The sequence below is a fragment of the Kitasatospora phosalacinea genome, from assembly GCF_000716545.1.
Lineage (GTDB): Bacteria > Actinomycetota > Actinomycetes > Streptomycetales > Streptomycetaceae > Kitasatospora > Kitasatospora phosalacinea.
The window spans coordinates 1-55,755 of sequence record NZ_JNWZ01000045.1 but is presented as its reverse complement, the minus strand read 5'-3'; the positions used below and the strand labels follow the sequence as shown (position 1 = coordinate 55,755).

Here is a 55,755-nt window from a genome sequence, read left to right as displayed (position 1 = left end):
GCCGTCGGCGGCCCGTTCGGCGACCGCCGCGTCGAGTTCGCCGCGGGCCGCCTGGTCCAGCCCGGTCCAGGCTTCGTCCAGCAGCAGCAGGTCCGCCTCGGCCAGCAGGGCCTGGGCGACCGCGACCTTCTGGCAGGTGCCCTTGGAGAGCCGGCCGATCGGGGTGTCCGCGTACCCGGCGATCCCGAAGCGCTCCAGCCAGTGGTCGGCGCGGCGGCGGCCCTGCTCGGCGCCGAGGCCGCGGACCCGGGCGAGGTGGCACAGGTAGTCGCGGGCGCCGAACGGCAGTGCGGGCGGGAAGCGTTCGGGCACGTAGGCCCGGCTGCCGGGGATCTCGACCGTGCCCCGATCGGCGCGCTCGATGCCCGCCAGCAGCTTGAGCAGGGTGGACTTGCCGCTCCCGTTGGCGCCCTCGACCCGGACGATCCCGCCCGGCGCGAGCGCCAGCCGGACGTCCCGCAGGATCCACCGTCCGCCGCGCCCGTAGCGTTTTCCGACCCCGGCCAGACGCACCGTCATGCGCTCTCCTCGCCCGCTCCGCCCGTCCGTTCAGGTTAGGGGGCGTCCGCCACCCGCGTCGGGTGAATCGAACTGACGGGCCCTAGGATGCGGCGGGTGATCACACCCACCACACCACGACGGACGGCCCGCGCGGCCGCCCTGCTCGGGGCCCTGACGATAGTCGTGGGCAGCGCGCTGGGCACCTTCCCCGCGCACGCCGACGAGCCAGGGACCCCGCCCGCCGCGACCGAGGCGCCCAAGGTCGACCTGATCCTGGACGGTTCGGGGTCGATGCAGACCGCCGACATCCAGGGCAAGAGCCGGATGACGGTCGCCCAGCAGTCGATCAACGAGGTCATCGACGCGCTGCCGGAGGAGACCGAGTTCGGCATCCGCACCCTCGGCGCGACGTACCCGGGCAAGGACCAGAAGGAGGGCTGCAAGGACACCCAGCAGCTCTACCCGGTCGGGAAGACGAACAAGGTGGAGGCCAAGACGGCCGTCGCCACCGTCCGTCCGACCGGCTGGACCCCGATCGGGATCGCGCTGCGCGCCGCCGCCGAGGACCTGGGCACCGGCCCGACCACCCGCCGGATCGTGCTGATCACCGACGGCGAGGACACCTGCGCCCCGCCGGACCCGTGCGACGTGGCCCGCGAACTGGCCAGCAAGGGCATCCACCTGGTGGTCGACACCCTCGGCCTGGCGCACGACGACAAGACCCGGCAGCAGCTGATCTGCATCGCCAACGCGACCGGCGGCACGTTCACCGACGTGCGCAGCCAGGACCAGCTGACCAAGCGCGTCAAGCAGTTGGTCGAGCGCGCCCAGGACACCCACAGCGTCACCCCGGCGCAGGTGGTCGGCGCCGACAAGTGCGCGGACGCCCCGATCCTGACGCCCGGCGTGTACACCGACCGGGAGAAGTTCTCCGAGCACCGGGTGTACCGGGTGCCGGTGAAGGCGGGCGAGGAGCTGCGCGCCTCGGTCAGCGTCACCCCGGACCGGGCCGTCGCCCGGGACTACGGGGTGCTGCTGCAGGCCACCGACAACAGCGGCCAGGAGCTGGTGCGCGGCAACGACGCCGGCTCGGGCCGCACCGACGTGGCGTCGACCGGCGTGCGCTGGTCCGCCGCCGAGGACGACTCCGACTCGGCCTCCCCCTCGCCGTCGAAGGGCTCGGGCTCGGGCTCGGCCGTCCGGACGGTGTGCCTGGTGGTCAGCAACTCCTTCGCCCCGCAGGCCGCCGTGCAGGCCGACCCGGGCCTGCCGCTGGAGCTGACGGTGGACGTCGCCGCCGCCTCCCCGGCCCCGGACGGCCCCGCGATGGGCCTGGGCCGCGGCTGGATCCTGCTCGGCGTCCTGACCCTGGCCGGCCTGCTCGCCGGTCTGATCTTCGGCTGGCTGGCACGCTGGCGGATCTCCGTCTGGCGGGAGAACTGACGATGCGCAAGCTCCGCACCGCCGCGGCCATGGCCGCCGCGTTCACCGGCCTGCTCCTGCCGGCCACGCCGTCGGCCTCGGCCGCGTCCCCGTCCGCCCCGCCGTCCGCCTCGGCGTCCGGCACCGCGAAGCCGGTGCTGAACTCGGTGGGCACCAGCTTCCTGACCGCGACCACCCTGGCCTCCGGCCAGGACGCGGACGTCCCGGTCTCCACCGGCGACTACCTGTACTGGGCGTTCCCCGCCGCCGAGGGCCAGACCCCGACCGTCCAGGTCAAGGTCACCCTGCCGGACGCCGCGGACCGGCACGGCGCGCAGACCTGGACGGTCGAGCTGTTCGACGGCCTGCGCCGCCGGCAGTCCTGCACCGCCGGACCGCAGAACGGCACCGCCGAGCAGAGCGCGACCACCCTGGAGCTGAGCTGCACGCTGCGGCAGATCCGCTCCTGGGCCGAGCCCTGGTCCGGCGACCCGCTGCCCGGCACGTACTACGTCCGGCTGTCCACCACGGACATCCCGCAGACCGACCTCGGTCTGGCCGCCACCGTCCACGTGCACGTCGCCACCAAGGGCGGCGCGGACGACGCCCAGCCCGAGGGCGGCTCGCTCAAGGACCCGCTGGTGCCGCCGGTGAACGCCGGCGCGACGGCGGCCGCGACGGCGGCCACCCCGGCGCCGAGCGCGAGCGCGACGTACGCGGCCGCGCCCGCCGAGGAAGAGACCCACTGGTACTCGGACCTCTTCTCGGGCTGGAACACCCGCTGGTGGTGGACCGTCGCGGGCGGCGTCCTGGCCGCCCTCGCCGGTGTCCTCGGCTACACCCTCACCCGCCACCCCCGGGGCCACCGCCACCACCCGCACCACCCGGCCCCGGCGCCCGTCCCGCACCAGGCGCCGCCGGTACGGCCCCAGCAGGACAACTGGCAGTAGGCGCACCGGAGTCGCACCGGCAGGGGCGCGGAGGTCCACCCTCCGCGCCCCTGCCCGCTCCCGCCGCGTCAGCGGCCGATGGTCTCCAGGATCCGCATCGCCGACGTTCCGAGCTCGGCCGGAACGGCCGTCTTCGGGGCGAAGTGCCGGCGCAGTACGTCCGGCGTGTAGCGGCGGCACTCGCGGTGCCAGTTCAGGACGGCGGCCATCCAGTCCTCCAGCTCGCGGACGTATCCGTCGAGCGCCCGCCCGGCCTCCTCGTCGAGGGCGAAGTCCTGCTTGAGGAGCGGGAGTTCGCCGTTGACGACGTGCGCGAACTGGCTGAGCCGGGAGGCCATCAGGTCGGCCACGATGTCGACCGCGACGGGGTGGTCGCAGGAGAAGAAGTTCTCCACCACCCGGACCAGGTTGTGGAACTCGCCCTCGTACTCGACCTCCTTCTGGTACGAGAGCAGGTCGTTGACCAGGCAGGCGTAGTCCGCGGCGGAGTTCTCGACCGCCCGCATGGTGCCGCTCGCGTACACCTCCTCGGGGATCACCTCGCCGCGGCCGAGCCGGGACAGGCTCATCGTCAGGTCGGAGCCGAAGGTGGCGCGGCGCATCTCGATGTAGTCGACCGGGTCGGGGATGCGGTTCTGCGCGCCGTTGGCGAGCTCCCAGAGCCAGCTGTCGACCATGTCCCCGACGGCCTTGCGGAACTTGACCCGGGCGGGCCGCGAGAACGGGACGACGGTGCGCTGCCACAGGTCGGCGAGGCCGGCCTCCAGCGCGTTGCGCGGGGCGAACGGGAGGCTCCCGTCGAGCGTCATCAGCGCGTACAGCCGCTCGTTGGCGGCCTTCGCGCCGGCCAGGTCGCGGGGGCGGCCGAAGACGACGGGGTAGTAGTCGTCGGCGTAGGTGCCCCACGTCAGCCAGGCGGAGGAGAGGTCGAGCTCGGCGGGGGTGCCGTCGGGGTCGATGCCGGCCGCGCACAGCGCGAAGTCGTAGTCGCGGAGCTTGCGTTCGTCCCAGACGTCGGAGGCGGGGACGCCGGGCTCCGGGTCGAGCAGGCCGAACTCGCGGGCCCAGCGGACCACGTACTCGCGGGAGCCGCCCAGGTGCGGGTTGAGCGAGAGGGCGTAGGGCATCGGGAAGTCGGGCAGCGGGGACGGCCCGGTCCGCCGGTGCGGGGTGTGGGTGAAGCTGCGCAGGCCGCGGATGCCCGCCGCGAGGCGGATGTTGGCGGCGGAGGTGCCCAGGCCCCGGGGGCCGAGCACGGGCGCGGCCGCGCCGCCGCCGTTCATGTACCGGCTGGAGCGCATGTGCCACTCGTGGCCGCCGGACTGCCAGTCCTGCAGGCCCTTGACGTAGGCCAGGACGCGGGCGGCGTCCTCCGGGCCCAGCGCGTGCTCGGCGAACAGCGGGGCGAGTTCGGTGAGCGCGGTGTTCTCGAACTGCTGGAGCCGGGAGGTGAGCAGGTCGTTGACGGCGTCCGCGGCCTGCTGGGTGGAGCAGCCGAGGAAGGTCTCCAGCACCAGCACGCCGTTGGACAGCTCGCCCTCCTCGCCGATCTCGCGCTCGTACGAGAACAGGTCGTTGCGCAGGTGCACGCCGTCCGAGAAGGCGTCCCGCAGGACGCGCAGCGGGCGGGAGTGCGCCACCGCCTCGGGCACCTCGGCGCCGGCCGCGTACTCCACCAGCCCGGCGGACCAGGGGGCGCCGCCGACCTTGCGGCGCATCTCGATGTACTCGACCGGGTTGGAGATCCGGCCCTCGTTGATGTTCGACAGCTCCCAGAGCGACTCGTTCAGCAGGTTCCTGGTCGACTCGGCGAACCTGGCCCGCCAGGCGGCCGACATGTGCGGGACGGTGCGCTGCCACAGGTCGGCCAGGCCGGCCTCGACCGGGTTGGTGGCCTCGGGGTGGCCGTCCGCGAGGTCCATCGGCATGAACGCGGGCAGCCGGTCCAGGTAGGCCTTGCCGCCCTCGCGGTCGAGGGTGCGCTTGAAGGTCTCCAGGAAGTGGTCGTCGAAGAAGAAGACCCAGGTGTACCAGTCCGTGACGAGGTTCAACGCCCCGCTGTCGCAGTCCGGGTGGGTGTAGGAGCAGAGCAGCGCGTAGTCGTGCGAGTCGAGGTCGTGCTCCTCCCAGACGCCCGAGCCCTCCAGCATGCCGAAACCGCGCGCCCACTCCCTGGTGTGGACCCGCGCCTCCTCGTAGTGCGGGTTGATCCGGGCCGGGTACGGCACGTAGAAGTCCGGCAGTTCGAACGGCTGAGCCACTGGGTCCCGCCCCTTGGTGTTCGTCGACAGAGATCGGCGCGATGCCTAACGAGCCCACGGGCCCGTGGTCACCGTTACCCCGCTCGGCCACTCGGATTCCGCAATCCACCCGCACGGGTGAATCCGCCGCGCGCCGCCCTGACGCCCGGGGTGTCGGACCCTCGCGGCAGACTGTCCCGTCCCCCTTCTCCCGCACCCGTGGAGCACCCGATGGCCCTGTCCACCGAGGAGACCTGGCGCCTGCTGCGCGGCACCGAACTGGTCGGCGAGATCCGGATCGACGAGGCGGACTTCCCCTGGCTGGGCGGCGAGTTCCTCCCCGGCCCGGCCTGGCCGGAGTTCGCGCCCGGCTTCGCCGAGTGCCGCCGGCCGGCCGAGGCCGAGGAGTGGGGGGCCTGGGAGCGGGCCTACGACCCGCTGGAGGCCGCCTGCGCCCTGCACTCCCCCGACGGTCCGGTGACCGAGTTCCTGCTGCACGTGGAACCGCCGCGGGCCTGGTTCCGGTTCAGCGAGGAGCCGTTCGAGGAGTAGCCGCACGGCTACTTGCCGCTGCCGTTCTCCGCCCGCCGGTCGTCCACGGCCTCCTGCGCCCGCGGGAGCGCCCGGTCCGGGACCGGCCCGGCCCACGCCTCCCGGGCGCCGCGCCGTTCGAGGCGGTACCGGGTCGGGGTGAGCGCCCCCCGCACCGTCGAGCAGGAAGCACCGGACGGGCGACCGGAACCGCTGCGGGCGGAACCGCAGCCACAGCGCGCCCGTCGAACGCTCGCGCGGCGGGCCGCCGTGGAGCCGGGCGGGGCCAGCGGGTGCCGGCCGCTCATCCGGACGACCCCGGCCGGGACTGGGAGAGGCGGATCTCCGCGCTCCGCGCGTCCCGCCAGTCGATCTGCCAGCCGCGGCGGGCCGCCAGCACGGCGAGTCCTCCGGCGCCGATGCCCCGGTAGTAGCGCCTGCGGATGGTGGTCCGGGGCACGAGGGCGTCCCCCTTGACCTGGTACCGCGTCCTGCCGGTGTTGTAGTGGTCCACGCTGCTCGCCACGCCCGACGTCGCCGCGGCGATGCCCTGCTCCAGGGCCCGGTCGGCCCAGGCTTCCCACTCCTGCCGAGTACCGCTGCGTTCGAGGCGGTACCGGCTCGGCGTGAGGACGAACTTCAGGTAGCCGTGCCCTTCGGCCACGCAGTCACTGGCGGGATTGTCGAACAGCTGCCAGACCACCCGGAAGGGCAGCCAGAACCACTGCAGGCAGAACTGCAGCCGGAGCCCGACGGCCGAACGCCGGGGCAGCGGGCCGGTGTCGACGCCGGGCGGGGCCGGCGGGTGCCACGTGCTCATCCGAACATCTCCGTGATCCGGCTGGACGACTCCTGGTCGGGCCCCGGTGCCTGCGGTTCCGCTCCCGGCTCGTCGTGGACCACGCTGTCGACCAGCATCGCCAGCATCCCCATGTACTCGGGGAAGTCCTCCAGCGTGGGCGTGCTGATGGTCACGGTGAGCAGCGTGTCGGCGCGCGGCACCGGGATGTACGCGGACGCCTGGGCGAGGGTCAGTTCGGTCTTGCCGCCCGCCCCGTCGTCGAACTCGGCGACGGTGCCGAACGCGCTGACCACCACGGGGCCGACCGGCGCGGTCACGTCGAAGACGTCGTTGGCGGGGTCGGCGGAGAGCATCTCCAGCAGGGAGGAGGCCACCGCGTCGGCGTCCTGGGTGTCGGCGTGGTCGGCCTGGACGAGCAGGGTGGCGACGGTGGCCCGGTCGTCCGCGGTGCGGGCGATCAGGAAGCCCGAGTAGACGGCGCCCGCCTCGACGGCCGTGTCCGCGACGTCGCGGTACCAGGCGGCCACGGTGGTGCGCTGGTACTCGGTGCCGCCGGACCAGATCTCCTCGGACACCTCGGCGAGGTGCGCCTCGCGCTCCTCCTCGGGCAGTTCGACGCCGAGCGAGTGGAACTGCGCGGGCACCTCCCAGCGGATGTCCAGGGGGTTCTCGACGATCACCTCGGAGAGGGGCGTCACGACGAGGGCGGTGTCCTCTCCCCGGGGGGACGGGACCGACTGGTCGTTCTGGTCTGTCGTCACGATCCTGTCACCTGGTGGTAGAGGTTGGGCGCGTTGATGCCCAGGCCGATGACCTTCGTGCCGATCTGGGTGCCGCGCGAGTACCAGCCCCGGGGGTCGAGGATCACCTTGCCGGCGTCGTCGAGCTTCGTGGTCAGGCCGGGCAGGCTCCGCAGCGGCGTCTTGGTGAAGATCGGCGTGAGGATCTTGTTGTTCATCAGGCTGCCCGCTCCCCTCGCCACGTCGTCCGAGAGCTTCGAGCCGACCCTGGCGAGGTCCGCGCCCGCGACGGCGAGACGCTCGCCCTTCGCCAGGCCCACCACGCCCTTGACCGCACCCTTGGCGCCCTTGAAGGCGGTGCCGCCGAACGGGATGGCCCCGACTCCGTCCAGCGCGAGGGTGCTCCAACTGACGTCCGCACCTCCGAGCTTGGCCATGCCGTGGGCGCCGAGGGCGACCGCGGAGGCACCGGCCGACGCCACGCCGAGGCCGGCCGACAGCGGCGGGCACCACATGGTGGCGAGCGCGGCGATGGCGAGCACCGAGGAGACGCCGCCCGCGATGTCGCCGATTTTCTTGAGGGTGTCGGCGTGGTCGGTAGCCCACTTCTTGATGGACTTGCCGATGTCCTTGAACTTGTTGCCGATCTTCTCCCAGGCGCTGATGTCGGGAGCGTTCTGGTTGGCCCGGCGCAGCGCCTTCGCGGTGCGCCCGGCGTCGTCCTGGTGGTGGAAGTAGAGCTCCCTGGCCTGCTTGACGACGGCTTCCAGCTCGTCCTGGATGGCCTGCAGGTCGCGGTTGGCCGCCTCCAGCGCGTCGCCCGCGGCCTGGTACTCGGCGCTGGCGGAGTCGATCTGGTTCTGCGCCTGGGAGAAGGTGGCCTGGTCGTCGAAGTGCATGCCGATCAGCTTGAAGGCGGGGCTGTCGGCCGCCTTGTCGTAGCGGTCGGACGCCTGTTCGCGGCTCTTCTTCGCGGACTCCAGGCGGTCCTTGGCCCGCTGGGCCTCTTCCTCGTAGCGCCGGGCGGTGTCCTGGTAGGAGGAGAGCTGGCCGCGCCAGTTGTTGAGCGCGGAGGAGGCCTGGCGCATCGCGTCGACGCTGTCCTCCAGGTAACCGGGCAGTTCGCCGATCTTGCCCGCGAACGCCTGGGCCGCGTCGCCCTCCCAGACGCTGCCGCCCCGGCCGACCTCGACCAGGGTCCGGTGGGCGTTGTCCATCGCGTTGGCGGCCTTGTTGAGCTTTCCGACCAGGCCGTCGACGTTGCCGGGGTTGCCGGGGGCCGGGTTGAAGCCCAGGGCGGGGAAGTCCGGGTCCATCCCGGCGATGTAGGAGAAGAACTCGCCGCTCATGCCGAGGCCCCGCTGAACATGTCGCGGAGGGCCTGGTCGGTCTCCGAGTAGTTCTTGCAGGTCTGGTCGAGCTTCGCCTCCAGGGCTTCGACGCCCTGCGAGATCCGGGTGATGGCGTCCTGCCAGCTGTCGTTGAAGTCGTCGCAGGCGTGGTCGAGGTCCTTGCTGCCGGTCGTCTTCGGGCCGGTCTCCTTCATGGCGTGGAGCGCCTCGCGCATGTCCTGCTGGCTGTCCTTCATGCGCTGCATCAGCTTGGACAGATCGTCGACTTCGACGCGGAAGTAGGCCCCCATGACGCTTTCGTCCCCCTAGGTGATCACTCTGTTCACTGCTGCTCGTCACTTTGCAGACCATCAGACTAGGAGTGCCCTCCGACCGGTGTACACACGAGTGCACACCGCCACACTTCCTTCACTTCCGACGCACGGGTGCACCGTCTTCCGCGTCCCGACTCCCTTCTCCATCAGGCACGATGACCCATCGGGACGAAAACGCCCCGTCCGCCCGCTCGCCTGGAGGGTCCGTGCTCGCCGAACCCCCGCTCGCCCGGCCGCAGCCCGCGGGCGCCGGGGGCGCCTCCGGTCGCGGCGCGCGCGATCCGTTCTTCGACCACGTGAAGCTGCTGGCGACGGTGCTGGTGGTGTGCGGGCACTTCTGGGAACCGCTGGTGCGGGCGCCCGGGCACCGGGTGCTGCACGCCGGGTACCTGCTGGTGTACGCGTTCCACATGCCGGTGTTCGTGTTCGTCTCCGGCTGGTTCTCGCGCTCCCCCGATGCCCGCCCGGACCGGCTCGACCGGCTGCTGAGCGGCGTCCTGGCGCCGTACCTGCTGTGGACCACCCTGCTGGGGGCGTACACGGCCCGGCTGAACGGCGGGAGGTTCGCGCTCGACCTGCTGACCCCGGTCTGGGTGACCTGGTTCCTGCTGTCGCTGTTCCTGTGGCGGCTGAGCGCCCCGCTCTGGCTCCGGCTGCGCGCGCCGGTGGCCACCGCCGGGGCGGTCTCGCTGCTGGCGGGGGCGCTGCCGCTGACCCCGCAGCTGTCGATCGGGCGGACGCTGCAACTGCTGCCGTTCTTCGTCGCCGGGCTGACCCTGGACCGCCGCCGGGTGCTCGCGCTGCGCGGCGACCGGCAGCTGCGGGCGGCCGCGCCGGCCGTGTTCGGGGCGGCCGCGCTCGCCGCGTACTGGCTGGTGCCGCGGCTGGACGCGGCCTGGTTCTACCGGAGTTCGAGCGCGGCCGGGCTGCACGCGGGCTATCCGCGCTGGCTGCTGGTGTCGCTGGGGATCAACCTGGCGGGGGCGGCGCTGGGCGCGGTGTTCCTGGCACTGGTGCCGGTGCGGGCGGGTCGCTCCGGGCGGTGGGCGGCGCTCGGCGCGGCGAGCACGGCGGCGTTCCTGGTGCACCCGTTCCTGCAGGAGGCGCTGGTGCGCACGGGCTGGTACGGGCGGGGCTTCCTGCCGTCCGCGGCCGGGCAGTTGACCCTGACCGCCGGCGCGGCGGGGCTGGCCCTGCTGCTGTGCACCCGGCCGGTCGCCCGGCTGCTGCGGCCGCTGCTGGCGCCCCGGCTGCGACTGCTGCTGCGCGGGTAGCGGTCGGCGGCCGAGCGGCCGGTGGTCGAGCGGCCGGTGGTCGAGCGGCCGGTCCGGTGTGCGGGCCGTCTATGATCCCGGGAAACACCGTCCGGAGGGACGGAGCACCGGGGGGTAGGGATGTCCGCTGTCCGCGCCTGGTACCGCAGGCCGCTGACCTGGGTCCTGGTCGTGCTGCTCGTCCTGGGCGGCGGCGTGGTCGGCGCCCGCGAGGCGTGGGGCGAGTGCTGGCCGATGCACCCGCACGACGCCCGCGCGTACCGCCAGTACGACTGCTCCAACCTGGGCGGGCCGCGCAACCTGGCCACCCTGCTGCGCTACTACGGCGTCAAGCTGCCCGCGGGGGCCGCCGGGGTGCGGTACTACAGCGACGACGACTCGGTGTCCGGCCCGGACGTCCTCTTCCTGCGCTTCACCGTCCCGGCCGACACCGTCACCGGCTACCTGTCCGCCCTGCACGTCGTCGACGCCGGCACCGACCCGGAGAGCGCGCTGCGCGACACCGCGGAGCTGCGCCGCCGCGACCGGGTCGACTGGACCTTCCCCGCCGACACCCCCCACCGGGTGCTGACCTTCGGCCCCTCCCCCGCCGGCACCGCCGTCACGTCCCCGGACGGCGACGCCACCACCGTCCGCCTGACCGTCCTGCACCCCTGACCCCGGCCCCCTCCCCCCCTGCCCGGGGTGCAGCAGCGCCTCGGCGATCTCCCGGACGCGCTCCACGGTGGTCCCGGTGCGCTGCTCGACGGCCGGCGGGTGCCCGGTGGGCTCCGGTTCGATGTACGGGCGCCGCCCGACCGGCCGGGTGTGGTGCATGGTCTTCGGGTTGAGCGTGGACGGGGAGCACAGCGGCAGTTCGGTGGAGAGCCGGCCGAAGTACGCCGGCTCGGACTCCCGGCCGGGCGTCTCCCACAGCTCGCCGGCCCGCGTGAAGTTCCGCTCGCTGAGCGAGAGCCACACGCCCCGGACGAACAGCGAGTTCCCGCCGATCACGCACTGGTCGGGGGCCGGCTCGCAGTCCTCCCGCAGCTCCATCCCGGGCTCCCAGGGGGCGGACGCCTCGACGTGGTGCGCCATCGGCAGCTCGGAGTGCCGCTCACCGCAGCAGGTGCAGGTCCAGCCCGGGTCGTTCGCCGTGCGGCAGACCCTGACCGGCGCCCCGGACGGGCCCTGGAACGGGGCGCCGTCCCGCACGGCGAAAACGCTTCCGGCACGGAGCGCGGGGCGAGCATGGTCCCCACCCGTGCGACCCCCCGGAACGCTTCTCGCCCGCGCCTGCGCGGCAGGCCCCGGCTCGGACTCCGCCCCGGGCACGAGCGCGAGTTCGGACGGCGGGGCCCCGTGCCGCTCGGAGGACCGGTCCTAACCTTCGGGCCGGAGGTCGGGGCGCAGCTCCGGGTAGCCGACGAAGTCGAACATCCGCCGTTCGGGGCGGAGTTCGTCGGGCGCGCCGGTGAAGCGGTGCACTCCGACGCCGTAGCCGGCGTCGGGCGGGGAGAGCCAGAGCTGCTCGAACTCCTCGCGGGCGAACCACTCGCGGATCCGCGGCACCAGGTCGGGTTCCTCGCGGTGCCTGGTCCAGATCACCGTGCCGCCGGTGCGGCACAGCACCCGGCAGGCCCGGACGGTGCGCTCCACGTCGGCGTCGGTGAGGTTGCCGAACACCCCGCAGACCAGCACCACGTCCGCCGGGACGAGGCCGGCGTAGTGGGCGGGCAGCGCGGCGTCCCCCGTCACCGTCTCGACCTGGGCGCCGAGGCCCGCCGCCTCGGCCCGCCGCCGGGCCGCCGCGGTGTTGCGCGCGTCCAACTCGACCAGCCGGGCCCGGGCTTCGGCCCGGCGCGGGTGTTCGGCCAGCACGTCCAGGACGTCCCGCCCGTCGCCCGCGCACAGGCTGACGATCCGCAGGCCGCCCGGCGGCGCCCCGTCCAGCGCCTCCCGCAGCCGGGCCCGCACGGTGCGCAGCCGCCGGGCCTGCCAGGAGTCCGGGTCGTCGTAGCCGTCGTGCCAGGCGCTCCAGTCCACGCCCGGACGGTACGCCCGTACCCCGGCGGCGGCCCAGCCGTTTTCCCCCGGCGGACGGGGCCCGGTGACGCGACATCAGTCGGGAACGGGGCGGCCGGGGAGCGGACGGGAAGGCCCGCCCGCGAACGGCCCGGAATACGAGAAATCCCGCCCGGTTTCCCGGGCGGGATTTCTGTTGGTGGAGCTGAGGGGATTCGAACCCCTGACCCCCTCGATGCGAACGAGGTGCGCTACCGGACTGCGCCACAGCCCCAACAAGAAAGAACTCTATCACCTCTGCGGGGGTACTCGTGACCATGGTCGGCGCGGCCCGGCGGCGGTGACGCCCGGGGGCGCGGACGCCCCGGCGCAGGTGGGGCGTCGCGGCCGGGGCGGGGCGGGCGGGGCGGTCATGCGTTGGCGGCGCGGGGGCGGGTGCTCCAGTCGGCGGCGGGCTGGGCGGGCTGGGCCGGCTCGCCGTACTGGTCGAAGAGCGGGGTCGCCGGGCGGCCGGAGTCCCAGGTGTCGGGGGCGGAGAGGTCGAGGCCCCGGGTGGTGCGGGGGGCCACGGGGGCGGTGACGTAGGTGGGGAGCGGGACGGGGACGGGCTCCCAGGAGTCCGGCCCGGCGGCGGCGCGGGCGCGGACGCCGTCGGCCCACTCCTCGTGCTCGGTGGCCTCGGCCAGCACGGTCGCCCGGGTGGCGGCCGGGTCCGCGCCCGGCTCGGCGGACGGTTCGGCGGCGGACGCGGCGCGGGCGGCGGACGGCTCGGCGGACGGGCGGGCGGCGCGCTCGCGCTCCCGGTCGCGCAGCCGCTCGGCGGCCTGGGCGGCCTTGCCCCGGTCGAACTTGACTTCGTAGCGCTGCCGCTCCAGTCGGCGCAGGTGGCCGATGTAGAGGGTGAGCAGCACGCCGGGGACGGCGGGCACCCAGAGGAAGGCGAAGCCGGCCACCGCGGCGACCACGGCGCCCAGGGCGAAGGCGAGGAACAGCATGGTGACCATCCGCCGCCGCCGGGCGAGCAGCCTGGCCCGCCGCTCGGCGGAGCGCCGGTCGCCGAGCTCTCGCTCGCGCTCGCCCCGGGCCTCGGCGGACTTCGGCGCGGTCGGCTCCGCGGCCGGTCCGGCCGCGGGCTCGGCGCCGTCCCAGGCGGTGGGCCGGGTGGCCACGTCCGCCGGATCGGGCGCGGAGCCGGGCGCGCGGTCGGCCGCCGGGCCGCTCGCGGAATCGGCGAACTCCCCGTCCGGGTCGCCCCCGGCGGGGTGCTGCTGGTCGTCGGCGGTCTGGTCGCCGAGGGCTCGGGCCGCGCGCCGCTCCATGGCCGATCGACCGGCCAGCAGGCGGATCGCGGTACTGAAGCGTTCCGTCGGACGCGACTCGTTGAGCTCGTCCTGCCTGCGGAGCCACATCGGCACCAGATAGGCAGCCCAGGCCCCTACGATGACCGCGTAGATAAGGCCGCTACTGCTCACGTTGCACACGGTACGGGCGCGGGGGAAGGCACTGCAGCAATTTGGCGCGGCGTGTCGTGCGATCAAGCTGATTCTCAGACTATTTTGCCGCTATTTGTGGCGGCTCGACCCGGCCCCGATGCCATATCGATATCAATTTCGAACAAATATTCAATTCTCTTGCGGCGGCCGGTTCCTGAGCGCGTGCCAGCGGTTGAGCAGCCCGTCGGCGGCCTCGTCGGCGGTCAGCGCGTAGACCAGGTGGTCGCGCCAGTCGCCGTCGATGTGCAGGTAGCGGGGGCGGAGCCCCTCCTCGCGGAAGCCGAGCTTCTCCACCACCCGGCGGCTGGGCCGGTTCTCTGGGCGGATGCACACCTCGATCCGGTGCAGGCCCAGGTCGCGGAAGCAGTGGTCGACGGCGAGCGCGACGGCGGTGGGCATGATGCCGCGCCCGGCGACCGCCTCGTCCACCCAGTAGCCGACGTTGGCGGAGCACATCGAGCCCCAGGTGATTCCGCCGACCGTCAACTGGCCGACCAGGCGGCCCTGGTGGAGCACCACGAAGGGCAGCATCCGGCCGGCCGCCGCCTCGGCCCGCAGGTAGCGGACCATCTGCCGGTAGGTGGGCCGGGGCAGCGGGGCGCGGCCGGGCGGGGCGGGTGGGACGGTGGCCTCCCAGCGGCGCAGCCAGTCCCGGTTGCGGCGGCTGACCTCCTGCCACTCGGCCTGGTCGCGGCGGCGGATGGGCCGCAGCACGACGTCCCCCTCGGCCAGTTCGACGGGCCAGCCGGCGTTCAGTGGGCGCTCCCGGAAGGATCGGTGGGTCGCGGGTGGTCGCCGCCGGCCAACTGGTCGACGGCGTGCGGCAGCAGCGGGGCGAGCACGGCCAGTCCGTCCCGGACGCCGCCGGTGGAGCCGGGCAGGTTGACGATCAGGGTGCGCCCGGCCAGCCCGGCCAGGCCGCGGGAGAGCGCCGAGGTGGGCACCTTCTCCCGGCCGTGCGCGCGGATCGCCTCGGGGATGCCGGGGACCTGCCGGTCGATCACCCGGGCGGTCATCTCGGGCGTGAGGTCCTGCGGGGAGATGCCGGTGCCGCCGGTGGTCAGCACCACGTCGTACCCCGCGGCGACGGCCTCGCGCAGCGCTGCCTCGACCGGCTCCCCGTCCGGGACGACCACCGGGCCGTCGGCGGTGAAGCCCATCCCGCGCAGTCCGGCGACCAGCAGCGGGCCGCCCCGGTCCTCGTACACGCCGGCCGAGGCCCGGTTGGAGACGGTGACGGCGAGCGCCCTCACTGCTCCTCCCCCCTGGACCAGTCGCCGCTCTTGCCACCGGTCTTGCTGAGCACTCGGACGTCCTCGATGGCGGCGGCCTTGTCGACCGCCTTGACCATGTCGATGACGGTGAGCGCGGCGGTGGCGACGGCGGTCAGCGCCTCCATCTCGACGCCGGTGCGGTCGGCGGTGCGGACGGTGGCGGTGATCTCCACGGCGGTGTCGGTGACGGCCAGGTCGACGGTGGTGCCGGTGAGCGCGATGGGGTGGCACAGCGGGATCAGGTCGGGCGTCCGCTTGGCGCCCATGATCCCGGCGATCCGGGCCACCGCGAGCGCGTCGCCCTTGGGAACGCCCTCGCCGCGCAGCAGTTCCACCACCCGGGGGGCGACCCGGACGCGGCCGGCCGCCACCGCGACGCGGGTGGTGGCGGCCTTCTCGGAGACGTCGACCATCCGGGCGGCGCCGGTGTGGTCGACGTGGGTGAGGCGGTCGCCGGGGGGTGTGTCGGTCACGAGTGGCTCCAGTGGCACGGTGCGAATCTCGCGCTACCGTACAACCCCGCCCCGGTCAGTCCGTGAGAAGGACCACACCGACGGTGCTCCCGGCGGGCAGCGCGGTGACGTCCTCGGGCACGGTGATCAGGCAGTCGGCCTTGGCCAGCGCCCCGACCAGGTGCGATCCCTCGCCGCCGACCGGGCTCACGGTGCCGGCCGCCGGGTCGTACCGGCCGCGCAGGAACTGCCGTCGCCCGGCCGGGGAGCGCAGCGCCGCGGTGGTCGCGGCCCGCACCACGGGGCGGTGCACGTCGGGGGCGCCGAGCATGGTGCGGATGACCGGGCGGACGAACAGCTCGAAGGAGATGTACGCGCTGACCGGGTTGCCGGGCAGGGCCAGCAGCGGCACGCCGGGGGCCGCGCCGATCCGGCCGAAGCCCTGCGGCTTGCCCGGCTGCATCCGCAACCTGCGGAAGTCGACGCCGCCGTAGTCCGCGAACACCTCCTTGACCACGTCGTACGCGCCGACCGAGACGCCGCCGCTGGTGACGATCAGGTCGGCCCGGCCGAGCTGGTCCTCCAGCACGGCGCGCAGTGTGTCCGCCTCGTCGGGGACGCCGCCGACCCGGTAGGCGACGGCGCCGGCGGCGATCGCGGCGGCGGTCAGGGTGAAGGAGTTGGAGTCGTGGATCCGGCCCGGTCCGGCGGCCTCGCCGGGCTGGACGAGTTCGCTGCCGGTGGAGAGCACGACCACCCGGGGGCGGGGGGCGACCTTGACGGTGCCGCGGCCGATCGCGGCCAGCAGGCCGAGCTGGGTGGGGCCGAGCACGGTGCCGGCCTCCAGCACGGTGTCGCCGGCGGCGACGTCGCTGCCCCGGCGGCGGATGTGCGCGCCCTCGGCGACCGGGCGCAGCACCCGGACCTCCTCGTCCGCGACGGGCGCGCCCATCGCGTCGGCGGCCCGGCCGGTGCCGGTGCCGCCGTCGGTCCACTCGACCGGGGCGACCGCCTCGGCGCCGGGCGGGACGGGGGCGCCGGTCATGATCCGGGCGGCCCGGCCGGGGCCGACCCTGGGCAGTTCGGCGGCGCCGGCCGCGATGTCGCCGACCACGGCCAGCACCGACGGGTACTGCTCGGTGGCGCGCACGGTGTCGGCGGTGCGCAGCGCGTAGCCGTCCATCGAGCTGTTGTCGAACGGCGGCAGGTCGTCGTCGGCCCGCACGTCCTCGGCGAGCCGGCAGCCCTGGGCGTCCAGCAGTTGCAGTTCGATGGGCGGCAGCGGGGCGACCGCGGCGAGGACGTCGGCGAGGTGCTCGTCGACGGTCCACAGGCGCGGCGAGGCCGGGGAGCCGGCTCCCTCGCAGCAGGGGTCGTGCTTCCCGGTCATCGCCTCACGCTCGCCTTCGACGCTCGCCTTCGTGGTGGATCAGCCCTGCATCTCGGTGGCCACGAACTGCCGCAGCCAGCTGCGGAACTCGGGGCCGAGGTCGTCGCGCTCGGCGGCCAGCCGGACGATCGCCCGCAGGTAGTCGGCCCGGTCGCCGGTGTCGTAGCGGCGGCCCTTGAACAGCACGCCGTGCACCGGGCCGCCCGCGCTCTCGTCCCGGGCGGCCAACTCGCGCAGCGCGTCGGTCAGCTGGATCTCGCCGCCGCGGCCGGGCGGGGTCTCGCGCAGCACGTCGAAGACCGTCGGGTCGAGGACGTAGCGGCCGATGACGGCGTAGTTGGAGGGGGCGTCGGCGGTGTCGGGCTTCTCCACCAGGTCGGTGACCTGGAAGACGTCCTGGCCGAAGTCGGTGGTCTTGACGGCGGCGCAGCCGTACAGGTGGATCTGGGCCGGGTCGACCTCCATCAACGCGACGACGGAGCCGCCGAGTTCCTGCTGCACCTCGATCATCCGGGACAGCAGCGGGTCGCGCGGGTCGATCAGGTCGTCGCCCAGCAGGACGGCGAACGGCTGGCCCGCGACGTGCTGTTCGGCGACCGAGACGGCGTGGCCCAGGCCCTTGGGGTCGCCCTGGCGGACGTAGTGCATGCTGGCGAGCTGCACGGACTCCTGCACCCGGCGCAGCCGCTCCTGGTCGCCCTTGCGGCTGAGCAGCTCCTCCAGCTCGTAGGCGCGGTCGAAGTGGTCTTCCAGAGCACGCTTGTTGCGACCGGTGACCATCAGTATGTCGGACAGACCGGCGGCGGAGGCCTCCTCCACGACGTACTGGATGGCCGGCTTGTCGACGACCGGCAGCATCTCCTTCGGCGTGGCCTTGGTGGCGGGGAGGAACCTGGTGCCGAGGCCGGCGGCCGGGACGACTGCCTTGGTGACCGGCTGGCGGGCGTGCTTGTTCGTCATGCGTCGACCTTACTAAGGCGGGCGTTCCACCCTGCTGAGAGCCGAGTGAATCGATTATTGGGGCCGGTCACCTGTCGGGCCCGGTCCGACGGTGGTCGCATGCGGGGTGAGGGGGGCCCCGCCGGGGCCGGAAGACACCTTACCCGGCACCGGTGCGGCGCTCGGACCGGTCAGCTCGGCCGGGAGCCGCTCGGTGGAGCGCCAGCAGTCCCCGCCGGCGGCCCGCGCCGCGGCCAGCGCCCGGTCCGCGGCGCGCAGCAGCAGGGCGGCGTGGGCGCCGTCCCGGGGCAGCACGGCCAGGCCGACGGACGCGGTCAGGCCGCTGCGCTCGCCCGGATCGGCGCTCTCGCCCGGGTGGCGGTCCGTCAGCCGGTGCCGCCGCACCGACCAGCACAGCCGCTCGGCGACCTGCGCGGCGCCCTCCGGGCCGGTGTCCGGCAGCAGCGCCAGGAACTCCTCCCCGCCGTAACGCCCCAGGGTGTCGCAGCCGCGGATCTCCATCGCCAGGCGCTGGGCGAGGTCCCGGAGCATCGCGTTGGCCCGGGTCCGGCCGTGCTCGGCGACCACCGCGTCGAAGCCCGCCACCTCCACCAGCAGCACCGACAGCGGGCGGGGGTCGATCGCGGTGGCCTCGGCCCGGCGGGCGCGTTCGATCTCGCGGTCCAGCGTCAGCTGCAGGTGGCGGTAGTTCCACACCCCGGTCAGCGGGTCGCAGGAGGCGGTGCGCGCCAGTTCGTCCCGTTCCTCCGTCAGTTCCGCGATCTTCGCCAGAAGTTCCTCCTCGCGGGCACCGTGCTCGGCCCGGCACCGGCGGCGGCGCAGCGCGAGGCCGCCGGCGGCGGCCGGGGCGGCCGCGCCGAGCACGGCCAGGGCCTGGAGCAGGAGCGGGGTGGACATGCGGCGGCCTCGGCGTGTCAGGCTCGTGTCACTGCGCGGGACAGAGCTGAGAGGAATCGAACGGTGACTGCGGATCGGTTGTCCAACGACAAGGCGGCGCTGAGGTCACGGCTGCTCGCCGAACGGCGGGCGCTCGGCGGGCCGGAGCGCGCCGCCGCGGCCGGGGCGCTGGCCGGGCACGCCGCCGCGCTGGTGCCGCCGGGCGGCACCGTCGCCGCGTACGTCTCGGTCGGCGCGGAGCCCGGCACCCGCCCCCTGCTCACCGCGCTGGCCGCGCGGGGAGTGCGGGTGCTGCTGCCCGTGCTGCTCCCCGACAACGACCTGGACTGGGCCCCGTACGAGGGCGACGACCGGCTCTCCCCCGCCGCCCGCGGCCTGCTCGAACCCACCGGCCCCCGGCTCGGCCCCGACGCCGTCCTCACCGCGGACGTCGTCCTGCTCCCCGGCCTGGCCGTCGACGCGCGCGGCGTCCGGCTCGGCCGCGGCGGCGGCTCCTACGACCGCGTCCTGGCCCGCCTCGCCCGCGCGGGCGCGCGGCCCCTGCTGGCGACCCTGCTCTACTCCGGCGAACTGCTCCCCGCCGTCCCGGCCGAGCCGCACGACCTGCCGGTGCACGCGGCGGTCACCCCGGAGGGCGTGACGCTCTTCGGCAGGTGAAGGGGGACGGGCCAGGAGAGCGGGGAACAGCGGGCCCCTGCCGGGCCCCTGCCGCTAGTTCGTCAGGGTGAGGGTGTTCTTGCCGGCCTTGGTGACCGCGTCCTTCGTGTAGGCCCAGGGCAGGAGTTGCCCGGAGGCCCAGAGTTCGGTCTGGTCGTTGTAGTTGGGGTGGAAGGCGTGGCCGGAGGCGCCGCCGACGTTGATCCAGCGGGAGGAGTCGAAGTCGCTGAGGTCGACGACCATCCGCATGGAGGGGATCCAGTCGACGTCGTAGCCGGCGGCGGCGTTCCAGCCGGTGGCGTCGACGGCGGCGCTGCCGCCGGAGAGCTTGTAGGGGCCCCGGTCGAGCAGCTTGCGGACGAGGCCGGAGGCGATCGAGGAGTCGTCGCTGCCGAGGGTGGGCTCCTGCAGGGTGAGCTGGTGCAGGCGGCCCCAGCTCCAGGTGGAGATGTCCTTGCTGAGGCGCGAGGTGAGGTCCTGGCGGGCGTCCTTCAGTGCCTCGGCGAGCAGGTTGTCGAGGCCGTGCTGCTGCTGGTGGTCGGAGTCGATGTAGTCCCACCAGGGCGACTGCGGGTCCTTGAGCAGGCCGCGGACGACCTCCATCCAGCGGTCGCCGCCGTCCGGCTGGGCCTGCGAGGCCTTGCGGGTGCCGCACTCGGTGACGGCCTGCGCGGCGCCGCCGAGGGCGTCGTCGGGCAGGGTGTTGTCGCGCTTCTGGCGCACCAGCAGGCAGTCGCCCTCGACCCGGAGGTCGGCCGGGAACTTCTGGCCGAAGGAGAGGGTGAGCAGGGCCCGCCAGACGCCGTTGTAGTACGCGGCGGCGGCCGAGTCGGCGTCCTGGTGGTAGTTCCAGTCCTTGAGCAGGTCCTGGGCCTCGCGCACGTACGGGTCGTCGATCCTGACCTTGAGCAGCAGCGGGACGAGCTCCTTGGCCAGCACGCTGGTGTTGTCGAGCTGGATGGACTGCATGTCGTCCAGCGAGATCTTGCCGCCGTTCTTCAGCTTGTCCTGGATCTGGTCGGCGATCTCCTTGGCGCGGGTGCCGTACTCCCAGTCGGTGGTGAGCAGCGGCTTGTAGTTCTGGTCGACGACGGCCTGGTTGGCGGTGACGATGTAGCCCTCGGGCGGGTTGTACGCGTAGGGCAGCGACTTGAACGGCAGGTAGGAGGCGTTCCAGGCGTACGCGGAGTCCCAGCCGGGGGCGGGGTAGCGGCCGTCGCCCTTGCCGCGGACCGGGATCAGGCCGGGGGCCTGGTAGCCGATGTTGCCCTTGGTGTCGGCGTAGACGAGGTTCTGCGCGGGGACGGCGAAGTCCTGCGCGGCGGCCCGGAAGGTGGCGAAGTCGGTGGCCTTGTCGAGCTTGAAGACGGCGTCCATGGTCTTGCCGGGGACGAGCGCGGTCCAGCGCAGGGCGACGCCGTAGCCGGCCGCCCGGTCGGGGGCGGCGTTGCCGGCGGGGGCGTACTGGCCGACCTTCTGGTTCTCGGAGGACTGGTCGGAGATCAGCGGCATGCCGTCCTGGGTGGTGCGGACGGTGATGGTGCGGTCCGCGCCGCCGGCCACCTTGATGGTCTCCTTGCGGACGGTGAACTTCACGTCCTTGCCGTCCAGGAGGTAGGTGTCGGGGCCGGTGACCTTCTCCAGGTACAGGTCGGTGACGTCGGCGCCGAGGTTGGTGAAGCCCCAGGCGACGTCCTTGTTGTGGCCGATGACCACGCCGGGCATGCCGGCGAAGGTGTAGCCGGCCGTGTCGTAGCCGCAGGTCGGCGAGACGGCGCGGCAGTGCAGGCCCATCTGGTACCAGATGGACGGCATGCCGGGGCCGAGGTGCGGGTCGTTGGCCAGCATCGGCTTGCCGGTGGTGGTGTGGGTGCCGGACACCACCCAGGAGTTGGAGCCGATGCCCTGTCCCTGCGGGCCGAGCAGCTGCGGCAGCGCGGACACCCGGCCGGACAGGTCGCCGACCAGGCTCTGGGTCGCGGCCCGGGCCTGGGCGGTGGCGGCGGGGGTGGAGCCGCCGGGCACGGGGGCCGCGGGGGCGCCCTCGCCGGGGGTGTAGCTGCCGTCGGCGGAGAGCTTGCCGGTCTTGACGATGGTGCCGTTGCGGTCGTACGGGTAGTCGGGGTAGAGCTGTTCGACCTGCTCGGCGGTGAAGTCCTGGGTGAGCAGCGAGCGGTCGATCTCCTCCTGCATGTTGCCGGACAGGCTCCAGGCCATCGCCTTGAGCCAGGCGACCGAGTCGACCGGGTCCCACTTCTCGGGCTGGTAGCCGGAGTTGACCGTGCCGAGCAGCGCGTACTCGAGCGAGGCGCCGGCCCCGCCGGGGTGCTCGGCGAGCCAGGCGTTGACGCCCTCGGTGTAGGCGGTCAGGTTGCGCTTGGTGTCCTCGGACAGGACGGTGTCCCACTCCTTCTGGGCGACCTGGCGCCAGCCCATGGTGCGCAGGAAGGTGTCGTTCTCGACCGAGGAGGAGCCGAACATCTCGGAGAGCCGGCCGGAGGTGATGTGCCGGCGGACGTCCATCTCCCAGAACCGGTCCTGGGCCTGCACGTAGCCCTGGGCGCGGAACAGGTCGGCGTCGGTGTCGGCGTACAGCTGCGGGATGCCCTTGTCGTCGCGGACCACGTCCACCGGCGCGGACATGCCGGACACCTTGACGGTGCCGCTGACCTGCGGGAAGGAGGAGCGGACGGTGTCCACCGCCCACCAGCCGCCGCCTACCAGACCCGCGATCAGCAGCACGGCGAGCAGGATCATGATCAGACGTGCGCGCCGGAACTTCTTCGAGCGGGGCATCCGAGTCCTTGTATGAGGGAGCGTGCGGCCGTGACAGGTCACCACATTAGGGCGAGCGCCCCGGGGGTCGTGCACGGGGGACACCGGCGGCGGTTCGACGGCCCCGCAGGACCTTACCGGGCGGGGGCGAACGAAGGGACTAGCTTAAAGATCAAGTAAAATGTTAGGATGGGTAACGATCTGCCAGCCGCCCCTTCCCTGCCCGAGGTGCCCCTGCGTGACCGTTGACCACCTGAACACCCTGCTGCTCGAGTCCGCCGTGATCCTGCTGTTCGCCGTGGTGGCGGTGCGGATCTCCACCCGCTCGGGGCTGCCCTCGCTGCTGATCTACCTCGGCATCGGCGTCGCCCTGGGCCAGAACGGCATCGGCGTGAGCTTCAACAACGCCGAACTCACCCAGGTCCTGGGCTACGCCGCCCTGGTGGTCATCCTCGCCGAGGGCGGGCTCAAGACGAGCTGGCGGGCCATCAGGCCGGTGGTCCCGGCCGCCGCCGTGCTGGCCACCCTGGGCGTCGCGGTCTCGGTGTTCGTCACCGCCGCCGGCGCGCACTGGCTGGTCGGCCTGGAGTGGCGCACCGCGCTGCTGCTCGGCGCGATCGTCTCCTCCACCGACGCCGCGGCGGTCTTCTCGGTGCTGCGGATGGTGCCGCTGCCCCAGCGGCTGACCGGCCTGCTGGAGGCCGAGTCCGGATTCAACGACGCTCCCGTGGTGATCCTGGTGGTCGCCTTCGCCACTGCGGGCGAGCTCGACCCCTGGTACGTGCTGGTCGGCACCATCGTCGTCGAGCTGGTGATCGGCGCGGCCGTCGGCTACGCGGTGGGCCGGCTCGGCGCGTACGCGGTGCGCCGGGTCGCGCTGCCCTCCTCCGGCCTGTACCCGATCGCGGTGCTGGCGCTGATCGTGCTCGCCTACGCGGGCGGCTCGCTGCTGCACGCCTCCGGCTTCCTCGCCGCGTACATCGCCTCGGTGATCCTCGGGAACTCCAAGCTGCCGCACGGCCCCGCGGTGCGCGGCTTCGCGGACGGGCTGGCCTGGATCGGCCAGATCGGCATGTTCGTGCTGCTCGGTCTGCTGGTGACGCCGGCCACCATGGGGTCGGCGGTGGTGCCGGGGCTGGTGGCCGGCGCGGTGCTGGTGTTCGTCGCCCGGCCGCTGTCGGTGCTGCTGACCATGACGCCGTTCCGGGTGCCCTGGCAGGAGCAGGCGCTGCTGTCCTGGGCCGGGCTGCGCGGCGCGGTGCCGATCGTGCTCGCCACCATCCCGCTGGTGACCGGTGCGACCGACGCCCAGAAGCTGTTCAACGTGGTCTTCATCCTGGTGGTGGTCTTCACCCTGCTCCAGGGCCCGACCCTGCCGCTGGTCGCCAAGTGGCTGAAGATCGGCGAGGGCGACATCGGCCAGGACCTGGGCATCGAGTCCGCGCCGCTGGAGAAGCTGCACGGCCACCTGCTCTCCGTCCAGCTCGCCCCCGGCTCCCGGATGTCCGGCGTCGAGGTCTCCGAGCTGCGCCTGCCCAAGGGCGCCGCCGTCACCCTGGTGGTCCGCGAGGGCTCCAGCTTCGTCCCGGACAAGATGACGGTGCTGCGCGAGGGCGACGAACTGCTGGTGGTCACCACCGACGAGGTCTCTGCGGCCGCCGAGCGCCGGCTGCGCGCCGTCGACCGGGGCGGCAAGCTCGCCGGGTGGCTGCACAACGCGGAGGCGCGGGCCGCCGAAGAGCGGAAGGCGCCTTCCAACGCCAGGAAGAAGGCCGGCTGAACCGCCGAACCGAAGGCGGAACACCCTGATATACGCTTGTACATTCTGATCCGACCTGAATTTTCCACATCTGCCTGATGCAGAGTCGGCGCCCCGGCCACCGGCCGGCGCGCGAGAGGACGACCCTCGGCACCCGGCCGGCACCGCCGCCGGGCCGCTACCAGGCAGCAGAGAGGACCGACCGTGGCGGCGCGCCGACCGGTCGACGACACCATCTCCCACGGCTCCCACGGCACCGGCTACGGGGCGCTGCTGCGCACCCCCCGGGCCTGGACCTTCCTGCTCCCGGCCCTGGTCGCCCGGCTGCCGTACGCCATGCTCAGCCTGGGCATCGTGCTGCTGGTCCACGACACCACCGGCTCCTACGGCCTGGCCGGCGCGGTCGCCGCGTCCTCCGCCATCGCCCAGGCCCTGGTCGGGCCGCAGACCGGGCGGCTGGCCGACCGGCACGGCCAGGCCGCCGTACTGGTGCCCGCCGTGGTGGCGCACGCCTGCGCGGTCGCCGCGCTGATCGTGCTCGCCCACGCCGGCGCCCCCGACTGGACGCTGTTCCTGGCCGCCGCGCCGGCCGGCGCGGCGGTGCCTCAGGTCGGCGCGATGGTCCGTTCCCGCTGGGTGCACCGGCTGGGCGAGCGGCCCGCCCTGATGAACACCGCCTTCGCGTTCGAGTCCGTCACCGACGAGTTCACCTTCGTGGTCGGCCCGGTGCTGGCCACCGGCATCGCCACCCTGGTCAACCCGTCCGTCGGGCTCACCGCCGAGGCCGCGCTCACCCTGCTCGGCGGCCTGGCCTTCGCCGCCCGCCGGGACACCGCGCCGGTGCCCACCGGCCCCGCCGCCCCCGGCGTCCGGCGGGCCTCCGCGCTGGCCTCCCCCGGGGTGCGGCTGCTGGCCGGCGCCTTCCTCGGCCTGGGCACCGTCTTCGGCACCCTGCAGGTCTCCATCACCGCCTTCGCCGAGGACGCCGGCTCCGGCGGGCTCAGCGGCCCGGTCTACGGCCTGTTCGCGACCGGCTCGATGGTGGCCGGGGTGCTCTACGGCCTCGTCCCGTGGCGCAGCAGCGCCCGGCGGCGGATGGTGGTCTGCTACGCGCTGCTGGTGCTCGGCTGCTCCACCCTGTGGGCGATGCCGAACCTGCCCGCGCTGGCCGTGGCCGGCCTGTTCTGCGGCCTGGCCATCGCACCCACCCTGATCACCGGGTACACCCTGGTCGAGACCCTGGTCGCGGACGGCGCCAAGACCGAGGCGTTCACCTGGCTGACCGGCGCGATCGGCCTGGGCCTGGCGCTCGGCTCCACCGCCGCCGGGCAGTTGATCGACCGCTCCGGGCCCTCGCTCGGCTTCACCGTCGCGCTGGCCGGTTCCGGCCTCGGCCTGGTGGCGCTCGTCACGATGCGCCGCCTGCTGCTCGCTCCGGCGCCCGCGCCCCGTACCGTGGCACGGGGCGGCGCCCGTGCGGAGGCCGTCCCGGCCGCGCGGCGCGGCTGAGCCGCTGGACTCCACCAGCGGAATGCCGCATCATGGACCGTCGTTAGCACTCATGGCGTGAGAGTGCCAGGGGGAGTGACAGGAGGAAGCGGAAGTGCCCACGTACCAGTACCAGTGCACCGAGTGCGGCAACGGCCTCGAGGCGGTGCAGAAGTTCAGCGACGACGCGCTGACCACGTGCCCCGACTGCCAGGGGAAGCTGCGCAAGGTCTTCTCGGCCGTGGGCGTGGTCTTCAAGGGCTCCGGCTTCTACCGCACCGACAGCCGCTCCAGCTCCAGCGGCTCGGTGACCGGCTCGTCGTCCTCGACGTCCTCGTCCTCGACCGCCTCCGGCGGCTCCTCCTCCGGCGGTTCCTCCGCCGCCTCGACGAGCTCCTCCAGCAGCAGTTCGGCGTCCACCGCGAGCTGATCCTCCGGGTCTTCCGCGGAGCCCCCGTCCGGCCGTGCCGGGCGGGGGCTCCGTGCTGTTCCGGGGCGGGTCACGCGGGGCCACCCGGACGGGTGCGGCGGGCGGGGCCGGGCGGTGCGGCGGTGCGAGGGCCGGACGGCGCAGGGGTTCACCCCGGAGGGTGAGCGCGGTTTTCCACAGGGCGGGGTTTTCCACAGGGTGGGGAAATCCGCGGCGGGGGCGCGGGGGCGGGTCGCAGGATGGGCGGCGCGACCCCGGCCGGGGCGCGTGGGGACCTGCCTGGAGGGCTGCTGCCGTGACTTCGTTCGTGCTGCCTCCGCTGCCCGCGGCGCTGGTGCCGCCGCGGCGCGAAGTGCCCGATTTCCCGCCGATCCGGGGGACGGCGCGGGGGCGCCACCGCCTGCGGTGCGCGCTGCGGCGCCGTCCCGGGCGGTTCGCGGCGGGGTGCCTGGTGCTGGCGGCCGCGCTGCTCGCCTGCCCGCTGCGGGGGGCTCCGCCGCCGGGCGGCGGGGGGCCCGGCGGGGCGGCCGGCTGCCCGGTGGCGTCAACCCGGTGACGCCGGGTTCACCCGTGACCTCCGGGGGCGTCCGCCGTTCGACGCGGCATGAAAGGCTTCAAGGAATTCCTGCTCCGCGGCAACGTGGTGGACCTGGCCGTCGCCGTCGTCATCGGCGCCGCCTTCACCAGCGTCGTCAACGCGTTCGTCAAGGGCGTGATCAACCCGCTGGTCGGCCTGTTCGGCACCAAGGACCTGGCCGCCTACACCTCCTGCCTCAAGGGCCCGTGCGAGGTGGACGCCGCCGGCAACGTCACCTCGGGCATCTTCATCCTGTGGGGCTCGGTGCTCAGCGCCGCGCTCACCTTCCTGATCACCGCGGCCGTCGTGTACTTCCTGCTGATCCTGCCGATGAACCACTTCATGCGCAGGCGCAGGACCGAGGACGAGGAGGCCCTGGACGCCGAACTGAAGGAGGTCGAACTGCTCACCGAGATCCGCGACGCGCTCGTGCGCCGCGGCTGAGCCCCGCCACCGCTCGGGCTACTTCTCCCCGTGGTGCGGGGGCCGCTGGCTGCGGTACCAGTCCAGCCCTCGCTCCCCCGACGAGTCGCCCCAGCCGCGGTCGGTGTCGTCGGAGGTCTGCCGGTCGAACGGGTCCTCGAAGACCAGTCGGGGCCGGGGGGCGGGGGCGGGCCGGGGCTCGGGCTGCGGTGCGTCCGGGGAGGTCATGCCCTCCACTGTAGGACCGGCCGCGGGCCCCGACGGCCCGTCCACTACGCCGCCTCGAAGCCCGCGTGGTCCGCGATCTTCTTCAGCTCGGCGAGGGCGTGCTTCTCGATCTGGCGGATCCGCTCGCGGGTGAGGCCGTGCTGCTTGCCGACCTCGGTGAGGGTGCGCTCGCGGCCGTCCTCCATGCCGTAGCGGCTGCGGATGATGGAGGCGGTGCGGTCGTCGAGGCGGCCGATCAGGTCGTCCAGCTCCTCGCGGCGCAGCATCACCATGACCGCGTCCTCCGGGGAGACCGCGCCGGTGTCCTCCACCAGGTCTCCGAACTGGGTCTCGCCCTCGTCGTCGACCGACATGTTGAGGCTGACCGGGTCCCTCGCCCAGTCCAGGACGTCCTTGACGCGCTGCTCGGTGGTGTCCAGCTCGGCGGCGATCTCGGCGGGCTCCGGCTCGCGGCCCAGTTCCTTGGCCTTCTCGCGCTGCACCCGGCGGATCCGGCCGAGCTCCTCGACCAGGTGGACGGGGAGGCGGATGGTGCGGGACTGGTCGGCGATGGACCGGGTGATCGCCTGGCGGATCCACCACGTCGCGTAGGTGGAGAACTTGAAGCCCTTGGAGTAGTCGAACTTCTCCACGGCCCGGACCAGGCCGGCGTTGCCCTCCTGGATCAGGTCGAGCAGCGGGAGGCCGCTGCGCGGGTAGCGGCGGGCGACGGCGACGACCAGGCGCAGGTTGGACCGGATGAAGACGTCCTTGGCGCGCTCGGCGTCGTCCGCCACGGCCCGGAGCTCCTCGGTGGTGACGCCGTCGAGGGTCTCCTCCTCGTCGAGCAGGTGCTGGGCGAAGACGCCGGCCTCGATCCGCAGGGACAGCTCGACCTCCTCCGCGGCGTCGAGCAGGGGCGTCCTGGCGATCTCGTCGAGGTACATGCCGACCAGGTCGCGGTCGGCTTCGAGGTTGGTCGGGCGGGCGGTGCGAGTCCGATCGGCCCTGTCGCGTACGACGGCACGGGTGGCCATGCTTGCTCCCTCACTGACGCTGCCGAAGGCGCTCCGTTCCGCCACTCGGCACAACCGTGTGGGCCGTTCGTGGCTCACACGTAACGATCCAACGCACAGAAATCGGACAACATTCCCAAGTGGCTCAGTTTTCCGTCGGGGATGCAGTATCCTGCCGATTTTCATCCGACCGGTACACGTAGCGTGACGCGCTCCGCACACCGGGCGTCCGCCGGGCGGCTACCCGTTCGGCACCGGATCAGTGCCGCGTCTTCGCGGCGCGTCCGCACAACCGATGCCGAATCGCTATCGCTCCAGCGCCGGTTCGCTCCCCGCCGCTGGGAAGGTGTCTGTCATGCACCAGCCCATCGACCGCGATCCCCGGGCGGCCGCCGGGCGCCCGGACGGCGGCCGGCGCACCGGCCGTTCCCCGGCCCGTCCTCCGGTACAACGCGCGAGGGCGTCCCGTTGTGCCTGGCCGGCCCTGGCGGGTGCGCTGGTGTTCGCGGTGCTGCTGGTCATGGTGAAGGCCGACTGGGCGCCGCTGGCCCGGTTCGACCAGGGGTGGGTGTCGCCGCTGCACCGGTACGCGCTGCGGCACCCGGTGTGGACGGCGGCCATGCGGACGCTGGCCGACCTGGGCGCGCCGTGGGTGATGCGGGCGGCCCTCGGGGCGGTCGCGGGGTGGCTGTGGGTGCGCGGCGCCCGGGCGCTGGCGGGCTGGTCGGCGGCGGCCGCGCTGCTGGGCTGGGCGGTCGGCGGGGTCGGGCGGGAGCTGATCGGCCGCCCCCGGCCGCACCTGGCCGACCCGGTGGCGCTCGGCTCCGGGGCGGCCTTCCCGGCCGGGCCCGCGCTGGCCTCGGCGGTGACCTGCGGGGCGCTGCTGGCGCTGGTGTGGCCGCGGATCGAGCGGCCGGCCCGGGCGGCGGCGGGCACCGCGGCGGCGCTGGCCGTGCTGGCGGTGGGCTGGACCGGGATCGCGCTGGGCGCGCACCGGCCGAGCGACGTGCTGGCGTCCTGGGCGGCGGCGGCCGCGGTGCTGGCCGGCCCCGCGCTGGCGGTGGAGCTGTGGCGGCCGGGCCGGCTCGACCTGGACGTGCGGCTGCTGCGCCGGCGGGCCGGGCCGCGGGTTCAGCGGGTGCTGGCGTCGCGGTTGGAGCCGGCGGAACCCCTGGCGCCGGTGGAACGGCCGGGGCCGGTCACGGAGCGCGATCCGGGCCGTTCCTGACGGTCAGTGAGCAACGTCACACCGCGTTGCCCGCATCCTCCGCCCGGGGGAACGGCGTGGGCAGCATTCCGCGTGTTTCCGGGCGCAAACGGCTCTCCCCGGCGGGTGCGGCGGGGCCACCGGACACCGGTGCGACCCGGTCGAACACCCCGCCGGTCGGCACCCGACTCCCCATCGGGTGCCGAAGTGGGGCAGACTTCTGCGGCTGGTGCACCCTGCAACCGGCAGGCGGAGTCCGGACCAGGGCCGACCTCCCGCACTCACCCACGCAACGCCGGACGGGCACCGATCGACGGGGGGTCCGATGACCACGCACACCGCGGACGACTCCGGCGACCCGTACTCCCGGCAGGGTGGCCCCCACCCGCCGCAGCCCGACCCCTACCGGCAGCAGCCCGACCCGTACCAGCAGGGCGGGTGGCCCGGGCAGGACCAGCCGACCATGCAGCTGGGCCGGATCCCGGCCGAGGCGTTCGAGCAGTCCGGCTGGTCGCCGTACGCCCCGCAGGGACCGCAGGCCCCGGAGCGCCCGGTGCCGCCGCCCCGGACGAGCGAGGAGCGGGTCGAGGCCCCGGAGCCGCCCCCGGCCAAGCCGGCCGCCTCCACCGGCCGCAACGGCCTGATCATGGCGCTGGGCTCGCTGGCGTCCCGGGCGCTGGGCTTCGTGCGCAGCGCGGTGATCGTGGCCGCGCTGACCACCGGTCCGGCCGGCGAGGCGTTCAACGTGGCGAACTCGCTGCCGAACATCGTCTACATGATGCTGATCGGCGGCGTGCTGGCCTCGGTGTTCGTGCCGGAGCTGGTGCACGCGATGCAGACCCACGGGGACGGCGGCCAGGCCTACACCGACCGGCTGCTGACCCTGTGCGTGACGATCCTGGTGGTGCTGACGCTCGGCGCCTGGCTGTTCGCCCCGCAGATCGTCGACTTCTACGCCGAGTTCGACGGCGTGCAGCGCGAACTGGCGATCACCTTCGCCCGGTACTGCCTGCCGCAGATCTTCTTCTACGGCGTGTTCACCCTGCTCGGGCAGGTGCTGAACGCCCGCGACCGGTTCGGCGCCATGATGTGGACGCCGGTGCTGAACAACGTGGTCGCGATCGGCGTGTTCGGCGGCTACCTGGCGATGGGCCACCACGCCTACCAGGCCGAGCAGGTGAGCAGCGGCGACGCCCTGCTGCTGGGCGTCGGCTCGACGCTGGGCATCGTGGTGCAGGCCGCCGCGCTGCTGCCCTCGCTGCGCTCGGCCCGCTTCACCTACCGCCCGCGCTTCGACTGGCGCGGCGCGGGCCTGACCCGGCCGCTGCGCGCGGCGGGCTGGGCGCTGGCCCTGGTGGTGGCCACCCAGCTGTCCTTCGCGGTGATCACCAGCCTGAGCACCAGCGCGGGCACCGCCGCGCACGACGCGGGCATCCCCGGCGGCCGCGGCTTCTCCGCCTACAACAACGCCTACGCGCTGTTCGTGGTCCCGCAGGGCGTGATCACGGTGTCGCTGGTGACGGCGCTGCTGCCGGGCATGTCGCGGGCCGCCACCGCGGGCGACTACCGGAAGATCGGCGAGGACCTGTCGGGGGTGCTGCGCTCCTCGGCGGCGATGGTGGTCACCGCGGCGGTGCTGTTCTTCGCGCTGGGCTCGCAGATCGCGATGGCCGCGTACGGCTACGGCTCCGGGTCGACCGTGCACGACGACGCGATGGTGGTGGGCCTGCTGCTGATGGCCTTCGCGGTCGGCCTGCCCGCGTTCTGCGCCCAGTACGGCCTGGCCCGCGGGTTCTACGCGATGGGCGACGCCCGGACGCCGTTCTGGCTGACCCTGGTGTCCACCGGCACCAACGCGGCGCTGTGCTGGGTGGCGTACGAGACGCTGCCGCTGCGCTACAAGGTGATCGGCATGGCGGTCGCGCACACCGTGGCGGCCACCCTGTCGGCGGTGGTGACCGGGGCGGCGCTGGGCCGCCGGCTGGCGAAGGGCGCGCCCCCGGCGGCGGTGCCCGCGCCGCGGCGGCCGGACGGGAACCCGGACGCCACGATGATGCTGCGCACCGACGCCTTCGCGCCGGGCGCGGACGCCACCGTGGACCTGGGGACGCGGCGCGGCGGGCGGCGCGGCAGCGGGCTGGAGGGCGGCCGGCTGGTGACCCTGCACCTGGGCCTGGTGCTGGCGTGCGTGCCGGGCGCCCTGGCCGCGCACTGGCTGGCGGGGCGGTTCGGCGCGGGGCTGTTCGGCAGCCTGGCGGGGCTGGCGGCGGGCGCGCTGGCGGTGCTGCTGTCGCTGTTCGTGCTGGCCCGTCCGCTGGGCGTGGGCGCCTCGGTGGCGCCGTTCGCGCGCAAGCTGCGCATCCCGTACCCGGCTCCGGCGCCGACCAGCGGCAAGCACCGGCGGTAGCGGGCGTCAGGCGGGGGCGTCCTCGGCGGTCTCCAACCAGCCGAGGGCGGCGACCTGGATGCCCGCCTGGAAGCGGCTGCGGGCGTCCATCCGGACCATCAGGTCGGCCATCATCCGGCGGACGGTGCGCAGCGAGACGCCCAGGCGCTGGCCGGCCCGTTCGTCGGTGAGCCCCTCGGCGAGCAGGCGCAGCAGTTCGCGTTCCTGGCCGGTGAGGCCGCGCGGGTCGCGCTGGGGGCTCTCGCCGAGCGGGCGGGCGTGCTCCCAGACCTGTTCGAACAGGGCGCGCAGGGCGGCGACCACGCCGGGGCTCTGCAGCACGACGGCGCCCTTGCGGGGGTCGTCGGGGTCGATCGGGACGATGGCGGTGGCGTTGTCGACCACGATCATGCGCAGCGGCAGGGTGGGCGTGGTGCGGACGGCGCCGCCGAGGCCGTGCAGCCAGCGGGCGTACTGGACGGTGGCGGGGTCGTTGCGGACGCTGTCCTGGTAGACGGTGCGCATCCGGACGCCGCGTTCCAGGGTCTCCTGGTCGAGGGTGCGGCTGGCCTCCATGACGGGGGCGGGCTGCGGGCCGCCGGGGGCGAAGGAGAGCACTTCGGCGGTGGCGTCGCAGGCGAGCTGGATCAGCCGGTCGCGGACCTCGTCGAGGCTGGAGAGCATCTCGATGCCGCGCGGGCCGCCCGCGCCGGGGGCGCGGAGGCTGGCGTACTCGGCGATCAGGCCGGCCATCGCGGCGCGGCTGCGTTCGGCTTCGCGCTGGCGGCGGGCCTCCTCGGCCTCCTGGTGGGCGAGCAGGGCGGCGAGGCCGCGTTCGGGGTTGACGGCGCGCCAGCGGGTGCCGCTGCTGGCGGGGCGGGTGAGGGCGAGGTCGGCGAGGCGGTCGAGCGCTTCGCAGACCTCGCCCTCGGTGGAGTCGAGGTGGTCGGCCAGGCCGCCGGTGTCGAGGTCGGGGTGGAGCAGCATGGCGCGGTAGACCGCCTCGCCGAACGCGTCGAGCCCGATCGGGCCGCCGGCGGTCAACGGTCGGTCTTCCGCGTGCCCGGCCCAGTGCCCGTTCTCGTGGTTCTGCCCATGTGTCGACCTCCAGCGCGCAGGTGCCGCGCACCCCCCGGATTCCTGCTGACCGGCCGACAGACTAGCGTTGACAGGACAGCGGGAGAACTGGCTTGCGGAGATTCTGTCGCACTGGTGGGCGAGGCGTGAAGAGCGCCAGGCAACTGTCATATTCGTGCCAGGCGGGGATCTGACACCCGGTCGACGTGCCGGACCGGCCCGGACTTTGCCACGCTGGACGAATGTACGCGATCCGTCTGGAGCTGGTTCCGCCGACCGTCGCGGACGGCTGCCCGGAAGCCGCCGGGTCCGGTCCGGTGCGGGCGGCCCTGCTGCGGCTGCCGCTGGAAGGGGCCCGGGTGTGCCACGTCCGGGTGCGCGGCGACGTCCGGCTGCGGGAGGACGCGGACGGGCTGGCGGCGGTGTGCTTCCTGACCGCCGCCTCGCTGCTGGCGGCGGAGTTGGCGCTGCGGGCGGGTGCGGCGGCGCTGGTGGGGCCCGGCGGGCCGCTGGCGGGCTGGTCGGTGGCGCGCTGCGAGGCGGATCCGTGGATCGCGCTGGGCCGGTGGCAGGACCGCGCCCGCAGCTGACGCGGCGCCGGCGGCCGGGCGGGGAGCTGTCATCAGGGTGTCACGGCACTCTGGTGCCAGCTCCGGCTACTGACACGGGGGCGCCCCCGGGAGCACTCTCGTTGTTGTCGGCAGGACGACGGAGCGGGAACCGCGGCAGCAGCCCCCGGCGGGGGACGCGGAACGCACCGGACGCCTGACGGCGGCTCACACCACACCCCCCGGTGGCAGTCCGGGGATCAGCCGAACGCGAGAGGACCGGGCACTCCCATGTCGCTGAACATTCGATTTGTCGCGATTGCCGCACTTGGCGCACTGACCGTGGGCGGTGTCGCCACCGCCGCCGAACTGACCGGGCCGGTCCGCCCGGGCAACGTGGTCACCGCCGACGGGGTGGTCCAGGACGGCCCGGGGCAGCCGGCCGGCGCGGGGGCCCAGGCGGTCGTGATCGGCCCCGGCGTCTCCGACCCGTCCCCCGTCCCGTCCGGCAGCCCGACCCCGACCAGCAGCCCGACCGGCGGCGCGCAGGAGTCCGGCACGTGGGGCTGGGGCTGATCGGGCCGGAACGGACCGGGGAGGCGCGCGAATGACGACCGCACTGGAACGCCCGCCGGGGCAGCGGGTCATGACGCACCGGTTCCCGCCCGCCGAGTCGGCGGTCACGGGTTCCACCAGGGTGCTGCTGGTCGACGGGCACCACCTGTTCCGTTCGGGGCTGGGCGCCCTGCTGGACCGGGAGGAGGACCTCGCGGTGGTCGCCGAGGCGGCCGGCGGCGAGGAGGCGGCGGCGGCCGCCGCCCGGGTGCGGCCCGCGGTGACGGTGCTGGGCCTGGACCCGGAGCAGCCGGACGGGCCGGTCGCGGCCCGGCAGGTGCAGCAGGCGGCGCCCGGTACGGCGGTGCTGCTGCTCGTCCCGGCCCTGCCGCGGACGGCGGAGCTGCGGCGGGCGCTGGTGGAGGGCGCGGCCGGGGTCCTGCTGAAGGACGTGCAGGCGCCGGCGCTGATCGCGGCGGTGCGCGAACTGGCCCGCGACGGCCGGGTGTACGACCCGCGGCTGGTGCTGGACGTGGTGCGGGCCGGGCAGGCCGGGCCGCTGAGCCGCCGGGAGCTGGCGGTGCTGGGCGAGATCGCCGAGGGCAGCACGGTGCGGGAGGCGGCCGCGGCGCTGTCGCTCTCACCGGGGACGGTGCGCAACTACGTCTCGGCGGCGATCGCCAAGACCAGGGCGCGCAACCGCTGCGACGCGATCCGGATCGCCCGCGAGTGCGGCTGGTTGTGAGGAAGCGGAGAGGAACAGGCACGCCGACGACCCGTCAGATTCCCGCTGACGGGTCGCAGGCGTGCGTGCGGACGCGCTCAGAAGTTCTCGCCGAAGCCCTCCCCGGCGCGGGCGGCGGCCACCACGTCCGCGAAGCCGTGCGCGGTGCGCGGCACGCCGGCCGGGCGGCTGCCGATCAGGAACTCGCCGACCGAGGACTCGGCCGTCCAGTCCAGGCCGAGCGCCCGGGCGGCGGCGTCGGTGTCGCCGGAGCCGAGGCCGCACGGGGCCAGGCCCATCGCGGTGGCCACCAGGTAGAGCGTCTGGTAGAGCACGCCGACGTGCTTGAGGGTCAGCGCGTACGCGATCTGGCTGTACTTCCAGGACAGCCGGCCGAAGCGGCTGGTGACGGTGAGCAGCACCTGCGGGTCGACGGTGCAGGCGGTGGCGCGCCAGGCGGCGGTGACGAGTTCGCTGAACGCGGCCTCCTCGCCGGGGTGCTGGAACGGGCGGGGGCGCAGCCGGTGGGCGGCGGCGTCGTAGCGGTAGACGCCGGGCTCCAGGCCGACGCACTTGACCACCGAGAGGTAGACCTCCAGTTCGCCGGTGGCGCCGCCGGCCGGGTAGGGGCGTTCGACGCCGTCGTAGCCGTGCGGGTCGGCGGGGTCGCCGGGGATGACGCGGCGGACCCGGGCCACCCGGTAGAGCAGTTCGGCGAGCTGGTCGAGGGTGACGGGGGTGTCGGCGTAGCCGCGCACCGAGCGGCGGCCTTCGAGGACCTCGCTGAGCGCGGGGTCGCGGGCGACCACGGTGTCCCAGTCGGGGACGGGCAGGTCGATGCCCTCGCCCTCCTCGCGGGCGCCGGGGGTGGAGACCGCGGGCAGTTGCGGGACGTCCTGGTGGGCGAAGACGCCGCCGGTGGGGTAGTCGTGCCGGCCGGGGCGGCTGCGGGCGTGGAACAGCAGGTCGTGGAAGTCCCAGAGCGGGGCCTCGGCGCCCTTGCCGGCGTCCAGGAAGCCGCCGCCGGCCAGCAGCCCGGCCAGGGCCTCGCCCTCGGCGGTGGTCATCCCGGCGAGCAGGGCGGCCTCCTCGGCGGTGCGGGAGGTGCTGAGCGCCGCCACGAAGGCCCCGGCGGCGGCCTGGTGGAGGGTGAGCCGGAACGGCGCCATCGGCGATTCCAGCACGCAGCTCTCGCCGTCCTGGCCCTGGCCGTCCGGCAGCCGGCGCAGGTAGGCGAACCGGGAGAGCACCAACTCGCCGGTGGGGCGGGCGAATCCGGGCAGCACGGCGGACCGGGCGATCGGCACGGCGGTGGCCAGCGGGGTGCCGAGCGGGTCGGCGACGGTGGTGGTGACCAGGTACGGGAAGCGTTCGAGCAGCTTCAGCAGCCGGACGTGGTCGAGTGCCAGCAGGTCGAGGTCGGCGTCGGAGCGGGTGAGGTCGAGCAGGGCGGCGGCGGTGCGCTCGCCGAGGGCGTGGACGCGCTGGCGGCCCCACGGGTGGGCGAGTTCGACGTCGGCGCCCTGGGCGGTGACCTCGACCTCGGGGCGCAGCCGCAGCAGGCGGCGCAGCGGGTGGTGGCCCCCGGTGGCGGGGGCGGGCGGCAGGGTTTCGATGACGGTCATGGGGACCTCCCCGGATGGGCGGGACAGCCGGGCCCGGCTGCCCCGCGCGTCGGTCAGATGAAGATGGGGATCGGGTTGAGCTCGCTCTCCGGGGTCGGGGTGTCCAGCCAACCGAGCCGGACCGGGACGTCGTAGAGCCGGCCGGGCGCGAACCTGGCCCAGAAGTGCCGCATGCCGGGGACGATCACCCGGGCGACGGGCAGCCCCACGTCGGGGCGGGTCTGGTCGGCGACCAGGAACTCCATCCCGCGGTCCTCGACGATCCGCTGGACGAGCGCGAGGTCGTCGGCGAGGTCGGCGCCGGCCAGCGGGAGCCAGCTGGCCGGGGTGGAGCGCGGGGCGTTCGGGTCGGGCAGCAGGTAGGGCTGGTTGGCGACGGTGGCGGTGGTCCACCAGGCCTTCTGCTCGGGGTCGGCGCCCGCGTAGCTGACCCGGCCGTGCTCGTCCCCGGCGACCGGGCCGAGGAACTGGTTCATCTCGGTCAGCGCGCGGGTGAGCGCGATGTGCGGGTCGAGGTGGGCGCCGAAGGCGATCAGCACGTCCTCGTTGGTGCCGTCGCTCCCCGCGTCCGTCCGGCGGGAGAACGCGCCGACGACGGGGATGCCGAAGTCGGCGGTCAGGTCGAGCGCCCAGATCTCCCGGCGCAGGCCGCGGTAGACCTCGCGGAGCTGGTCGACGTACGGGTCGCCGAAGGCGTCCAGGTCGACGGCGGGGCGCTGGACGCGGTTGTACCACCACAGCGCGACGGCGTCCCGTTCGACGAGTTCCAGGAAGCCCTGGAGCACGGCGTCCTCGAAGGAGGTGCCGGCCGCGCAGCCGTTGGAGTCGCCCGCGGCGTAGAACCGGCCGCTGTGCCGGTAGCCGTAGTACATCGCCTGGGTGGGCAGCCAGCGGTGGCGCCGCTCGGTCAGCGACCAGGCCGGGGACCACTCGATCGGGTCGTCCTCGCGGAACGGGACGGGGACGACGTTGAACATCGACTGCTTGACGTTCCAGCGGTCGCGCTCGGCGTACTGCTTCGCGGAGTAGAGCAGGGTGCGCTCGGGGTGGATCGCGGCGTCGCCGAGTTCGGCGAAGGTCGCGGTGCGGCGGGCCTCGTCGCCCTGGAAGACGCCGGAGAAGCGCTCCATGGCCTCGCCGAGCGCGGAGGCCCGGGCCTGCACGTCGGTGCGGCCCTTGCCGCAGGAGACCGAGCGCAGACCGGTGCGCAGCTGCCTGAGGTCGCCGCTCTGCCGGGACAGGTTCTGCCCGGAGACGTAGACCCGCAGGCCGGTGGGGGTGCGGGCGGCGGGGACGAGGGTGGTGACCACGCCGGTGATCGGGCTGAGCTGGGGGCGGTACTTCTCCAGCATGTCCTCGGGCGAGGCGGAGCGGTGGCCGCCGTCGGCGGTGAACGCCTTGGGGCGGGACTCGAAGGCGACGGGCGCGAGTTGGCGCCTGGAGACCATCGAGTCGTCGCCGCAGGACGGGCACTGCGGACGGCGCACCAGGACGTGCTTCTCGCTCTCCAGCAGCACGGTGTCCAGGGTGGTGACGGCGGGCCGCGGCGGGCGGGCGCCGGCCAGCCACTTGGCGGTCTCCAGGGCGGCGAGCTGGGTGCCGAGCGCCAGGGTGGCGGGCAGGTGGGCGCCGGCGGTGGAGATCGGCTCGTCCTGGCCGAGGCGGTGCTGCAGGTAGCTGAGCGACTGCCGGTTGGCGGAGAGCCGGTGCGCCAGGCACTCCCAGCAGCCGGAGCCTCCGGTGCCCCCGGCGTCCGGTTCGAACACCGGGCCGACCCAGACGATCGAGCCGACCGGGCGGGCCAGCAGCCAGGGGCGGCCGTCGGCGAGCGCCTGCCGGTTGCGTTCGGCCAGGCCGGGGTGCAGGTAGTCCTCGGTGAGCGCGACGGTGAACTCGGCGTCCTGGTCGACGGTGACGCCGGCGGCGGCCAGCGCGGCCAGGAACGGCGCGGTGTCGATGTCGCCGTGGACCTCGACCCGGACGGTGGCGCTGCGCAGCGCGGCCATCGCGGCGTCGCCGTCCTGTCCGGCCATCTCGAAGAAGGCCGCGCCGGGGCGGTCGGTGGCCGGGTCGGCGGCGGTGACCCAGCCGCCGGCCCGCAGCTTGTCGACACCCGCCCGGAGCCGGTCGGCGGGGACGACGCCCTCCAGGGCGGCGCCGATCTGCTCGGTGGTGCGGGTGCCGTCCAGCAGCGGGGCGAGGGCCTGGGCGAGCCTGCCGTCGACCACCGAGACGCCGCGCTCGGAGACCAGGTAGACGGCCTCGCCGTCGACCACGTACGGGGTGAAGTGGCGCTTGAAACCGATGAGTTCGGACATGGCGGGTACTCCTCGAAGCGGCGCGCGGTCAGCGCAGGGTGGCGAGCGGGGCGGCGGAGGCGTCGTGCAGGCGCAGCAGCAGCAGGCCGACGGCGACGGTGCCGTCCAGCGCGCCGAGGTTGACGGCGTCGTGCGCGGCCCGGTCCGGGAACCAGGTGCCGTGCAGGCGGTGGCGGGTGAGCAGTTCGCGGACCATCAGGGCGGCGGCCTCGCGGCCGTCGTAGAACGGGCCGTCCAGCAGGGCCTCGGCGTCTTCGGGCAGCGTGTGGACGAGTCCGGCCTCGGCGGCGGTGAGCGCCTCGGTGGCGGCGGAGAGCAGGGCGCGGCCGGTGAGGGCGGCGAGTTCGGGGCCGGTGACGGGCGGGGCGAGGGCGCCGAGGTCGGCCTGGTCGACGGCGTCGGCGCCGAGCGAGACGGCGGCGTCGAGGCAGGCGAGGCGGCCGGAGCGGGTGGCGGTGTCGAAGCGGTGGGCGTGCAGCCGGGCCCGGACGGATTCGGGGTCGGCGAGCAGGGCGGGGGCTTCGGCGAGGGTGCGGGCGAGAGCGGCGGCGATCGAGTCGGTGCCGCCGGGGACGAGTTGCAGGAAGTCGAACGGGGTGTGCTCGTCGGTGAGCCGGTCGAGCGCCCCGGCGGCCAGGACGCGGATCGCCTGGTCGGTGTCGGCGTGGCCGCCGCCGGCGGCGCGGCGCAGGCGCAGCAGGTTGAGCAGCAGTCCCGCGGTGCCGAGCGGGACGTCGGCGTGCGGGATCTTCACCGGGCGGCCGGGCCGGTTGGAGGCGGACTCGGCGACCGTCATGGCGCCGGGGACGAGGGCCTGGGCGGCGGCGAGGAAGCCGGGCTCGCCGAGCAGCAGGCCGCCGCGGGCCAGGCCGTGGATGATCGCGCCGGGGCCGAAGAAGCCGCCGGGGACGGGTGCGCCGGAGGCCAGCCGGGAGTCGCCGGCGAACGCGAAGGCCATCGGCTCCCGCGGGTCGATCAGCGCGGCGGCCTCGGTGAGCAGACCGTGCGCGGCCCGGTGGAAGCGGGGTTCGCCGGTGGCGGACCAGAGTTCGGCGAGCAGCAGGGCGATGCCGAGGGTGCCGGAGGTCAGGTCGGGGCCGAGCGCCTCGACCTGCCGCAGGCCGGTGCCCGGGTACCAGCTCTGGCCGAGCCAGCCCGTGGGGCGCCGGTCGGCGAGGATGCGGTCGCCGAGCGCCGTGGCGACGGACAGCAGCTCGCCGGGGGTGGGCGGCTCGGCCGCGCGCAGCGGCCGGACCGGCTTCGCCGGGGGCTGCTCGGTGCCGGCCCGGGCGGCGTCCGTGCAGCCGGACAGCACCGCGACGTGCCCCTCCAGGTCGAAGCCGTCGAGTTCGGCGACCCGCTGCTGGAGGCGCTGCCAGCCGGTGGACTGGAAGTGCCCGGGGATCTCCCGGCCGTCGGCGGTGAACACCGAGGAGGAGGTGGTCAGCGAGCGGAAGAACGGGATGTCGAAGGAGCGGAAGGAGTCGAGTTCGGCGAGCACCACCTCCAGCAGGTCGCCGCGGGCGGCGTCGCCCGCGCGGGCGGTGACGGCGCCGCGCAGCGCCCCGGCGATGACGGTCTCCCGGGTCGCGCCGTCGTCCAGGGCGAACGGGCTGGTGGAGGCCCGCAGGATCTTGTAGCCGTCCCAGGTGTGGCGCCAGATGTAGCGCACCCAGATGCCCCGGAATCCGCTCAGCGGGCCTTCGGGGTCGGCGAGTTCGCCGCGCAGCCGGTGCAGTGCCGCGTGCATCTCGCGGTAGCCGTCGACCACCTCCTCGGTGTACTGCCACGGGTCGGCCGGCTGCCCGTCGTGCACCGGGCGGTAGGCGGGCAGCGGCAGGGCGGGCACGCCGGGGGCGGTCTCCAGGCTGCCGACCCGGGACAGGCAGCCGATGTCGAGGGCGTCGGTGCGTCCGGCCGGGGTCCACGCCTGGAAGGCCATCGCGGTGCGCACCACGGTGGTCTCCAGTTCGTCCAGCAGGCCGCGCTGGCCTTCCGTCAGCACCGGCGGGGCCTGGACCCGCGGGTAGAGCAGGCACTCCAGGTCGATCAGGACGGGGTGCTCGCCGTCGGCCAGCAGGTTGTCGGCCCACAGGTCGCGGCCCTCCAGCAGCTGCACCAGCCGGATGGTCATGCCCAGGCGGCGGTAGAACCGGGCGAAGCCCGCGCGGTCGGCGCAGGGGCGGGACGGGACGAGCTCCTCCCAGCCGTAGTCGCCGGAGCAGTCGGTGCTGAGCGAGGCGCCGTGGCCGTCGTCGCCCCGGTCGGAGCGGATCAGCACGGTGCGCAGCGGCAGGTCGAGCGAGAGTTCGCGGTTGAGGCGCTCGACCAGGCCGAGGAAGGCGGTGGCGTGCCGCATGTCCTTGGGCTTGTAGACCACGCCGGCCCCGCTCTCGAAGCGCAGCAGCGCCACCGAGCGGCCCTGGGCGTGCCGGTCGCCGGCGTCGCCGTGCACGGAGTCGAGCGCGCCCGGGTCGGCGCCGCCCCACATCTCCTCGACCAGGCTCGCCCGGTCGGCGGAGAGCCGGGCGAACATCTCGGTGTACATCTCCTGCCACTGCCGGCAGACGGTGCCGATCAGGTAGGCGAGCGCGGGCAGCCGCTCCAGCCGGGCCAGCCAGCCCGCGACGGAGGCGTCCGGGCCGCCCTCGGCGTCCCAGGAGGTGGCCCGGGGGCGGCCGGTGGCGAGCTGGAACTCCTGGCACAGGGTGAGGTTGGCGACCTCGACCAGCCGTCCGGCGAGGGTGGAGACCACGTCGGCGCGGCCCTTCGCGGTGACCGGGACGCCCAGCACCGAGCCGTCCCCGGCGGGCAGCAGGGCGTCGGCGGCGGCCCGGAAGCCGGCCGCGACCGCGCCCGGGCCGGTGGCGGGGGTCTCGCTCTGGGCGCGCAGGAACACCGCCAGCGGGTACGCCCAGGAGGGCAGCTTGGCCGGGTCGGCCAGGCGGACCCGGCGCAGGCCCTCGCCGAGCGGGCGGCCGGTCTCGGCGAGGTGGTCGAGCAGCACCCCGGCGGAGCGCTGGTCGCCCGCCGCGCGGCGCAGCCAGGTCTCGACGGCGGCGGCGCGGCTGCGCCGGTCCTCGCGCTGGTCGGGGGCGAACAGGGCCTGCCCGTCGTCACTGGCGGCGGCGCGTTCCTCGAAGCCGGCCGCGGCGGCGATCACGGCGTGCAGCCGCTCGTCGGCGCCGGGCAGGCCGGGCAGCAGGGCGGTCGTCGGGGCCGCGTGGCCCGGGGTTCCGGCGGTGCGGAGCCAGGTCTGAACGTCGAGCGACATCTCACATCTCCTGGAAGCGGGCGAGGCGGGTGAACAGCGGGTCGGTGCCGAGCAGTTCGCGGTAGGTGCCCTCGGCGGACACCCGTCCTCCGTCCAGCACGCAGATCCGGTCGGCGGTGCGGATGGTGCTCAGTCGGTGGGCGATCACCAGGCGGGTGCGGTCGAGGCCGGCGACGGCGTCGGCGACCCGCTGCTGGGTGGCGTTGTCGAGGGCGGAGGTGGCTTCGTCGAGCAGCAGCACGGCCGGGTCGCGGACCAGGGCGCGGGCCAGCAGCAGGCGTTGCACCTGGCCGCCGGAGAAGCCCTGCGCGTCCTCGCCGACCCGGGTGCCCAGGCCCATCGGCAGGGCGCGCAACTCGTCGGCGATCCCGGCGAGTTCGGCGGCGTGCCAGATCCGGTCCTCGGTGACGTCCGGGTCGGCGCCGGCCAGGTTCTCCAGCAGCGAGCCGCGCAGCATCCGGCCGTGCTGGAGCACCGAGCCGAGCTGTCGGCGGACCAACCGGGCGTCCAGGCCGGCGAGTTCGCGGCCGTCGTAGCGGATCGCGCCGGACTCGGGCCGCTCGAAGCCGAGCAGCAGCCGGATCAGGGTGGACTTGCCGGCGCCGGACGGACCGACCACGGCGACGAACTCGCCCGGCTCGGCGCGCAGCGACACCCCGTCCAGGGCGGGCAGCGCGCTGCCCGGGTAGCGGAACACCACGTTCTCCAGGGCGAGCCGCCCCACGAGGCGGCCCGGGTCGGCGAGCTGCCCGGCCCGTTCGGCGGCGTTCACGGCCGGCTCGGCGAGGATCGGCCGCAGCCGCTCCAGCACCGGGGCGACGCCGTACGCGCCGGCCGCGGCGTGGGTGACCTGGCCCAGCGCCAGGGCGACCTGGCCGGCCGCCACGCCGGCGGCCATCAGGTGCCCGGCCTCGGCGGCCGAGCCGAACGTCGCCCCCGCCAGCAGGACGGCCAGCAGCAGCGGTTGGAGCGCGGTGGTGAGCGCGCCGGAGAGTGCCTCGCTGCGCATCGCGGCGGCGTCGGCGCGTTTCTGCCCGGCGAACGGGACGGCCCAGCGGGCGAAGGCCTGGATCTCCCGGCCGGCGGTCTGGATCTTGTCGATGCCCAGCAGCAGCCCGTACAGCACGCCCTGCAACTGCCCGTGCGCCTGGTAGACCCGCGACTCGTGCTCCTGGCGGCGACGGCCGAGCAGCAGCAGCGCGGCCGTCACCGCCAGCACGGCGAGCAGCAGCAGCCCGCCGAGCCGCCAGTCCACCAGCAGCAGGACGGTCAGCCCGGTGACGGCGAACACCGCGCCGAGCACGGCGCCCACCAGCACCTCCGAGAGGGCCTGCCGGGCCTGCGCCACCGCGTTCGCCCGGTGCACCAGGTCACCCGTGGTGTAGTCGCGGAAGAACCTGGCGTCCTGGGCCAGCAGCCGGTCCCAGACGGCGGGTTCGAGCGCGTGCTGCACCCGGCTGGTGAGCCGGACGGCGGCGGTGTTGCGGACGAGCGTGAGCAGCCAGGACGCCACCACCGCGGAGCCCAGCAGCACGGCCAGCCAGCGCACCGGGTGCCGTTCGGCCAGCAGCAGGCCGGGCAGCAGTACTCCGGTGGACAGCGGGACGAGCAGGCCGAGCAGCGCCGACACCAGACCGGCCCCGCTCAGCACCGCCAGGTCCCGGCGGGCACCGGGCACGGCGAGGGCGAAGCGCAGCAGGTCGACCGGGGTCGGGCACCCCGGCGGCAGCGGCGGGTACAGCAGCAGCGCCTGGCGGCTCAACTCCGCACGGGTGGCAGCCCGTCCGGAGTCCGGGTCGTGGCGGCGGTGCCGCCCGGCCCGGGGAATCAGGGCGATCGGCCGGCCGTCCTCGGCGGCGAACGCCACCATCGGCCCGGCCGTGCCGGTCTCGTCCCCGCCGGCCAGGGTGACCGGGCGCCAGCGCACTCCGGCCCGGCGCAGCAGCGCCGTCACCGGGTCGGCGGCGTCCCGCACCGCGGCGGGGACCTGTTCGGGCACCGGCACGCCCAGTGCCCGCAGCACCTCCCGCGCCTGGTCCGCGCGGTGGCGCGGCGCTGCCGGCGTGGTGCCGCCGGGGCGCGGGGAGGTGTGCGGACGACCGGCGGCGGTGCCCAACTCGGCCAACGCGCCCGCGAGTGCGGTGCGGTTGGCGGCCGCGGTGGCGTCGGCCCGGGTCGCCGGGCCGCGCTCCTCGTCCTCCGCGGCAGTCCGTGTCCCGCCCTCGGGGGCGGCGGTGACGGTGCTCATGCCTGCTCCTCCGTCCGGACGGGCTGGTCCTGGGTGGTCTGGGTGGTCTGGGTGGTCTGGGTGGTCTGAGCGGCTTCGGCGGCGGCCGTCTCGCGCAGCAGCTCCCGGTAGGGGCCGTCCTGTTCGGCGAGTTCGGCGGGCGGGCCCTGCTGGACGATCCGACCGGACCGGATCACCACGACCCGGTCGGCCGCCTGGATGGTGCTCAGTCGGTGGGCCAGGACGAGGCAGCTGACACCTCGGCGGCGCAGGTGGGCGTTGACGGCGGCCTCGGTGTGGGCGTCCAGGGCACTGGTGGCCTCGTCGAGCACGACCAGGGCCGGGTCGAGGGCCAACGCCCGGGCGATCTCGATGCGTTGGCGCTCGCCGCCGGACCAGTTGCGGGCGTCCTCGTCGATCCGGGCGTCCAGCCCGCCGCGGCGGCGGACCAGTTCGGCGGCTTCGGCGTCGGCCAGGGCCCGGCTCAGGGCGTCCTCGCCGACCGAGGGGTCCCAGAGCGTCAGGTTCTCCCGGACGGTGCCCTCGAAGAGGCGCAACTGCTGTTCCACGTAGGCGACCTGGCCGGTGACGACGGCGCGGTGCCAGTCGTCGCGGGGGCGCCCGTCGAGCAGCACCTCGCCCTTCCAAGGGCGCAGCACGCCGGCCGCGAGCCGGGCCAGGGTGGACTTGCCGCTGCCGCTGCCGCCGACCACGGCGACCCATTCACCGGGGGCGATCCGCAGCGAGATCCCGGTGAGGGCGGGCGGCCGGTTGGGGTCGTAGCCGAACTCCAGGTCGCGCAGTTCGAGTTCGCCGCGCAGCCGGACGGGTTCGGCGGGGGCGTCCAGGACGGGGGTGAGGTACGGGTCGACCTCGCTGGTCTCGATGTCCTCCAGCAGCGCGTTCTGCGCCCGGGCGACGGTGAACTCGGCACCGGTGCCAACCAGTTGGGAGACCGGTAGGAGGAAGCCGTTGAGCAGCAGCAGGAAGGCCAGCAGGGTGCCGAAGGAGAGCGAGCCGGCCAGCAGCAGGGCGGTTCCGGCGATCACGGCGGCGGCCGCGGCGGCGGAGTTGAGCGCGCCGGGCAGCGAGAGCGGCACCAGGACGGTGCGGGCGACCTGCTGCCCGGTGTGCGCGGCGCGGGCCTGCCAGCCGGCCCAGGAGCGGAACAGCGCGTCCTCCGCGCCCTCGGCCTTGACCGTCTCGATCGCCGACACCCCGGCGAAGGCGACGCCGTCGCGCTTGTGGCCCTCGGCGTGCAGCCGGTGGATCGTGCCGCCGCGCCGCCGGTCCGCGGAGCGCAGTGCGAGCGCGTCCAGCACCGCGACGGCGACCGGGATCGCGGCGAGCTTCGGGGCCAGCCAGAGCAGCGCGCCCAGGTGGACGGCGGCGGCGGCCAACGAGGAGGCGGCGCCGGCCACCCGGTAGGAGAGCAGGTTGGCCAGGCCGTCGTTGAGCTGGACGCGGGTGACCAGGCCGCCGAGCTGGCGGCGGTGGAAGAACGCGCCGGGCAGCCGCAGCATCCGCCACAGGAAGGCCGCCGAGGAGCGGGCGGCCATCGCCTCCAGCACCCGGTTGACCATCGCGGAGCGCAGCCAGTTCCCGGCCAGCACGAGCCCGGTGACGGCGGCCCCGGCCAGGGTCAGCGGCAGCGCCCAGCCGCTCGCGCCGCCGTTCACCACGGTGGCCAGGTAGGTGCGCAGCAGGAACGCGGAGGCCACGCCGGGCACCGTCATCACCATGCCGACCAGCACCGCGACCAGCATCGGCCAGGCGTACGGCCGCATCCGGGCGGTCAGCGAGCGCAGCAGCGGGAAGCGGCGGCCGCCGCGTTCGAAGTCGGGGCCGCGTTCGAAGCCGACGGCGATGCCGGCGAACGACTCCCAGAACTCGGCCGGGGTGGCCGAGTAGGAGCCCAGCGAGGGGTCGTTGACGTGCACCCGGCCGCGCTTGACGCCTTCGAAGACGGCGAAGTGCGGGCCGGTGACCAGCACCATGGACGGCACCGGCACGGCGTCGAGGCCCTGCAGCCGCTCGTCCTCGCGGCGCACCACCCGGCGGCCGCGGGCCAGCAGCCCGTACCGTCCGGCGGCGCGGGCAACGGCGGCCGCGCTGACCCCGTCCCGGCTGACCCCGCAGGCGCGGGACGCCTCGTTCAGCGTCACCCGCCGCCCGAACGCGCCGAGCACCACGGCGAGGCAGGCCGCCCCGCAGTCCTGTTCCTCCATCTGCGGCACCACGGGCGTGCGCAGGTGGGTGCGCCTCTTCGGCGCCCTCCGGGGGGTTCCGGGCTTCGGGTCCGCGCTCTTCGGCCCGCCGCCGCCGGCGGTGCGCGGTTCGGTGGCGGGCGGCTCGACGGTGGCGGTCCGGGTCGGCTTCATCGCTTGGCCTCCCGTCCGAGGACCGCCTGGTACGGGTGCCGGCTGCCGAGGTCGACCCGGACGTCCAGCGCCAGCGGGCCGTCCGGCACGACGCCCCGCGGGAGCCGGGCGTACGCCACCCAGACGGGGGCGCCGCCGGCGGGCAGCCCGGGGACGGCGACCGGCAGGGTGCCGTCGAGCGAGTCGGCGCGGACGGGCAGCGCCTCGACGCGGTCGACGACGGCGCGCACCGCTCCCCCGCCGGGCGCCGGGACGAGCAGGGGCAGGCCGGGGGCGAGCTTCGCCGCGTCCTGCGGGTTGTCCAGCAGCAGCCGGACGGTGGCCGGCGCGGCGGCCGCGTCCAGCGCCAGCACGGGCGTGCCGGGCGCGAGTCGGGCGCCGGGGGCGGCCAGCAGGGCGCTCACGGTGCCGGCCTCGGGGGCGGTCAGCCGGGTGGTGCCGGTGCCGTCGCCGATCAGCGCCAGCACCTGTCCGGCCGCCACCCGGTCGCCGGGGCGCACCTCGAACTCGACGACGCTGCCCGCGCGTTCGGCGGCCACCCGGACGGGGGCGTCCCCGTGCGCGGCGACGGCGTGCACGGTCATGGTGTGCGGGAGCTTGCCCCACACCGCCCAGCTCGCGCCCGCGCCGACGGCCAGCACCAGGGCGGCGCCGGCCAGCCACAGCCGGGCCCCGATCAGCCGCACGGGCTGGTCGAGTCCGGGTTCCAGCACGGCGGCGGCCCGCGCGGCGGCGACGGCGGTGCTCTCCCGCCGCGCCCCGGCGTCCGGTCCGGGCCGCGTCCCGGCGTCCGGTCCGGGCCGCGTCCCGGTGTCCTGCCCGGGTCCGGTCACGGTGCTCATGCCGCCACCTCCATCAGGTCGGGCGCCGGTGCGGCCGTCGGCGCGGTCCGCGGCGGGCAGGCCACCGGCAGTTCGCGCACCCCGCCGAAGGCGAACTGCTCGTTCAGGCGGGCGGTGGACTCGGTCAGGGTGGTGCTCAACTCCCGTACCGCGTCGGCCTCGGCGAGGCCGCGCAGGACGGCGGAGCCGGCGATCAGGGAGAGCGGGGCGCCCAGGCAGTGGTGCGGGCCGTGGCCGAAGGCGAGGTGCTGGCGCTCGGGGCGGTCGGGGTCGAAGCGGTCGGGGTTCGCGAAGCGGCGCGGATCCCGGTTGGCGGCGGCGTACAGCAGCATGGCGACGCTGCCGGCCGGGATGACGGTGTCGCCGAGCGCGACCTCGCGGGTCAGTGCCCGGGCACTGGCGCGCACGGGGCTGCCGAGCCGCTGGGCCTCGTCGAACACGGCGTCGGCCAGCGCGGGCCGCTCGCGCACCCGGGCGGCCAGGCCGGGGGTGCGGATCAACTCCCAGGCGGCGACGGCAAGTCCGGAGGTGAGCGTCTCCAGTCCGTTGGCGAGCAGCATCACCACGAAGGCGAGCAGTTCCTCGGTGTCGAGCCGGCCCTCGCCGCGCGCGACGGTCAGCCGGCTGATCAGGTCGTCGCCCGGGGCGGCGGCCCGCTCGGCGCACAACTCCTCGACGTAGGCGTGGAATTCGGCGAACTCGGCGTCCAGTTCGGCGGCTTCGGGGCCGGTGCCGAACGGGTCGAGCATCGCGCGGGCGACCAGGCCCGCCCAGCCGGTGATCCGGCCCTGCTCGGAGTCGGGGACGTCGAGGATGGCGCAGGAGACGGCGACCGGCAGCGGGACGGCCAGGTCGGCGACGAGTTCGAAGGAGCCGGCCGCGATCAGCGGGGCGAGCAGCCGGGCGGCGGTGGTCTCGATCCGCTCGCGCATCTGCTCCAGCCTGCGGTGGCTGAACGCGGCGGTGGCGAGCCGCTTGAGCCGGGTGTGGTCGGCGCCGTCGCGCATCGGCAGCATCCGGTTGACCACCTTGAGCAGTGCGGTGTTGCCGGCCCTGGGCAGTCCGACGGTGGTCGGGTCGACGTTGGTGCCCGGGTTCATCAGGACGGTGAGGATCTCCTGGTGGCCGGAGACCACGTAGAGCGGGCCGAGGTCCAGGACGGGCGCCTCGGCCAGCAGCCGGCGGTAGAGCGCGGGTGGGTCCTGCTGAGCGGCGGGCTGCTGGATGAACCGCGTCAGCTCGTGCCGGAGGCTGTCCATGCCCGGCTCTCCTTCGATCTGGCGTTTCGGCTGGGGTGTCGGTGCCGGAGCGGGGTGCGGGGGTGGGCCGCCGGAGAGCGGACCACCCCCGCACAGGACCCGAATTACTCGGCCGAGACCTCGGCGACGGAGTTCGACACCGAGCTGAAGCTCGACACCGGGCAGGCGGCGGAGAGCAGGGAGGAGACGGAGACGCCGCCGTTGACGGTGTCCAGCTCCTCGACCTCGATGTCGAACTGCTCGTCCTTGTTGATCTCGTTCTGCGCCATGGGAATCTCCCTCTCGTTTCGCGGCTCCGGCCCGCTTCCCGGGTCGGTCGCCTCGGTTTACCCTTTTCCCGCCTTTCGCTTTCCCGGGCCGGCTTTCGCTTTCCCCGGTTCCGCTCTCGGCGATGTCTCAACTATGACCGACTCCCGAAAACCTGTGCAGTAGGAGATGTCAGATTCCCAGGGGCGTAAATGTCACCGTCCGAGATGACATTTTGCACATGTTCTGACCTGCGACGATGCGCTACTTGCCGTTCTACTGCCGGACGCGTCACGCTGCATGCATGACACCTCTTTCCGAGAAATTCCCGGCCGTGGAGGTAGTGGATCTGCGGCGTTCCTACGGAGACTACGAGGCGGTGCGCGGCATCTCCTTCTCCATCGCCCGCGGCGAACTCTTCGCCCTGCTCGGCACCAACGGCGCGGGCAAGACCACCACCCTGGAGGTGCTGGAGGGCTACCACCCGCCGACCTCGGGGCGCGTCCGGATCTTCGGGCTGGACCCGTTCACGGCCGGGTCGAAGGTCCGCCGGCGCACCGGCGTGATGCTCCAGGAGGGCGGCTTCTTCAAGGAGTTGACCGTCAAGGAGACGGTCGACTGCTGGCGCGCCTTCACCAGCCGGGCCCGGCCGACCGCCGAGGTGCTGGCGAAGGTCGCGCTGGAGGCGCGGGCCGGCACCCGGGTCGGCCAGCTGTCCGGCGGCGAGCGCCGCCGCCTGGACCTGGCACTGGCGGTGCTGAACGAGCCGGAGCTGCTGTTCCTGGACGAGCCGACCACCGGCATGGACCCGGAGGCCCGGCGCGCCACCTGGCGGCTGGTGGAGGAGCTGCGGGCGGACGGCACCACGGTGGTGCTGACCACCCACTACCTGGAGGAGGCCCAGCAGTTGGCCGACCGGGTGGCCATCATGGACCGGGGCGTGATCGCCGCCGCCGGCACCGTCGCCGAGGTGCTGTCCGGCCGGGGCGACCTGATCTCGCTGCCGCTGCCGCCCGGCCACGAGCTCGCCGCACTGCCCGAACTGCTCGGTGCCGCGCCCTCGCTGGCGGACGGCCGGGCGGTCTACCGGGTGCCCCGCTCGGCGCCCGCGCTGGCCGCGCTGCACGCCTGGGCGGCGTCCCGGCACCTCGAACTGGACGGCCTGGAGGTGCGCTCCGGCTCGCTGGAGGACGTCTTCCTCGACCTCGCCGACCGCCACTCACCCACCCCGACGGGAGCGTCCCGATGAGCTGGTTCACGTACGCCAAGGGGCAGTTCGCCCTGTCCTGGAAGGTGTTCTGGCGCAACCGGCGCTCCACCTTCATCGGGTTCCTGCTGCCGGTGCTGCTCAACCTGGTGATCGCCGCGCCGCTGCGCGACAAGGAGATCGGCGGGGTGAACGCCGCCGGGTACGTGGCGGTGGGGCTGCTCGGGCTGGCCCTGGTCACCTCGTTCGTCAACCTGCTGGGCGGCGTGGTGGCGCGCCGCGAGGAGCTGGTGCTGAAGCGGCTGCGCGGCACCGAGTGCCCGCCGAGCGCGGTCTTCGCCGGGCAGTTGGGCGCGGGCGGGGTGGTGGTGCTGATCCAGGCGCTGGTGCTGGGGGGTGTCGCGGTGGTCTGGTTCGGCGCGCCGCTGCCGGCCGATCCGGCGCTGCTGCTGCTGGTCCTGCTCGGCGGCTACCTGCTGTTCTCGGTGCTGGCGGTGGCCCTGTCCGGGGTGACGCCGTCCACCGAGTCGGCGCCGCTGGTGGCGACGCCGGTCCTGGTGCTGTGCATGTTCGGCGCGGGCGTGTTCACCCCGGTCGCCGGCCTGCCGGACTGGCTGCGCGGGCCGTCCGGGGCGTTGCCGCTCTCCCCGGTGGTCCGGGGGCTGCGGACGGCCTGGTTCGGCCGCGAGTTCGGCGCGGAGACCTGGGCCGGCGGCCCGCTGCGGGAGCTCGACCTGCTGCACGGCTGGACGTCCGCCGGGCCGTCGCTGCTGCTGCTCGCCGTCTGGCTGGCCGCGGCCGCGGCGCTCTCCCGCCGGCTGCTGCGCTGGGAGCCCCGGCGCGGCTGAGCCCGCCCGGCCGACCGCCTGCCGGTCGACGCCGCCACTCACCTCCGACCGGCCCGTCCGTCCCGAAGTACCCGCGCCCCGGGGACTTCCGGCCGTGGCGGGCCGTCGGCGCGTCGGCGCAGGCTGGTGGTGGACACGGGTCGTCTCCTGCCGTCGGCGGGTGCCCGTCCGCACCCTGCCGGGAGGCCCGCGATGCACCGGAGTCGGCCGCACCTCAGCCTGTTGACGCTCGACAGCACCCTCGAATCGGTCGCCGGGGCCCGCCGCCACACCGCGCAGGTGCTGGAGTGCTGGCGGGCCAGGGTGGAACTCTCGGACGCCGCCCGGCTGGTGGTCTCCGAGCTGGCCACCAACGCGGTCCGGGCCCGCTGCGGCCCGGACGGCTTCACCCTCTCCCTGGTCCTGCACGACGGCTCCCTGCTGGTCCAGGTCGGCGACCAGGACCCCCGTCCGCCCCGCCCCCGCCCCGCCGGCCCCGAAGCGACCGGCGGCCGCGGTCTGCAACTGGTCGGCGAGCTCTCCTCCCGCTGGGGCTACTACCGCACCTCCCCGCACGGCAAGGTCGTCTGGGCCGAGCTCCCCGCCGAGGAGCGTCCCCACGACTCCCCCGGGGCCGCCGCCGGCCCCACCGTGGTCGACGCCGGACTGCCCTGCCTCCCGACCGCTCCCCCGTCCGCCGGGTCCCGCCGCTGACGGCGCCGCCGCCGGCCCCTCACCACGCGACGGGGTACCGCACCGGATGGCCGCCGACCCGGTGCGGCAGGAGGCCGAACAGCACCAGGACGGCCGTGGCCAGGGCCAGCAGCGGGAGGAACACCGCCGGGCGCGGGGACTGCAGCACCACGATCACCGCGGTCGCCGCCGCGGGCGAGTGCGGCACGTGCGCGATCAGCATCGCCACCAGGGCCAGCCCGCCCGCGACCGCCGCCGCCCAGGGGCCGGGGCCGGCGGCCGCGAGCACCGCGAAGCCCACGGCGGCGGACAGCAGCTGGCCGCCGACCAGGTTGCGCGGCTGCGAGATGGGCAGGCCGGGCGCGCCGTGCACCAGTGCCGCGCTGGCCGCCAGGGGCGGGATCAGCACCGGCTGGTGCAGGGCCACGCCGACCGCGACCAGGACCAGCAGTGCCCCCATGGCAAAGCTTCCGGCCCGCATCGCGTGCCACGCGCGACGTCCCAGGGTGGCGGCGTTCGAGGTGGCGGACATGCTCAGGCTCCCTGATCAGGCGGTACTCGATCCAAGGATCCTAAACAGACTGTTGACGTTTCAAGAACCTCTTTGCCCAGGAGGCAAATCTCCCACCGCCCGGCCGGGGCGCACTACGCGGTGGTGGAACCGGCGGCGGCGGCGCCCAGCGGCACGCCCCGGAAGGAGAGCAGGACGGCCAGGCCGCAGCCGCAGGTGATCGCCCAGTCGGCGAGGTTCATCACGCTGAAGTCGCGGACGGCGATGAAGTCGACCACCGCGCCCTGCAGACCGCCGGGGGCCCGGAAGACCCGGTCCGTCAGGTTGCCGAGCGCCCCGCCCAGCAGCAGGCCCAGCGAGACCGCCCAGGGGGTGCTGACCAGCCGGCGCGACATCCGGACGACGGCGACGACGACGGCCGTGGCGATCACCGTGAAGACGATGGTCGCCGCCTCCCCGACCTCGAAGGCCGCCCCGGAGTTGCGCTGCACCCGCAGCTCCAGCCAGTTCCCGATCACCGGAACGGCCGTCCGCCCTTCGATCCGCGCGACCACCGCCACCTTGCTCACCACGTCGACGGCGTACGCGACGGCCGCCACCACCCACAGCAGCCACACCACCCGCCCGCCGCCGGCACCCTCCCGCGCCTCCCCCGCCGCCGGCACCTCCGGCACCCCGCTCACCGCCATGTCCGCCCTCCTCGCCCGCGCGGCCCCCGGCGGGCCACCGCCACCACTCTCCTACCCGGGACGCCGCGCCCCTCCCCCGGGGGGCACCTCGCCCGGCCGACCCGCCCGTCAGCCTCCGCCCCCCTCCGGGCGGAAGTAGGTGGCCCAGAGCTGTTCGACGCCGTCGGCGGTGCGGCGGTGGCCGAAGCGGTCGGCGGCGCGGAGCACGGTGAGCACTTCGAGGTGGTGGGAATCCCCCGCCCCGGACGGGAGTTCGAGCATGACGTGGACGCTGTCACCGCTCACGGTGACGCGGACTTCGGTGCCGATCAGTTCGGCCAGCCGGTTGGCCCCGGCCCAGGAGCGGTCGGCGGTGTCGTCGCTCACCGGTCCGCCTCCGGGCGCCGGGGCGGGTCGAGTTCGGCGAGGGTGGTGACGCTCTCCCGGCCGTCGCGCAGGTTGCGGACGAACACGCCGCAACTGTGCACCGCCATCACCCGGACGTCCTCGCCGGTGCGCCGGTCGTGGGCACAGCGGCCCTCCCTGGGCTCCCACTGCTCGGTGCTCACGCGCTCGACTCCCTTGCCACCACGTACGCTCCGTCACCGGGCAGGACGGGACGGACACCGTGCCCGGCGAGCACCCGGGCCAGGATCCGCTGCGACCCGCCGTCGATCAGCCGCCCGGTCAGCCGGGCGTACTCGGTGAGCACGTCGGCCAGGGCCCGGGCCGTGGCCGCACTGCACCCCCCGAGCGAGACGTGCGCACCGGCGTCCAGCCCGCGACCGCTCGTCACCGGCATCACGCTCGGCTCGGACGGCAGCCCCGCGAGCCGCCACGCCGTCTCCACGGCGTCCGCCGCGCCCTCCGCCTCCACCCGGTGGGCGCGCAGTCGCGCCGTCTCGTGCTCCGTCTGTGCCATCTCCGCCATCGCCGCTCCATGCCCTCGAATCCGGACTTCCACCTTCAGCATCGGCACGGATCGCTACTCCGAACAGGCAGGACCGCAAAGCAAAGCGGATGTGCGGAAACGGACGTGACGCGCGGTCAGCCCCGAGAAGAACAGCCCCGGGAAGAAGTCCGGTCCCCGCACCTCCCCGATCGACTTCTGCGGGGAAGAACTGCGCAGGTACCGCCTCTCGCACGGGCTCACCCGGGAACAGCTGGGCGCGATGGTCTACTGCTCCGCCGGGCACACCGGCCAGGTGGAGGGCGCGACCCGGAACCCGCGGCAGGACTGCTCGGAACGGTTCGACCGGGTCTTCGGGGCCGGGCGGGTCGCAGGGCTTGAGGTCCGGGCCGGGAAGATCTGCCGGTACGCCCCGACGCTGGTGCCGGGCCTGTTGCAGACCGCCGACTGCGCGCGTGCCGCCATCCGCGTGAACGATCCGCTCCTCGCAGCCGAGGAGGTGGAGGAGCGGGTGGCGGATCGGAGAGTGACGGGGCCGGAACGAGAAAAGGCCCCGCTCTGCCTCCGGGGCGGCCCCGGTCGCCGCCGAGGGGGGGTCCGGCTGACGCGTCGTGGCCCGGCCTGCTTGCCCCGCTTGCCCCGCTTGCCCCGCTTGCTCCGCTTGCTCCGCTTGCTCCGCAGGGGAGTTCAGGCGGTGCGCGGTGTCGCGGACGGGCACGGGCGATGCCGGGCGCGTGCGAGGCTGGGCGCGTGCTGATCGTGATGGCGGGGCTGCCCGGGGCGGGGAAGAGCGCGGTGGCCGAGGAGTTGGGGCGGCGGCTGGGCGCTCCGGTGGTGTCGGTGGATCCGATCGAGGCGGCGATGTGGCGGGCGGGGGTGGCCCGGAGCGAGCCGACCGGCCTGGCCGCCTACGTCGTGGCGGAGGCCGTGGCCGACGGGGTGCTGGCGCTCGGACAGACCGTGATCGTGGACGCGGTCAACGCGGTGGCGGCGGCCCGGACGCAGTGGCGGTCGCTGGCGCTCCGTCGCGGGGTGCCGGTGGCGTTCGTCGAGGTGGTGTGCTCGGACCCGGCGGTGCACCGGCGGCGGCTCGAAGGCCGGTCCCGGTCGATCGCGGGGTTCCCCGAGCCGGACTGGGAGTCGGTGGAGCGACAGCGCGCCGGATTCGCCCCGTGGACCGACGAGCGCCTGGTGCTGGACAGCGTGGCCGACCTGCCCCGGAACGTCGCGACGGCACTGGCACATCTGGCGCACCCGACGCACCCGACGCGCCCGGCCTCGTCCGGCTGACCGCCGCTCTCCGCCGACCACGAGGCACTTGGCCTGCCCGGCGGCGCCCGGACCGGACCGGTCACCGCCCGGCAGGGCCCGGCAGGGCCCGGCCGGCGCTCAGCGGGCCGGTTCGAGGCGCGCGGCGTTCAGGTGGGCGGTGAGGAAGCGGGCGGCGCGGTCGAGTGCGGCGTCCGCTTCGTCGAGGCGGTCGTACTGGTGCTGGAAGACGTGGGGGAGCTCGGGGGCGACTTCGAGCGTGACCTCGACGCCGTCGGCGCCCGCGCGTCCGGCCAGCCGGACCGCGTCGTCGAGGAGCAGTTCGTTCGCGCCGACCTGGACGAGGAGCGGGGGCAGGCCGGTGAGGTCGGCGAACAGCGGGCTGGCCAGGGGGTGCGCCCGGTCGCCCGCGCCGAGGTAGTGGTCGGCGTAGGCGTGCAGGTCGGCCTCGACGAAGAGGGGGTCGGCGTCCTTCTTGGAGCGGACGCTTCCTCCGGTGACGGTGAGGTCGACCCAGGGGGAGAAGACCACCACCGCGGTCGGCAGCGGCAGTCCGGCCTCCCGGGCGGCGAGCAGCGTGGCGATGACCAGCCCGCCGCCGGCGGAGTCACCGGCCAGGACGAGCTCCCGGGGGTCGGTGCCCGAGGCCAACAGCTCGCGGTAGGCCGCGAGCCCGTCGTCGACGGCCGCGGGGAAGGGGTGCTCGGGCGCCAGCCGGTAGTCCACCGACGTCGCGGGCAGCCCGGCGCGGCGGGCCAGTTCGCCGACCAGGCCCGCGTGGGTGTCCGGCGTGCCGATGACGTAGCCGCCGCCGTGCAGGTAGAGCAGGCGGCCGGGGCCCGAGGCTTCGGCCGGCTCCAGTTCCAACGTCGGACGTCCGCCCAGGACGGTCCGGCGGGTGGTCACGCCCTCCGGCGCGGGGCGGCCGACGGCCGCGGCGAAACCGGCGCGCTGCTCCTCGGGGGACGGCGGGGTCTCACTGCGCGGGGCGGAGCGGAGCGCGGCGTCCAGGGCTTCGCGCTGCTGTCGGGACATGAGGGCCTCCGTGGGGCGGGATGGGGCGGGTCGGGGCG

52 protein-coding genes, 1 tRNA gene and 1 pseudogene (1 of these 54 only partly in view) are annotated in these 55,755 nt (G+C 74.7%); 20 read left to right on the top strand and 34 right to left on the bottom strand.

The features are described 5' to 3' along the window. Nucleotides 1–519, bottom strand: the 5' portion of a protein-coding gene (locus OO48_RS22405) for an ABC transporter ATP-binding protein (protein ID WP_081952293.1). Its footprint begins 390 nt before the window's first position; 519 of the gene's 909 nt are visible here — the first part of the coding sequence; it begins with the start codon at nt 517–519; its stop codon lies beyond the left edge, outside the window. Nucleotides 520–606: 87 nt separating this feature from the next. Here OO48_RS22405 and OO48_RS22400 point away from each other — a divergent pair, with 87 nt between their 5' ends. After that, nucleotides 607–1,944, top strand: coding sequence for a VWA domain-containing protein (locus OO48_RS22400; protein ID WP_033219073.1), 1,338 nt, complete (start codon nt 607–609; stop codon nt 1,942–1,944). 2 nt (nt 1,945–1,946) lie between these two features. Beyond that, nucleotides 1,947–2,873, top strand: a complete 927-nt coding sequence (locus tag OO48_RS22395) for a hypothetical protein (RefSeq protein ID WP_033219069.1) — start codon at nt 1,947–1,949, stop codon at nt 2,871–2,873. Between the two features lie 68 nt (nt 2,874–2,941). On the opposite strand, the gene OO48_RS22390 is transcribed toward OO48_RS22395, so the two are convergent. Next, a complete protein-coding gene (locus tag OO48_RS22390; RefSeq protein ID WP_033219068.1) occupies nt 2,942–5,134 on the bottom strand; it encodes a terpene synthase family protein in 2,193 nt (730 codons plus the stop codon). Between the two features lie 210 nt (nt 5,135–5,344). Here OO48_RS22390 and OO48_RS22385 point away from each other — a divergent pair, with 210 nt between their 5' ends. After that, nucleotides 5,345–5,665 (top strand): hypothetical protein, encoded by a 321-nt coding sequence (locus OO48_RS22385; RefSeq protein ID WP_033219067.1) that lies wholly within the window; start codon nt 5,345–5,347, stop codon nt 5,663–5,665. Nucleotides 5,666–5,948: 283 nt separating this feature from the next. On the opposite strand, the gene OO48_RS22380 is transcribed toward OO48_RS22385, so the two are convergent. From OO48_RS22380 to OO48_RS22365, 4 genes are read right to left on the bottom strand one after another with little or no spacing between them, the layout of a single operon-like run. Then, complete coding sequence (locus OO48_RS22380; RefSeq protein WP_033219065.1) at nt 5,949–6,464, bottom strand: hypothetical protein; 516 nt, start codon at nt 6,462–6,464, stop codon at nt 5,949–5,951. Beyond that, on the bottom strand, nt 6,461–7,207 hold the full coding sequence (locus OO48_RS22375) for a hypothetical protein (RefSeq protein ID WP_033219063.1): 747 nt from the start codon (nt 7,205–7,207) through the stop codon (nt 6,461–6,463). The genes OO48_RS22380 and OO48_RS22375 overlap by 4 nt, the downstream gene beginning before the upstream one ends. Continuing rightward, the gene (locus OO48_RS22370; protein WP_051732492.1) at nt 7,204–8,535 is read right to left on the bottom strand and encodes a putative T7SS-secreted protein; all 1,332 of its coding nucleotides are present in this window, start codon (nt 8,533–8,535) and stop codon (nt 7,204–7,206) included. Before OO48_RS22370 ends, OO48_RS22375 begins: the two co-directional genes overlap by 4 nt. Then, entirely contained in the window at nt 8,532–8,828 is a 297-nt protein-coding gene (locus OO48_RS22365) for a type VII secretion target (RefSeq protein WP_033219061.1), read from the bottom strand. Before OO48_RS22365 ends, OO48_RS22370 begins: the two co-directional genes overlap by 4 nt. A 230-nt stretch (nt 8,829–9,058) precedes the next feature. Between OO48_RS22365 and OO48_RS22360 the strand changes: the two genes are divergently transcribed. Next, nucleotides 9,059–10,126, top strand: a complete 1,068-nt coding sequence (locus OO48_RS22360) for an acyltransferase family protein (protein ID WP_033219059.1) — start codon at nt 9,059–9,061, stop codon at nt 10,124–10,126. A gap of 120 nt (nt 10,127–10,246) precedes the next feature. Beyond that, the gene (locus OO48_RS40050; RefSeq protein WP_033219057.1) at nt 10,247–10,783 is read left to right on the top strand and encodes a hypothetical protein; all 537 of its coding nucleotides are present in this window, start codon (nt 10,247–10,249) and stop codon (nt 10,781–10,783) included. Between the two features lie 84 nt (nt 10,784–10,867). On the opposite strand, the pseudogene OO48_RS40045 reads toward OO48_RS40050, so the two are convergent. The 10 genes and pseudogenes from OO48_RS40045 to OO48_RS22305 form a co-directional block, all read right to left on the bottom strand. Beyond that, nucleotides 10,868–11,320, bottom strand: a pseudogene (locus OO48_RS40045) (DUF2199 domain-containing protein); the annotation flags it as partial. 168 nt (nt 11,321–11,488) lie between these two features. Beyond that, a complete protein-coding gene (locus OO48_RS22345) occupies nt 11,489–12,151 on the bottom strand; it encodes a methyltransferase domain-containing protein (protein ID WP_033219053.1) in 663 nt (220 codons plus the stop codon). Between the two features lie 176 nt (nt 12,152–12,327). After that, nucleotides 12,328–12,404, bottom strand: a tRNA-Ala gene (locus tag OO48_RS22340). Nucleotides 12,405–12,540: 136 nt separating this feature from the next. Beyond that, nucleotides 12,541–13,602, bottom strand: a complete 1,062-nt coding sequence (gene sepX / locus OO48_RS22335; RefSeq protein ID WP_033219048.1) for a divisome protein SepX/GlpR — start codon at nt 13,600–13,602, stop codon at nt 12,541–12,543. Between the two features lie 150 nt (nt 13,603–13,752). Continuing rightward, nucleotides 13,753–14,379: a GNAT family N-acetyltransferase gene (locus tag OO48_RS22330; protein WP_051732511.1), complete on the bottom strand. Its 627-nt coding sequence runs from the start codon at nt 14,377–14,379 to the stop codon at nt 13,753–13,755. Continuing rightward, nucleotides 14,376–14,876, bottom strand: coding sequence for a MogA/MoaB family molybdenum cofactor biosynthesis protein (locus OO48_RS22325; protein WP_033219046.1), 501 nt, complete (start codon nt 14,874–14,876; stop codon nt 14,376–14,378). Before OO48_RS22325 ends, OO48_RS22330 begins: the two co-directional genes overlap by 4 nt. Further along, the gene (gene moaC / locus OO48_RS22320) at nt 14,873–15,310 is read right to left on the bottom strand and encodes a cyclic pyranopterin monophosphate synthase MoaC (protein ID WP_051732509.1); all 438 of its coding nucleotides are present in this window, start codon (nt 15,308–15,310) and stop codon (nt 14,873–14,875) included. The genes OO48_RS22325 and moaC overlap by 4 nt, the downstream gene beginning before the upstream one ends. A gap of 115 nt (nt 15,311–15,425) precedes the next feature. Next, nucleotides 15,426–16,739, bottom strand: coding sequence for a molybdotransferase-like divisome protein Glp (gene glp, locus OO48_RS22315; protein WP_033219042.1), 1,314 nt, complete (start codon nt 16,737–16,739; stop codon nt 15,426–15,428). A gap of 39 nt (nt 16,740–16,778) precedes the next feature. After that, nucleotides 16,779–17,699 carry a UTP--glucose-1-phosphate uridylyltransferase GalU gene (galU, locus tag OO48_RS22310; protein WP_033219040.1) on the bottom strand — a complete coding sequence of 307 codons (921 nt, stop codon included), beginning with the start codon at nt 17,697–17,699 and terminating at the stop codon, nt 16,779–16,781. Nucleotides 17,700–17,753: 54 nt separating this feature from the next. After that, nucleotides 17,754–18,596 (bottom strand): GGDEF domain-containing protein, encoded by an 843-nt coding sequence (locus tag OO48_RS22305; protein ID WP_051732490.1) that lies wholly within the window; start codon nt 18,594–18,596, stop codon nt 17,754–17,756. 63 nt (nt 18,597–18,659) lie between these two features. Between OO48_RS22305 and OO48_RS22300 the strand changes: the two genes are divergently transcribed. After that, nucleotides 18,660–19,253: a 5-formyltetrahydrofolate cyclo-ligase gene (locus OO48_RS22300; RefSeq protein ID WP_245194755.1), complete on the top strand. Its 594-nt coding sequence runs from the start codon at nt 18,660–18,662 to the stop codon at nt 19,251–19,253. A 54-nt stretch (nt 19,254–19,307) separates the two neighbouring features. Here the strand turns inward: OO48_RS22300 and OO48_RS22295 are convergent, their stop codons facing one another. Next, nucleotides 19,308–22,049, bottom strand: a complete 2,742-nt coding sequence (locus OO48_RS22295) for a penicillin acylase family protein (protein WP_033219036.1) — start codon at nt 22,047–22,049, stop codon at nt 19,308–19,310. Between the two features lie 217 nt (nt 22,050–22,266). Here OO48_RS22295 and OO48_RS22290 point away from each other — a divergent pair, with 217 nt between their 5' ends. From OO48_RS22290 to mscL, 4 genes are all read left to right on the top strand, one after another. Continuing rightward, nucleotides 22,267–23,808: a potassium/proton antiporter gene (locus OO48_RS22290; protein WP_033219034.1), complete on the top strand. Its 1,542-nt coding sequence runs from the start codon at nt 22,267–22,269 to the stop codon at nt 23,806–23,808. Nucleotides 23,809–23,991: 183 nt separating this feature from the next. Next, complete coding sequence (locus OO48_RS22285; protein ID WP_081952291.1) at nt 23,992–25,296, top strand: MFS transporter; 1,305 nt, start codon at nt 23,992–23,994, stop codon at nt 25,294–25,296. Between the two features lie 94 nt (nt 25,297–25,390). Continuing rightward, a complete protein-coding gene (locus OO48_RS36520) occupies nt 25,391–25,705 on the top strand; it encodes an FmdB family zinc ribbon protein (RefSeq protein WP_081952290.1) in 315 nt (104 codons plus the stop codon). Nucleotides 25,706–26,309: 604 nt separating this feature from the next. Next, nucleotides 26,310–26,726 carry a large conductance mechanosensitive channel protein MscL gene (gene mscL / locus OO48_RS22280; protein ID WP_033219033.1) on the top strand — a complete coding sequence of 139 codons (417 nt, stop codon included), beginning with the start codon at nt 26,310–26,312 and terminating at the stop codon, nt 26,724–26,726. A gap of 18 nt (nt 26,727–26,744) precedes the next feature. Here the strand turns inward: mscL and OO48_RS22275 are convergent, their stop codons facing one another. Further along, nucleotides 26,745–26,933 (bottom strand): hypothetical protein, encoded by a 189-nt coding sequence (locus tag OO48_RS22275; protein ID WP_033219032.1) that lies wholly within the window; start codon nt 26,931–26,933, stop codon nt 26,745–26,747. Between the two features lie 44 nt (nt 26,934–26,977). Next, nucleotides 26,978–27,949 (bottom strand): sigma-70 family RNA polymerase sigma factor, encoded by a 972-nt coding sequence (locus OO48_RS22270; protein ID WP_033219031.1) that lies wholly within the window; start codon nt 27,947–27,949, stop codon nt 26,978–26,980. A gap of 334 nt (nt 27,950–28,283) precedes the next feature. Here OO48_RS22270 and OO48_RS22265 point away from each other — a divergent pair, with 334 nt between their 5' ends. Both OO48_RS22265 and murJ read left to right on the top strand, forming a co-directional pair. After that, entirely contained in the window at nt 28,284–29,156 is an 873-nt protein-coding gene (locus OO48_RS22265) for a phosphatase PAP2 family protein (protein ID WP_157845510.1), read from the top strand. Between the two features lie 304 nt (nt 29,157–29,460). Next, on the top strand, nt 29,461–31,542 hold the full coding sequence (gene murJ, locus OO48_RS22260; RefSeq protein ID WP_280842431.1) for a murein biosynthesis integral membrane protein MurJ: 2,082 nt from the start codon (nt 29,461–29,463) through the stop codon (nt 31,540–31,542). Nucleotides 31,543–31,548: 6 nt separating this feature from the next. On the opposite strand, the gene OO48_RS22255 is transcribed toward murJ, so the two are convergent. Next, nucleotides 31,549–32,565 carry a LuxR C-terminal-related transcriptional regulator gene (locus OO48_RS22255; protein ID WP_033219029.1) on the bottom strand — a complete coding sequence of 339 codons (1,017 nt, stop codon included), beginning with the start codon at nt 32,563–32,565 and terminating at the stop codon, nt 31,549–31,551. Nucleotides 32,566–32,840: 275 nt separating this feature from the next. Between OO48_RS22255 and OO48_RS38990 the strand changes: the two genes are divergently transcribed. From OO48_RS38990 to OO48_RS22240, 3 genes are all read left to right on the top strand, one after another. Next, a complete protein-coding gene (locus OO48_RS38990) occupies nt 32,841–33,188 on the top strand; it encodes a hypothetical protein (protein WP_033219027.1) in 348 nt (115 codons plus the stop codon). A gap of 300 nt (nt 33,189–33,488) precedes the next feature. Further along, the gene (locus OO48_RS22245; protein WP_033219025.1) at nt 33,489–33,722 is read left to right on the top strand and encodes a hypothetical protein; all 234 of its coding nucleotides are present in this window, start codon (nt 33,489–33,491) and stop codon (nt 33,720–33,722) included. 31 nt (nt 33,723–33,753) lie between these two features. Then, nucleotides 33,754–34,446, top strand: a complete 693-nt coding sequence (locus tag OO48_RS22240; RefSeq protein WP_051732485.1) for a response regulator transcription factor — start codon at nt 33,754–33,756, stop codon at nt 34,444–34,446. 77 nt (nt 34,447–34,523) lie between these two features. On the opposite strand, the gene OO48_RS22235 is transcribed toward OO48_RS22240, so the two are convergent. The 8 genes from OO48_RS22235 to OO48_RS38465 form a co-directional block, all read right to left on the bottom strand. After that, entirely contained in the window at nt 34,524–36,050 is a 1,527-nt protein-coding gene (locus tag OO48_RS22235; protein ID WP_051732484.1) for a SagB family peptide dehydrogenase, read from the bottom strand. 53 nt (nt 36,051–36,103) lie between these two features. After that, nucleotides 36,104–38,368: a TOMM precursor leader peptide-binding protein gene (locus OO48_RS22230; protein WP_051732482.1), complete on the bottom strand. Its 2,265-nt coding sequence runs from the start codon at nt 38,366–38,368 to the stop codon at nt 36,104–36,106. A gap of 28 nt (nt 38,369–38,396) precedes the next feature. Then, complete coding sequence (locus tag OO48_RS22225; protein WP_033219024.1) at nt 38,397–41,642, bottom strand: type 2 lanthipeptide synthetase LanM; 3,246 nt, start codon at nt 41,640–41,642, stop codon at nt 38,397–38,399. A 1-nt stretch (nt 41,643) separates the two neighbouring features. Further along, nucleotides 41,644–43,890 carry an ATP-binding cassette domain-containing protein gene (locus OO48_RS22220; protein ID WP_051732481.1) on the bottom strand — a complete coding sequence of 749 codons (2,247 nt, stop codon included), beginning with the start codon at nt 43,888–43,890 and terminating at the stop codon, nt 41,644–41,646. Further along, the gene (locus OO48_RS22215; RefSeq protein WP_051732479.1) at nt 43,887–46,250 is read right to left on the bottom strand and encodes an ATP-binding cassette domain-containing protein; all 2,364 of its coding nucleotides are present in this window, start codon (nt 46,248–46,250) and stop codon (nt 43,887–43,889) included. The genes OO48_RS22220 and OO48_RS22215 overlap by 4 nt, the downstream gene beginning before the upstream one ends. Further along, nucleotides 46,247–47,092: an acyl-CoA carboxylase biotin carboxyl carrier protein subunit gene (locus OO48_RS22210; RefSeq protein ID WP_033219023.1), complete on the bottom strand. Its 846-nt coding sequence runs from the start codon at nt 47,090–47,092 to the stop codon at nt 46,247–46,249. Before OO48_RS22210 ends, OO48_RS22215 begins: the two co-directional genes overlap by 4 nt. Then, on the bottom strand, nt 47,089–48,351 hold the full coding sequence (locus OO48_RS22205; RefSeq protein ID WP_033219021.1) for a cytochrome P450: 1,263 nt from the start codon (nt 48,349–48,351) through the stop codon (nt 47,089–47,091). The genes OO48_RS22210 and OO48_RS22205 overlap by 4 nt, the downstream gene beginning before the upstream one ends. Nucleotides 48,352–48,455: 104 nt before the next feature. After that, nucleotides 48,456–48,620, bottom strand: coding sequence for a hypothetical protein (locus OO48_RS38465; RefSeq protein WP_157845508.1), 165 nt, complete (start codon nt 48,618–48,620; stop codon nt 48,456–48,458). A gap of 281 nt (nt 48,621–48,901) precedes the next feature. On the opposite strand from OO48_RS38465, the gene OO48_RS22200 reads away from it, so the two are divergent. From OO48_RS22200 to OO48_RS22190, 3 genes are all read left to right on the top strand, one after another. Further along, a complete protein-coding gene (locus tag OO48_RS22200; protein ID WP_033219019.1) occupies nt 48,902–49,846 on the top strand; it encodes an ABC transporter ATP-binding protein in 945 nt (314 codons plus the stop codon). Continuing rightward, a complete protein-coding gene (locus OO48_RS22195; protein ID WP_033219018.1) occupies nt 49,843–50,652 on the top strand; it encodes an ABC transporter permease in 810 nt (269 codons plus the stop codon). The genes OO48_RS22200 and OO48_RS22195 overlap by 4 nt, the downstream gene beginning before the upstream one ends. A 192-nt stretch (nt 50,653–50,844) precedes the next feature. Next, the gene (locus OO48_RS22190) at nt 50,845–51,345 is read left to right on the top strand and encodes an ATP-binding protein (RefSeq protein WP_051732477.1); all 501 of its coding nucleotides are present in this window, start codon (nt 50,845–50,847) and stop codon (nt 51,343–51,345) included. A gap of 19 nt (nt 51,346–51,364) precedes the next feature. Here the strand turns inward: OO48_RS22190 and OO48_RS22185 are convergent, their stop codons facing one another. From OO48_RS22185 to OO48_RS22165, 5 genes are all read right to left on the bottom strand, one after another. Further along, nucleotides 51,365–51,856, bottom strand: coding sequence for an HPP family protein (locus OO48_RS22185; RefSeq protein WP_033219015.1), 492 nt, complete (start codon nt 51,854–51,856; stop codon nt 51,365–51,367). A gap of 113 nt (nt 51,857–51,969) precedes the next feature. Next, the gene (locus OO48_RS22180) at nt 51,970–52,524 is read right to left on the bottom strand and encodes a signal peptidase II (protein ID WP_081952289.1); all 555 of its coding nucleotides are present in this window, start codon (nt 52,522–52,524) and stop codon (nt 51,970–51,972) included. A gap of 108 nt (nt 52,525–52,632) precedes the next feature. Next, a complete protein-coding gene (locus OO48_RS22175) occupies nt 52,633–52,890 on the bottom strand; it encodes a hypothetical protein (protein ID WP_033219013.1) in 258 nt (85 codons plus the stop codon). After that, complete coding sequence (locus OO48_RS22170; RefSeq protein ID WP_033219011.1) at nt 52,887–53,072, bottom strand: hypothetical protein; 186 nt, start codon at nt 53,070–53,072, stop codon at nt 52,887–52,889. The genes OO48_RS22175 and OO48_RS22170 overlap by 4 nt, the downstream gene beginning before the upstream one ends. Further along, nucleotides 53,069–53,434 (bottom strand): hypothetical protein, encoded by a 366-nt coding sequence (locus OO48_RS22165; protein WP_033219009.1) that lies wholly within the window; start codon nt 53,432–53,434, stop codon nt 53,069–53,071. The genes OO48_RS22170 and OO48_RS22165 overlap by 4 nt, the downstream gene beginning before the upstream one ends. Before the next feature lie 169 nt (nt 53,435–53,603). Between OO48_RS22165 and OO48_RS41220 the strand changes: the two genes are divergently transcribed. Together OO48_RS41220 and OO48_RS22155 are read left to right on the top strand one after the other, a co-directional pair. Further along, nucleotides 53,604–54,170 carry a Scr1 family TA system antitoxin-like transcriptional regulator gene (locus OO48_RS41220; RefSeq protein WP_425338572.1) on the top strand — a complete coding sequence of 189 codons (567 nt, stop codon included), beginning with the start codon at nt 53,604–53,606 and terminating at the stop codon, nt 54,168–54,170. After that, the gene (locus OO48_RS22155) at nt 54,164–54,703 is read left to right on the top strand and encodes a P-loop nucleotide/nucleoside kinase family protein (RefSeq protein WP_033219099.1); all 540 of its coding nucleotides are present in this window, start codon (nt 54,164–54,166) and stop codon (nt 54,701–54,703) included. Before OO48_RS41220 ends, OO48_RS22155 begins: the two co-directional genes overlap by 7 nt. A 99-nt stretch (nt 54,704–54,802) precedes the next feature. On the opposite strand, the gene OO48_RS22150 is transcribed toward OO48_RS22155, so the two are convergent. Then, nucleotides 54,803–55,717 (bottom strand): alpha/beta hydrolase, encoded by a 915-nt coding sequence (locus OO48_RS22150; RefSeq protein WP_033219007.1) that lies wholly within the window; start codon nt 55,715–55,717, stop codon nt 54,803–54,805. Nucleotides 55,718–55,755: the final 38 nt, after the last annotated feature.

Excerpts from the sequence above, each read along its gene's own strand:
- OO48_RS22220 (WP_051732481.1), bottom strand. The coding sequence starts at position 43,890 with ATGAGCACCGTCACCGCCGCCCCCGAGGGCGGGACACGGACTGCCGCG.
- OO48_RS22205 (WP_033219021.1), bottom strand. The coding sequence starts at position 48,351 with ATGGACAGCCTCCGGCACGAGCTGACGCGGTTCATCCAGCAGCCCGCC.
- galU (WP_033219040.1), bottom strand. The coding sequence starts at position 17,699 with ATGACGAACAAGCACGCCCGCCAGCCGGTCACCAAGGCAGTCGTCCCG.
- glp (WP_033219042.1), bottom strand. The coding sequence starts at position 16,739 with ATGACCGGGAAGCACGACCCCTGCTGCGAGGGAGCCGGCTCCCCGGCC.
- mscL (WP_033219033.1), top strand. The coding sequence starts at position 26,310 with ATGAAAGGCTTCAAGGAATTCCTGCTCCGCGGCAACGTGGTGGACCTG.
- OO48_RS22395 (WP_033219069.1), top strand. The coding sequence starts at position 1,947 with ATGCGCAAGCTCCGCACCGCCGCGGCCATGGCCGCCGCGTTCACCGGC.
- OO48_RS22185 (WP_033219015.1), bottom strand. The coding sequence starts at position 51,856 with ATGTCCGCCACCTCGAACGCCGCCACCCTGGGACGTCGCGCGTGGCAC.
- OO48_RS22210 (WP_033219023.1), bottom strand. The coding sequence starts at position 47,092 with ATGAGCACCGTGACCGGACCCGGGCAGGACACCGGGACGCGGCCCGGA.
- OO48_RS22190 (WP_051732477.1), top strand. The coding sequence starts at position 50,845 with ATGCACCGGAGTCGGCCGCACCTCAGCCTGTTGACGCTCGACAGCACC.
- OO48_RS22270 (WP_033219031.1), bottom strand. The coding sequence starts at position 27,949 with ATGGCCACCCGTGCCGTCGTACGCGACAGGGCCGATCGGACTCGCACC.
- OO48_RS22305 (WP_051732490.1), bottom strand. The coding sequence starts at position 18,596 with ATGTCCACCCCGCTCCTGCTCCAGGCCCTGGCCGTGCTCGGCGCGGCC.
- murJ (WP_280842431.1), top strand. The coding sequence starts at position 29,461 with ATGACCACGCACACCGCGGACGACTCCGGCGACCCGTACTCCCGGCAG.
- OO48_RS22235 (WP_051732484.1), bottom strand. The coding sequence starts at position 36,050 with ATGACCGTCATCGAAACCCTGCCGCCCGCCCCCGCCACCGGGGGCCAC.
- OO48_RS22275 (WP_033219032.1), bottom strand. The coding sequence starts at position 26,933 with ATGACCTCCCCGGACGCACCGCAGCCCGAGCCCCGGCCCGCCCCCGCC.
- OO48_RS22295 (WP_033219036.1), bottom strand. The coding sequence starts at position 22,049 with ATGCCCCGCTCGAAGAAGTTCCGGCGCGCACGTCTGATCATGATCCTG.
- OO48_RS22180 (WP_081952289.1), bottom strand. The coding sequence starts at position 52,524 with ATGGCGGTGAGCGGGGTGCCGGAGGTGCCGGCGGCGGGGGAGGCGCGG.
- OO48_RS22400 (WP_033219073.1), top strand. The coding sequence starts at position 607 with ATGCGGCGGGTGATCACACCCACCACACCACGACGGACGGCCCGCGCG.
- OO48_RS22265 (WP_157845510.1), top strand. The coding sequence starts at position 28,284 with ATGCACCAGCCCATCGACCGCGATCCCCGGGCGGCCGCCGGGCGCCCG.
- OO48_RS22385 (WP_033219067.1), top strand. The coding sequence starts at position 5,345 with ATGGCCCTGTCCACCGAGGAGACCTGGCGCCTGCTGCGCGGCACCGAA.
- OO48_RS22225 (WP_033219024.1), bottom strand. The coding sequence starts at position 41,642 with ATGTCGCTCGACGTTCAGACCTGGCTCCGCACCGCCGGAACCCCGGGC.
- OO48_RS22230 (WP_051732482.1), bottom strand. The coding sequence starts at position 38,368 with ATGTCCGAACTCATCGGTTTCAAGCGCCACTTCACCCCGTACGTGGTC.
- OO48_RS22240 (WP_051732485.1), top strand. The coding sequence starts at position 33,754 with ATGACGACCGCACTGGAACGCCCGCCGGGGCAGCGGGTCATGACGCAC.
- moaC (WP_051732509.1), bottom strand. The coding sequence starts at position 15,310 with ATGGTCGACGTCTCCGAGAAGGCCGCCACCACCCGCGTCGCGGTGGCG.
- OO48_RS22165 (WP_033219009.1), bottom strand. The coding sequence starts at position 53,434 with ATGGCGGAGATGGCACAGACGGAGCACGAGACGGCGCGACTGCGCGCC.
- OO48_RS22150 (WP_033219007.1), bottom strand. The coding sequence starts at position 55,717 with ATGTCCCGACAGCAGCGCGAAGCCCTGGACGCCGCGCTCCGCTCCGCC.
- OO48_RS38465 (WP_157845508.1), bottom strand. The coding sequence starts at position 48,620 with ATGGCGCAGAACGAGATCAACAAGGACGAGCAGTTCGACATCGAGGTC.
- OO48_RS38990 (WP_033219027.1), top strand. The coding sequence starts at position 32,841 with ATGTACGCGATCCGTCTGGAGCTGGTTCCGCCGACCGTCGCGGACGGC.
- OO48_RS22365 (WP_033219061.1), bottom strand. The coding sequence starts at position 8,828 with ATGGGGGCCTACTTCCGCGTCGAAGTCGACGATCTGTCCAAGCTGATG.
- OO48_RS22200 (WP_033219019.1), top strand. The coding sequence starts at position 48,902 with ATGACACCTCTTTCCGAGAAATTCCCGGCCGTGGAGGTAGTGGATCTG.
- OO48_RS22370 (WP_051732492.1), bottom strand. The coding sequence starts at position 8,535 with ATGAGCGGCGAGTTCTTCTCCTACATCGCCGGGATGGACCCGGACTTC.
- OO48_RS22195 (WP_033219018.1), top strand. The coding sequence starts at position 49,843 with ATGAGCTGGTTCACGTACGCCAAGGGGCAGTTCGCCCTGTCCTGGAAG.
- OO48_RS22380 (WP_033219065.1), bottom strand. The coding sequence starts at position 6,464 with ATGAGCACGTGGCACCCGCCGGCCCCGCCCGGCGTCGACACCGGCCCG.
- OO48_RS40050 (WP_033219057.1), top strand. The coding sequence starts at position 10,247 with ATGTCCGCTGTCCGCGCCTGGTACCGCAGGCCGCTGACCTGGGTCCTG.
- OO48_RS22215 (WP_051732479.1), bottom strand. The coding sequence starts at position 46,250 with ATGAAGCCGACCCGGACCGCCACCGTCGAGCCGCCCGCCACCGAACCG.